Consider the following 55,141-nt stretch of genomic DNA (forward strand, 5'->3'; position numbering starts at 1 on the left):
TTCGGGCATGGCGTTCGTTGGTGATGCGTAGATCTCCGCCAGATGCGCCGTGATCTCGGCAAGCGTCTCTTCTGGATTTATATAGCCCCACGTATCGAAATAGATTTTCGCCAATTGAGGCACGTGTTCGGTGTGTTGTCTTAGGGTGGACACGATCATGGGGAAGCGTTCCAGGGGGTCACTCGGGGCGGCTCGTCATTCCGGCGAAGGCCCATTGCTGTCCGGGGAAAATTCACAGCGCTCCAGACATGCATCTGCCACTCAACCGAAGCCTCTATGTTTGCCAGCCAATTTAACGCTAGCGATTCGTCGCCCCGGCGAACGCCGGGGCCCAGTGTCTTTGACGATCTGCAAGTCGCTGGGTCCCGGCTTTCGCCGGGACGACGACCCTTTTAGCCATGTCGCTAGAACAAGCAAAACTTTCCCCGGACAGCAGTGGGCGAAGGCCGGAATGACGACTCGCTTCGAAATGTAAAGGCGAACACTTCCAAACGGCCACACCAACGTGGCTGTTTTCTTTGCTACGGACTTGCAGCGCAACGATCACCTCTTGACATATTTAGATGATTAGCTAATTATCACATCATGAACAAAGTATTCAGAGCCCTTTCCGATCCCACCCGGCGGCAGGTGCTGCAGCTCCTGCGTAAAGGGCCGCTAAGCGCTGGCGAGCTCAGCGACCCGTTCGACGTCTCCAAGCCGACGATGTCGGCGCACTTCGCGGTGCTGAAGGAGGCCGACCTGGTGCACGCCGAGAAAGACGGCAAGTCCGTCATCTACCACCTGAAACTCTCAGTGCTCGAAGAGGCGCTGCTGGGCTTCATCCATTCATTCGACCTGGGCACGGAGACACCGAAGCCCAACGAGGAGACTGAACGATGAAAAAGGAACTGATCGGGGCACTCGCCTGGGCCTTCGTCATGCTCGTCCTGGCGCTCGGCATGAGCGTGGCGAACAAGCTGGGCTACATCGAACGCGACACGGTCTTGCGAGTGGCCGTCGGCGTTATCGGGCTCTGGCTGGCCTGGTATGGCAACCGGCTGCCCAAAACTTTCGTCCGTAGCGCCCAAGGGCGCCAGGCCCAGCGGGTCTCCGCTTGGTCCATGGTGCTGAGCGGCCTCGTCTACGCCGGACTGTGGGCGTTCGCCCCGATTCCGGTAGCGACATGGGGCGGAGTCAGCGCGGTCTTGTTAGGGATCGTGGTGACGCTCGGCTATTGCCTGTCGCTGCCGCCCAAATTGAAAGCTCACTAATTCCGGTGCTGCCGGCCGCTAACGTGGCTTGGCGGCTCCCACCGCCAAACCGCGCCTGTATCAGTGACCATGCATCATGTCCGCAGGCGTTCCGTCAGACCAATTAGGCGCCGGGACCAGGAACACAAGAATCGGCGGCAACCCTTTCACTTGGGTGGGTTCCTTCGGAGAGAAGAACCAATAGGGGCTGGACATAACCGGCGAGCCCTCCGCGCCAGAACCCCAATCGTTGGCGTCTTTGACCAGAGTGTCGAACATGAGATGAGGCATGTTGTGGCCCCCTTCGTCGGTCAGATACGACGACTTCGACATCATGTAATCCATGGCGCCGCTTTCGAGATCCGGCAATTGCTTGCTTGCGTACGCGGCTTTGAGTGCCGACAGCATCTCCGCCTTGGAGCGACCAGCCATCGCCATCTTCGCGCGTAGATAAAAGATCGGCACGATCGAACGCGCAGCCTGGGGGTTCAGACAGTCGGCAGCCCTTATTTTCGGGTTCCAGAATTCGGGCCAGTCGAACGGTCCCATCCAGCTTCTAGCCACCACGCAGACAAATCCGTTCTTGCCTTCGACCGCTGTCTCGTAGCCCTGGCGCTCCAGCACCAGGACTGTCGCATCACGGGATATGGATGCCGGCGCTGCACTGCGCGCCAGGGCGATCTCCGCTCCCCGATCTGCCATGAGGTATTGGTCGATCGGCGCCATCTTCGGATAGTTCGGCGTGGCATCCTGTGCCATCACCTGGTGCACCGTGCCGAGTCCAACCAGTAGTACGAAGCTTGTGATGACGATCGCGCCCATCGTGTTCTTGCGCATGATCTCTTCCTCACCATCGGTTATGTCACGCAGAAACGTGCCGTGCACCTGATCCTCTGCACAGCTGCTGCTGCACCGCTCAGTCTTCCGCGGGGGCGGGCACAAAGAAAATCTCTCGCACCTCGACCACGCCAGGCAGCGCCTTCGCGCCCTTGCGCACCCAGGCCATCACCTCGTCCAGATTCCCGGTTTCCAGTATCGAAAGACCACCCACGTACTCTTTCGCCTCCAGGTACGGCCCATCGGTAACGACTACCTCGCCATCGGGCTGCGAGCGCACTGTCACGGCCTTCGGACTCAAGCCGCAAGCAAACTTCCTGACACCGGCAGCGACCATTTCCCGGTTGAGCGCGTGGATGGCTTCGACAGTCGCCTCGGTGACGAGGGACGGGTCAAAGTTCTCAGGGAGGTAGGTAGAGATCAGATATTGCGGCATGGTCGTCTCCTGGAAGGGTCTTCAGCCGGGCTGGTTGCCGACCTTCACAGTAGCAACGAACGACGAGGCCGAATTTCGACACGTTGCCCAAAAAAATTTGGGCTCTGTTCGCATGGAGAGTGGATTGACTCACGTGGCGATAGCCAACATGCGCCAGGAAGCGGCTTTCTCTCTCGCTCTTTTGCATCCAGCTTATTGGGACTCGGCGCGAAAATGGGCGTGCGCTTGGTATGCCAGGCACCCATCACGGGAGATGAGTCGATGGTCAGAATCATAGATCGTGTAACACGCCTGTACATTTCCAATGGGCGCGGCACCATCCAGTCCCAGCAGAAGCGTATAAAGAGTGTCGCTCAGCACGAGTTCGATAACGTGACGCAACTTCCGCCGCTGACGTTCCGTCAGCGCCATGTCTGCGATACACCGTGTGACGTGGGAATCTTCGCGATCGAGAAGTTCGAGAATGATCTGCTTCTCCGCCTTCCACAGCGATACAAATTCCGTGGCATCCATAATGGGGATTGAATTCCCTGAACTTGAAGAGGAAAGCGCCGCCATACGTTGCATGCGACGCTTTCCGTATGGGTGCTGGTCGAATCGCCTTATTGGTGACGCAGCGCGTTTACGATCACACCATTCTTGTTGAGCAAGAGAAGGATTTGCTCCGAACCATTCTTGTGTTGAACGTTATAGCTATCCCAGCCGAAGTCCGTGACGCCGGCAAACTTATAGGATTGAACCGGTCCGAGGGTGGCGAGATATTTCTTCATCGAGGCCTGTTGGTCGGCACGAATCTGCGCAAGCTCCGGGCTCATTCCCACGCCGCTGTCTGAATCACTCAACATCAAGCGGATGGCCTTGTCACTACCGGGAAAGGGCTTCTGATCCTTGATCCTGGCTGCCAGTGCTTCACGAATTTGATCCGCGGTGACCTGATTTACACGAGAAGCTGTGATAACCGCCCTCCCATTGAGATGCACGATCAAGGTCATGGCGTGATTTTCCGCGCCGCTGACGAACTCGATCGTGGCGCCGAGACCCGGCACCAGGAACTCCGTATTACTGATGGGGGAAACATCAATGGGTCCCTGTACCGCAGCCTGGCCCATGGGCAAAACGGTCAGCCCGTTCCCTTTGCGCGTCACCGTGATCAAGGAAAGATCACTGACTTGATAGAAGCCTTCGTATTCTTCAAGAAGGCTCGGGCTTATCGTAACGGCGCTTTTCGTGCTTGGCGCATGGACGGCAGGTGGTGTTACTTGAGCCGCAAATGCCGCCATGCCAACAGAAACGCTGATCAGGGCCAACGCCGACGCACGTGCCCATTTTTGAGGCTTCGACAACATGATCTTGATCCTCCGCTCAAGAAACGACCTGGATTCCGACATCGCCGTTACCGCACCGACGTAACCGGACTGGTTTTGCCCTACCTGAATCAATGTTTCGCAATACTCCCCGACATCTCCACCGCCGCGCAGAACGCGGGCGTCGCAATCCACTTCGATGGCGCATCGAAGACGATGGAACTGCCACCAGAGCAAAGGGCTCCATGGCATGGCCACCAGGAGCATCAGCGCGATGGCAACAAGCAACGGATCACGCGCCTTCAAGTGCGACTGCTCATGGGCGATGACGTATTGCTGCTGTCCCTGCGACTCCTGCAGCAACCAGGCAGGCACGACGATGCGCGAACGAATCAATCCAACGACGGCAGGCCCCACGCTGTCGGAAACAAGCACCGGCACACCGCACAAATACCCTCGGTTCCAGTTGCGTTTACGCCTATAAAACAAAGCGGTGCTCAAACCCAGAAAGAGCACGAGGGTGATCGAACTGGCTAGCCAGAGATCGCGCAATATCGCATTGATTTGTGTAGACGACGTGTACGACTTTGCGCCACCCCAATCGATAACCGTCGACGCCAACGGGATTGATGTCGTGTCGCGTAGGGCAAATGGTGCAGTAGATGCCGCTGGCCGGAGGAACCCAGGCAGTTGTATGGAGACCGTTGCAATAACGATTGGCAGAAGTAACGACGCCACGATGGCAGTCATCCAAGCCCAGCGGGTAGGTGTCCGACGATACTTGGCCGCCTGTTCGGCTATCAGGGCTGCCATGCTAAGCGGAATCGCGACGAGAACGGCATAGATCATCCAGGCAAGCATCACGGCTTCTCCTTGTCGGATCGTTCGGACAGCAACTTACGCATGCGGCTGATCTGCTCCGAACTCAGCTTCTGATCAGAAACCAAATGCGAGAACAGCAATTCCGTCGAACCTTTGAACAGCTTGTTCGTCAGGTGCTGTAGTGCATTCTTGCGCGCGGCCTGCTGTTTGACGCTGGCGAAGTAGCGGTGCCCACGCCCTTCCTCATCGTGACTGACGTACCCCTTGGCTTCCAGCGTACGCAGCACGGTAAGCACCGTGGTATAGGCAAGCTTGTCGCTCAAGCGCTCGCGAACATCCGTCACCAAGGAGGGGCCATGTTCCCACAGCACCTGCATGACGTCCGCCTCACGGTCGGTGAGAGAGATATTCATGACATGATTCCCGCATGGCAATCTACTAAAGACGTAGTAGATACTAACCAGCCCAACGGGATTGTCAACTATATCTATAGTACATGTGCGGCGGTTCAGGAATGAGCGGCAAGAAACCTTAGGAGCATCGACTGGCCAGCTGGTCATCAAGCGCCCGCTTCGGGTCGAAAGTGGATGCTTTTAAAGACTTGGCCATGATGAACGTTTTTCCCCTCACCTCACCGGGCGCGCCTAAACCACCCGAGAACGCGTTGCACCCACGCGTTTGCCTCGCCCGGGTTCCACACGAAAGTCGCTACGCTTTCCGGTGGCATCGTGTAGTCAAAACGCGTCTGATCCTGCGCGATGGAGACGGAGCGCGCTTCCACGTTGCTGTTCACCATCACCAGCACGATCGATCCATCGGATGCATTCTGGAATGCCACATTGGCGAGGCCCTTGTCGTCGGTCTTCGTGGATTCGACCCGGACGGCGCCGGGCAAGACGAATCGACTGAAGTGTGCAAACGCGTAGTATTCGTCGTTGCGAGTCACCGCGCCCGTGTGCGAGTCGATCGTGACCACACCCTTGCACGCCGCACAACCGCCGAAATGCGGACCGTGTTGCTCGTCGAGCACCAGGTTCCAATAGATGACACCACGCGCCCACTGCCTGGTTCCGGTCACCAACAGCTCGCGCGTAAACCAGAGCAGCTCACCGTTTGCGGCGGATGCCCAATCGCCCCCGGAACACTCGGTGATGTAGGTGTCTTTTTGCGGGTACGCGCGATGGACGCGACCTTGCGCATACTGGCTGCCTTCATAGCAATGCCAGGCAACGCCATCGACATAGCGCGCGGCATCCGGGTTTGCCAACAAGGCCAGGGGTTGCTCGGGCTGGTTCCAGTTGTGATCCCATTCGAGAATCTGTGTTTTTTGCGTGCGGCTTGCCAGCTTCGGGCCGAGATACTGCGCGATGATGCGCGCCCGCGTGTCCTCCGGTACTTCCATGCCGGGATAGGTAACGGGTACGAAGCCTGGCTCGTTCTGCAAGGTCACGGCGAAGATCGGGATGCCATAACCGAGATACGCGTCGAGATACTTGACGAGATAGTCCGCATACGCACTTTCATACTGCGGCAGCAACTCCCCGCCAATAAGGTTTTCGCTGGTTTTCATCCACGCTGGTGCGCTCCATGGCGATGCGACGATGTGCAGCCCCGGATCGATGGACAGAACCTCGCGCACCATCGGTATCACATCGTGCACCGTGGGCGTGACGTTGAAATGCTGTAGCTGCGGATCGACCTGGCCGAAGGGAACATCATCCAGGGTATACGGCTTCAACGAGAAGTCCGAAGCGCCAATGGTCAGGCGCATCATGTTCAAACCGAGATTGGGCGGCGGCCCGTACAGCTCATGCAGCAAGGCCCTGCGCTGCAAAAAGTTAAGCTTGTTCTTCAGCAGCCACGCCGAAGAATCCGTCATGGCCGCGCCAAAACCGACCATGGTTTGAAATCGCTTCTGCAGGTCGATGACCACGTCGGCCGGCGACGAACCGCGAGCACTCATGGCAATGTCGGGCTGCTGCTGCAACGTCAATCGACGATTTGCCGTGCTCAGCCACAGCTGGACGGTGGGCAAGGTCGACCGTGTCGAAGGGGCCGCTTTAGGTTTGGCCGCGGGATACGTGAAGCGCGGCGCATAAAGAGCGGCCAGCGCGAGCAGGATGAGTAAAGCGATGAAGACGATGGCTGTGCGAGGGGAATCCGACCTGCGCTCATTCATGGGACGCAAGTCACCCGTGGCTCACGTGGCGGTTCACTTGGATCATGCAGCTTCCTGGCTTCCTCGGAAAAAGGGGCGACGTGCTTTTTCTACATGGGAAACACGCTATGGGCCAGCCCTGTTTCCGCGGACGGTTTCACTAATCTCCGCACTCATTCTCTCGAATGTTTCGGGTGAGCGATACCGGCATGTCCGTTGCCGCTAGCACGCCGCCCCATCTGAACGGTGTACGACGGGCGTGGCGTCGCTGGATGCAACGGGGCCCGACGCGCATCGACAGTCAGCAGGGATAGAGCCTGGCTATGCTAAATCAGCGGTGCAACCGAAGCGGGAAAGGTCTGCGGGTCGCGGACTGACGGGTCCACCTGAGGGTGTAAGCATGCGAACAGATCGCTGGGTCGTCGCGTTTGCCATCACAATCCTTTGTGTTTTCCTTCAGGCGTGCTCCACGCTCCCGCCCAGTACGCAGAAAGCACAGACGCACCACCTACCGGCCGCTGCCGATACGGCATCGGCGCGGTACACCCATGCGGAGGTGAACAAGCACCCGCACCAATCCGGCTTTCGATTGCTGACACTGAGCACGAACGCACTACTCAGTCGCGTGGCACTGGCCGATCATGCCGCGCACTCGATCGATGTGCAGTACTACATCTTCGCCAACGACATGACCGGGCATCTGATGATGCAGCATCTCCTTGCCGCTGCCGACCGCGGCGTGCGTGTCCGGATGCTTATCGACGATGACAATTTCGATGACAAGGATCATCTGTTCGAGGCACTGAACTCGCATCCGAACATCGAAATTCGACTGTTCAATCCCTTCCGCACGCGCAACCCCACCCTGCTGTCCCGTGCCGTCCAGTTCATGATGGAGTGGCGACGCCTCAATCGGCGCATGCATAACAAAGCGTTCATCGTCGACAACAACGTGGCCATCATCGGCGGACGCAACATTGGCGATCCTTACTTCGATGCGGGCAGCGACACGCACTTCCGCGACCTCGACGTGGTGGCCATCGGTCCCGTCGTACAACAGGCTTCCGATGCGTTCGATGCCTACTGGAACTGCGATGCCGCTTATCCACTCGACCAGCTCAAAAAAACGGATGAATCCGGCCAACGCCTCGCTGCCGCACGGTTGATCCTCCAGAAAGACGTGCGGAAATTCGCGCAATCCGACTATGCGCAGGCTGCGCTGGACGAGCTGCCCGACGGACCGACCGCCGACAAGCGCGGGGCATGGTTTTGGGGCAATGCCGAATTCGTGGCCGATCAGCCGGAGAAAATCGAGACCGACGGCGACGTGCCGGCATTGCGCATCGGCCCACGGCTCAAGACCATGCTGGACGGCGCCCAGCACGAGATACTTGCGACGACGCCTTACTTCATCCCTGGCGATGCCGGCACCAAGCACCTGGTATCGCGAGCTCAGGGTGGCGTATCCATCAAGATACTGACGAACTCACTTGCGTCGACAGACGAAACAGCGGCCCATGCCGGCTACGTGCACTATCGCAAGGCGCTGGTCGAAGGCGGCGTGCAACTCTACGAACTCAAACCAACGTCGGGCCAGAGCCAGCCAACCACATCCGCTGGCAAATCGTCGGGGATCAGCCTTCACGCCAAGACCATTGTCGTGGACGACCGTGAGGTCTTCATAGGCTCTCTCAACATGGATCAGCGCTCCAAGCTGCTCAATACCGAAATGGGCGTCATCGTGGATTCGCCTAGATTGGCCCAGGCCATCAGCGACTTCTTCCACACCGCGACGCAACCTTCCAATGCGTACCAAGTCATGATCGACCCGACCACCCACCAGCTCGTCTGGCGGGCCGAGGACCATGGCAAGCCGGTCACTTTTCAGAGCGAACCCGGCGCAACCACCAAGCGACGCACGGAAGTGACGCTGCTGCGCCAGCTTCCCATCGATGGTTTGCTTTAGCTACCGCGCGGACAGTGCCCGGTCGACCTGGCGAGCACGCATGAAATAGTTCGTCCGCATGACCAGCAAGCCATCTTTTCCGGAATAGACCGCCGTCTCGATGATGCTACGGCCATCCGGCATGACGGCATAGATTCGCGTCGAAACGAGTACGCCATTTTTCTGCAGCGCCATGATCAGGACGTTGGGAGCAGGCAGCTTGAACGACGCGGTATCCGCTTCGGGACTGTTCTTGACGGCAGATGGCGTTCCATCGAGTGCAGCGGTACCCGCGGAATGAACCTCCTGGCCGGGTGCATAAACAATGTTGCGTCAAAAACATCGAACTGGCTTCTGCAAGCATTTGAGTGGAGGTCGATACGTCGATCCACAGTCACATCAATGCGTTTTCGAAGCGATTCGTCATTCCGGCGAAAGCCCACTGCTGTCCGGGGAAGTTTCGTAGTACCTCACCGTCATTCCGGCGAAGGCCGAGGCGCTTTACAACAGCGAAGCTGGTCAATCCATCTATATCAGTGCGGGGTACCAGTCGATCCAATGAGGATTCTCCTCTTCGATCAGCCGGACTTTCCAGTCTTGTTTCCAGCCCTTGATCATTTTTTCTCGAAGAATGCCGGACTCCATTGTTTCATGAAGTTCAAACCAGACCAGCCGATGCACGCTATATCGGTTTGTAAAGCCGTCTGTGACGTCGTTTTTGTGCTGCCATATGCGTCGGATCAGGTTGCCGGTAACGCCAACGTACAGCGTGCCTCTTCGGCGACTGGCGAGTATGTAGGTGCAAGGTAATCGCCGGTCCACGGCCAGACTCTACATGGATTGACCAGCTTCGCTGTTGTAAAGCGCCTCGGCCTTCGCCGGAATGACGATAAGGCAAGATTGAAGACTATGGTGAGAACAAGGTTCTCGCCGCATTCCTTTGCAAAAACTGCCTATAGAAGGACAGTTTTCTGAGTTCGGCAAAATCTTCCCCGGACAGTAGTGGGCGAAACGCAGAATGGCGAATAAGGGTCACGGGCATTGCTGCCTACATTCCTTGAACAGCCTCAACCCAGCCTGTTATGCGTGACTGAGCACAGCAGCAGCAATCACCAGGGTCGACCCGACGCCAACCAAGAAGGACAGCGTTCGAACAACAGGGATGCCGGCGGCGTAGACGAGGTAGTGGACAAGCCGCGTACCCAAATAGATCTTGGACGCCAGGATGGTCGCCGGAGTGCTCGCGTCGAGCATGGCCAGGATGATCACCAGTGGTGCGAACACAGCAAGGTTTTCCACCGCATTGGCGTGGGCCCGCTGTGCCCGTTCGGCCCAGGCCGGGTCGGGTGGATACATTGGATCGGCAGGATTGGCCAAGGTCTGCCAGGCCCCGCGCGTGAACATTCTCGCCGTTATATAAGGGATCCACATCAAGACCGTCGCAGTGGCGACGAGTGCCAGGAAATAGAGTTCCGGAGTGAGTTTCATGCGTCGGGGCCTCTTGTCGCTGGCGACGATTACGCTTGCGGAATCAATCGGCCCAGTGGGATCAGCGGACCGACCGGCTTCAGGTCGTACGCCATCAGGCCGGCAGTCACCAGCGGCAATGTATTTATCGTCGCCTTGGCCTGGTCGATCGACTCGACGTTCATGAGAAAGATCGGACCCGACTTCTCGACAAACCAGAACTGCTCGACCTTGCCATCGAGATAAAGCTGGAGCGTGTGTGGCACTTCGTCCGACATGTACGGCTTGAGTACGTCGGGAGTAAGGGCAACTTGCGGAACGGCGATAGCCATGACTTTCATGATTGATTCCTCGCTGGATGGGTGTTGCGCTGTGCAACGAGGAACAATCTAGTCGCCGGCCCGCCAACGCGGTATCGTCGTAAATGACAACTTTAGGGTCATTTACGCCATGCGCATTGCACTGCTCGCTCTGGATGGATTGTTCGACACGGGGTTAACCGTGGTGCTCGATGCGTTCGGGATCGCAAACCGGTTTGCGGCCCAGCTCATGGGCCAGACGCCGCCTTTCAACGTGTCGATCGTCGGCGTGCGCAAGAAGGTGCGGTCCGGCCATGGGCTACCCATACCCGTGCAAGCCATAACGCCGAACTTGAGGCCGGATTGGGTGCTCGTTCCGGCGTTGAATGCCTCGACACCCGATCTGCTGATTCCGGCCCTGGCGCGAAAGGACGTCGCCGACGCCAGAGCGCACTTGCTGGCATGGCATGCGCAAGGCGCGCACATTGCGGCATCCTGCATCGGATCGTTTCTGCTGGCGGAAACCGGACTTCTCGATCATCAGGAAGCGACAACCACCTGGTGGCTTGCGCCACTGTTCCGGCAGCGCTATCCAAACGTCTCGCTGGACGAATCGCGCATGCTCGTGCCATCCGGCCGAATGGTGACCGCAGGCGCCGCCATGGGCCATCTCGATCTTGCGCTTTGGTTGATACGCAAAGGCAGCCCTGAGCTCGCATCGATGGTCTCGCGCTACCTGCTTGCCGATATCCGTTCTTCGCAGGCGCCTTACATCATCCCCAATCATCTGGCGCAGGCGGACCCGCTTATTTTGCGTTTCGAACGATGGGCGCGTGAGCACCTCAAGCAAGGTTTTTCGCTGCAGGAAGCCGCCAACGCACTGGCAACCAGCGCACGCACCTTGCAGCGTCGCTGCCAGGCCGTGCTCGGCAAGTCGCCGCTCGATTACTTTCAAGACTTGCGCGTGGAACGCGCGCGATCGCTGGTCCAAGGTAGCGGCCTCGATCTCGAAGCCATTGCCACCGAAGTCGGTTACGCCGACGGTGCAACATTGCGAACACTGCTGCGCCAGCGCCTGGGCCGGGGCGTGCGCGAACTTCGCGCCGATTTGCGCTGACGGTCCGCATGTCTTTGGTAACCGAAACAACTGTCGCGCGAATGTACTTAGTGAACGAGGCTTTCACTGCAGCGACGTAAGCACCATGCGCATAACCGATTTCGTAAGCAAGTTCGGCATTTCACCGCTTCCCGTTCCGCACGCATGGTACGCATTACCTTTGCGTCTCATCGTAGGCTATGGATTCATGGAGCATGGCTACGCGAAGCTTGCACGCGGGCCAGAGGCTTTCATCGGCATCCTGCATGCCATGGGGATGCCGCTTGCTGATCTATTTGGATGGGCAACCATCATCATCGAAGTGCTTGGCGGCTTGATGATCCTGCTGGGAGCGTTGGTGCCCATTGCCTCGCTGCCGATGATCGCCGTTCTATTGGTCGCAACCTTCACCGTCCATCTACCCTATGGATTCAGTTCCATCAAATTGATGTCTTTCGATGCGTCGGGTGCCCACTTCGGGCAACCCGGTTACGAAACCGACATGCTGTATTTGGCAGCGTTGCTGGCGTTGTGCTTTGGCGGAGCCGGTCCACTGTCGCTGGATGGGTGGCTCAGTGCGCGGCGAAGGCAAGCGTAGCGGTGTGTTTGGCTTGAATGGCCTCGAAATGAAAATGCGCTCGGCCACCTTCGTCATTCCGGCGAAAGCCGGACGGAGCGCGACCAGTCAACGAAACTTCCGCGGGACAAACCTTTTTTGCTTTTCACGAACATAGTTTTCAATCCGGACAACGGCTGCAGCGACCTTTTCCCTCAATGGATTGGGCTCTCCGCCGTTGCCGGATTGCCCGTTGGCGGGAAGATCAAAAACCACACGCTCATACTGTGCCTCTGGCTGCGCGTGGCCATACGGGGCGGGTGTCCCGAGCAGGCGCACGTACATGCCCATGGCTGTTTCCAGTTCATGCACGCAACCTAACAAGGCCTCGGTCAGATCGGCAATTTCTTGACCCCATAGCGCTTCCGCCTCACTTCGTATCGACCGCAATTGCACTGCGGATTTACGCACCGGCTCAAACCGTTTCTCAAACATGTGCAGATGAGCATTTCGACTTTCTGCAACGGTCGCCGTACCCGATGCATAACCGGCAGGGAACTCGCTTTCCAAAACTTCCCATCGACGCGCATCGTTGAACCCATCCCTGGTGTTGAAAGTCGCAATCAGGAGGCGGCGTCCCACGTCCAGATCAGTCCTGGCCCACTCAATCGCGCGCCACTTCGAAAACACGCGTGCACCTGCGTAAATGGCAAGCACTATTCCCGCCGCAATAACCAGGTCTCTTACGACAGACATCGTCCCAGGCCAATCGATTGCACACGATATTCCAGGCAAGTTTGTGGCGATCATTGGCAACCTCCCCCGGTGCACCCGAGAACTTAGAGGCAGGAAACGCTGAAGCGGGGTGCTCAGCGGCCGGCATGCTGGCGGCTTGGCAGACACGTGCATCTGCTGCCGTGTGCTGCAAGTCTAGGCTCCGTCGCGTTACCCCACCATTTACATGGATGAGCAACCCCAGCCCACGCTCCTTCGCTGTCGCCACGATAACAATATATAAACAACCAGCTGGACTGCTTAGGTCGCCATGCAGGAAAACGCCATGAATTGGCAGGAAGACGACATACCCATCGCCGGCCTGGGGAACCTCGGACACTAAGCCAAAGATCATTCTCGATCGATTCCAGCGTTATGTGACCACCTCTAGTCACCCAGCTTCGGAGCGCGCTTGTCCGCGCCATTTTGATGCAGGACCAGCGCATCAACACGGCCGTGCTCATCGCGCTCGAAATCGATTTTTGCATCGACTACCCGATAGAAAAATCTATCGCGTGCGCTGGCGTAGACCGGAAAGCTGGGCTGCCCGCCGAGCTTCACCATCAGCTGGCCGTTCTGCACGGTGACAACAAAAATGGCGTTGGGCGCCAATTGGTATCGTCCTGCGTAGTTGCCAAGCGTTGCCGGATCGATGGCCACTTCCTTGTTGCCGCGAAGGGCATCGGCCTCGGCGGTACTGAGTTTCGGCGCGACGTGATCGCCATGCTGATGCAGTACCAGGGTGTCCACCTTGCCTTGCGCGTCGTGTTTGAAGCTGATGCGGATGTCGCTGACGCTGGCAAAGAATTCGTCCTTGCCGCTTGCATACAACGGGAAGGCACCTTGTCCTGTCGCTTGCGCCACCAGCTGATTGTCTGCGCGAAATACGTTAAGCAGCATGGCGGGGGAAAGTCGATACGTGCCTTGATACTCATCAAGTACCTGTGTCGATAACGAGACATTCTTGTGCGCGGGTGCAAGTGGCCAAGCGGCGCGCAGGGTTGCGAAACCCAAGTCATCAACATCCGTTGCCGTATTGGTAAGTATGACGACGCCGTGCCGGCGGTCGGCCGTGAATCCGATGAAGCTTGCGTAGCCTCCCGTCATGCCGTTGTGCCAGATGACGTCGCCATCCGGTCCATGCTGGGTCATCCAGATCAAACCGATCCTGTTTTCCGGGCCGGGACCGGAGGTTCGCGGGGTTTGTGCCAATTGCATCGCGGTGTACAAGGGCGATGGCGTCAATCCCATATTCGCCTTCAAATAGCGCAACATGTCGTTGCCCGTACTGCGAATGCCGCCTGCACCCACGAACAGATTCACATTCCAGTTGCCGACGGGTTTACCCGTTGCGTCGTGTCCTTGCGCAAGGCGGCTTCGCATGGCGGCATCGATCGTGGTGGCGGTACTGTCCATGCCAAGAGGCATGAATATCCATGCTTGCACGAGCTTGTCGTAACTGCTCCCTGCGTGGCGACCCAATGCGTAGCCAAGCAGCGCCGCGCCAAGATTGGAGTATTCGTAGTTCTCTCCTGGGTCGCGCGGTAGCGAATACGTCGCGAGAAAGGCTTTAAGCAGATCGAGGCTGTAGTCGGCATAGGGATCGTCCATGTGGGCCGGATGGAAATTCGTGGGCAGGCGTGGAAGCCCGGAATCCTGCATTCCCAATTCGCCTAGCGTGATCGGCTTTCCGTTGCGCGAAGGTATCTTGAAATCCGGCAACAAACTTGCCACCGGTTGATCCAGACGCAGCTCGTTTTTTGTCACGGCTTCGGCGAGCAGGGTTGCGGTAAATGTCTTCGTGATCGAGCCGATCTCAAAGACCGTATCGGCCGTCGGTGCCTTGCCGTCGGTAAGCTTGCCGTACGTGTAGATTTGGCTGTGGTCGCCATCGACCACGCCAATCACCAGGGCTGGATATTCACCGTCATTGACGCGCTGCTGCGCGGCTGCGTCAACGCGTGGAGGAAGCGCTGGAGATGCTGCGCTGGTGGAACCGGCTACAGCAAGCAAAGCAATCGCGATCAACTTACGGTTCATGATGGTTTCCCTTTGAAGAATGAGCGGCCTCTTGGGCGGCTTCCAAGGTGGCGAGTTCAGAGCACGTTGCGTCGATTTCAGCCACGCGGCGGCGGAAGTTATGCTTGGCCGCGCGCTTGTTCAGGCGTTCGATAAGGACGCAAAGCACCAGCACGACAGCGAGATAGATGACCACGCCACGCGTCAAACCGTGGTTGCCTACGGTCACACCAGCGATGCCCAGCATGCAGGGTGCGATGTACCACCACACCACCTGCTCGAGCATGCGCGCCTGCGCCAACATGGCTTGCTTCTCGCGTTCCAGATATCGCTGCGGAGGCAAGCCAGGATCGTTGCGAGGCAGCAAGCGCCGCGCACGCCACAATCGCCATGGCACATAGAACAGCCACACAAGCAGGAGCGCGGCGGACGCTTCGGTCAACCATATGTGCGCATGCATGGCGTCGTGTAGCCAGCCGAACACCGTCGGCACCAGCGCAAGCGCAACGACGGTTTCCGTACCATCGCGCCACAAGATTCGTCGCCGCAATCGTTGTGCGCGTCGAAGCGTGTCCTGGACTGCGGAGGCGGGTAGCGGCGTCACCGCCGTACGCTGCCACTGATCTTGAAGATCTTTCCAGCTCATGGGTCAGGGCTCCAGGTAGCGCTGGCTGAATTGCTGTTTCAGGCGGGTCATGCGCACGGCGACCGCGCCGCTGCTGAGACCCAGCACGTCGGCGATCTGTTCGCGCGTCATGTCTTCCAGGTCCATCAGCAACAGTGCGCGATCGATGCTGCCCAGCGATGCGAGAAATTCGCGCAGCACATCCAACGAATCATGCGTTGCACCGCTATCCCCGAGGTTGTCGGGCACCTCGCCGCCCGGCGGCATGCGTCGCTTGCGGCGATGGCTGATGGCGGTGTTCAAAGCCACCCGGTATACCCAGGTGGATAACTGGGCACGGCCATCGAAACTGTCCAGGCTCAGCCACAGCTGTACGTGGATGTCTTGCAGCAAGTCCTGCCAGTCGGCCGGATCGGCATATTGGCGGGCCAGCCGTTCAAGACGTCCTTGATTGTCGTCCAGCAGGCGCTGGAAGCGTACGTCGCTCGTGGGCATGGTCCAGAATCCGTGGGCTTGCTATCAGGTGAGTCGCAATCGGACGGTCTTTTTTACAAGCGCTGGGGTTATGGTCCGCCCTTTGGCATATTCCTCCGTGCAAACTCATGTGGGATTCAGGGAGATAACGTGAGTGAGACGGCCAAGGATCTGGCGAATTTGTGCCACGCCTTCTATTTGCGCTCAATTTATGTCTTCTTCGGGTCGAAAGCAGACGCACCAAAGCCCGCAGTCGTTCTTTGCATGGTACCTAACGCTTGCGCTCACGCACGAGTTTGGTGAGGCAAAGCAGCGCCGAATTTGTTGCTGTGGAACCCTCTGTTATTTGCCCAGCTCGCCAGATACATATTCGGCCAGTTCTCTGGTGTTTCTTACAAACTCCGCTTCCAAATCAATGCTGCACTTATTTGCAATAACAATGATCGACCACAAACAGTCCGACAATTCGTGACCAAGCTTAGCTTTGCAGTCATCGATATCTCGGATACCTGCGTTTGCCTGGACCAGTTTTGCCAGATCGCCTACGTCCCCTACGAAACCAAGCGCAAGTTCTGCTGTGGTCCAGATGCGCCCCCACCTCTTGATCTCAAGCTGTTCGTAGAGCTCGTTTAGCTGTAGTGCTGACTTTTCAAGATCACCGAATTTCATGTTGATTGCACCTAACACTGGTTATACGGCGCGGCGACTACGGCTCCGCCCTGAGTTGAAAGCGGACTTTATCGCCAAACCACCTGGACAGCTCAGGATCGCCGGCTTTCATAAATCCTCTAAAGAAGCGACAGATACCGAAGCATCCCAATGGCAAAGTTGGACGTAATCGTCCCACCCATGATTGCTAGAACACACCGCCATAGCCGAAAGAGCTAAGTGCGAACGGAATTTCGGGTCTTCAAATATCGATTCCCACATGACTAGCCACAGTTCACGGGCGTTGTTTGTTCCAAACGTGAAGTTGTAATAGGCCCCATTGTCGTACCCACTATCAAATGAGTGTCCGTCCACGAGATCAGCGCGCATCGCCAACTGACGAAACGCCGCGCTCAGGCCAGCTAAGTCCATGCCGGGCGATCGTTCTGTCAGAACTTGAACGGATAGCGATCTCATTGCTGCACGCTCTCATTGCAGGCAAAGAATTGTCTGGCAAGGTCCACCTTGGGTCGAAAGCGGACCGATTTACGAAACCCAATCTGGAAAGTCAACCAGCACCTTCCATTTACCCTTGACGCGGCGCAGGTACACGTAAGAACCTCCTCCGCATAGGGAACCGCAGTAATGGGCCATGTAGACAATTGCGATTTCGCCATCCGGTGAATATCCCGGAAGGCTCACCGATGTCCAACCGGTAGCCCCAGGAAATGATTTGTAGAATTTCTTCCAAGCATCGTCCAGCGATACTTTGTTTGCTAAATTTGACTGCTGATCGAAGAACCGTTGGATTTCCTGCTCACGAATCAGTCTAGCCCTCTGGCACTCAAGAACTTCTGGAAGCAACGCAGCGGAGCCGTTTCTGCGTTCGAGATCGGAAAAAGCACCGGATTCATCAGCATCCCCCATGTCGTCAGCCGGTCGGGGAGCAGCAGTTGTAGACGACAGTACGACGTAACCATTCTTCGCTTGGCACAGCGAAATTAGGGCGACCTGTAACACCGCTGTGTCTTCTTGATGAGCCGTATGAACAGGTGCGCCAGCCAGTGATGACAGGCATGGCAATATTGTGAAGGTAAAGACCGCGACGTTGCGTTTAAGCATTCCTTCCCTCCAAGAATCTCGCTTAAATTGGATTGCTTGCCGGTGCTTTTGGCATCTCCGCTTTAGGTCGTAAGCGGACATATTCAATTCATCAATAACAAGGCAAGCCCACTCCGTCATCTAATTTTCGGCCAAAGGCACCCTCGCACTCATCGCTTCAAACCAACGGTCACTTGGGTAAGTGAAAAGCAAATAAGCACCGTAGAAAGTAATGAAAAGTGCGACCCAATCGATCACGACAAATAGCGGCGACGTCTGCCACCACGTTTCTGAAATATTGAACATAACGCCTATGCTGAGCGTTTTGATAGTGAGATAAGTAGCGCGCGCCCAGCTTCTACCGCGCGCAATGCGATGCAAGAAAAACCACGATAGAAGGATCGATATCGTTACCTCGATCACAACCCATGTCAGCCCTGTCTGTATGCGAAAGATCAACGTATTTACCAAGGCATCGACTTCGTTGATGCCAACGGCGATCCAAAGCGCAGTGATGCCCTGGCGCACTTCAATTGGCTTTTCGGGCTTGCCACCGTTCATGACCATGCTCCGCGCAAACCGCCGGCGTGACACCTTATCGACGAAACCTCGTCTTTGACAACACCATTACACCTATCCATAGATGCCCCCCATTTAGACATCACGACAATCGACTCATGGTTCAGAGTGCGGTACTGGAAAGCTCACTCTGCTCGGAAGCCGACATTACTAAGGGTTCAACGACAATAGTCCGCTGATCGCAAGCAAGCGGGCCAGAACGTAGTGACCGAAGGCAGCGAATTCATCCTCGGACAGCTCGAGGGCGGAGAGCTCGGATGGTTCATAATCCTTGAAGGTCACAAAGACGTCATGCTGCCATAGCCCAGGATTATCAGGTGCTTGATTCGCAACGTCATCAAGCACAACCCTTAGCTTCCCATTTGGTAGCTTCAAAACGCTGCAAGCGACAGCTCGCGCGCCTCTTTCGTTGTTGCTGCTGTCCATAAAGTCTCCCGTAAACCCGGCCGCCGCCCTCAAGCCCGATATTGACAAAGGTTCATCATGGGTCGAAGGTGGATACTTATTAACTAGTCACCGAAGAACGCATCCATCGCCAAGTCGCTCCAACCATGCTCATGCTTTGACCAATTCTTGGATGGACTGACTGGCAGGAACGCACTCCGGCAATATCCCTGTCGCTTCTCGAAATCGAATAAGGCATGCGGAAAGTCATTTATTAGAAGAACGACCTTGCGGCCGTCTTCTGACCAACCGATCTTTACGGTAGAAGCGAGCGCACCGTCCTTGATTTGGGAAACGTTGTAGACGTGCAAGACGTCCTGAATAGGGTTGCCAGCGGCAGACATGTCCAGTGCATAGAAGTAGCCGGTTTGGCCGTCATCTTCGAAAACAGCTGCAAAACGACCTTTTGGCGAACTTCCTTCAACGATAACGGGAGTACCAACCATCACCTCGTTTGCTGCAACCACTTCTATTGTCATATGACCTCTAAGTCCTTGGCCAAATTGTCCGCCTCGGATCGGAAGCGGACGCTACTCAGGGTGATACAGGAAACGGGAGTACCGTTGTGCGTAGAACTCATCAAGCGAACAACTACCCTCGAAAAGCTCTGACCACACCTCGTATGCGTCTACAAGAGGTTTCCCGTCCTGCTCATAACCGACTTGCTCAGGATATGCGATCCAAGCAGTGCCTCCTGAATAGGCTTTTGCTTCGGTACTCGCTTTCGCATGGGCTTCATCCGAAGAAGTAGCCTCGAAGACAACGATTCTCTCTTCGAAGATCGAAGTTCCATCACTTTTTTCGCCCCATTGGTAGATGGTGCGGATGCCATACCAAGCCATGTGCTTATCTCGAAATGTGTTTTAGCCAATCATCGCACCGCGTACTTAGAAGTGCCTGCTCTGGATCGGAAGCGGTCGGTACCGCACATCCCACTAGGCTACGGCTGCTGTCTAACCCCCAGCTCAATCAGCCTCGCGCGACAGGCGGCTGCAAGACCTTCATGATCGATTAGAAGGTCATATTCGCGCCCATTAACCAGCTTATAGCCAATGACCTGACCATCCATGAAGTAGTCGTCAACAGTCAGCCCGTCGCGAAACAACCATGCATCAATCTCTTGCTTAGTCTTCGGGACGTCCATTTCTTCCTCATGTGAGGGCCGCTTCGGGTTTCGGACCTATGATCCATCTTGAAAACTAATGCTTCTGGTCCGGCGGATGGAGACCAGACCAGATCTGGCTAACGTCTTCACTTCTCTCTGATGGATAGCCCGTGCGTGGCACATTTCCGCGCTGAGTCAGCATAAATAAACCCAAAAGCACGCCACCCACAATCGGGATGGCCCAAATGACCAGAATTTGCAGGATCTTTTGGCGGCCGCTTAAAGCCGAGCTGCTCGCAACAGCTACAGACACGACGAGATTCAGGATTGCCACAATGATCGAGGCATCTTTAATGACATCATGGACACTCATCGAACACCTCAGGGCTGGCTTTAACGAACCGTCCGCCTTAGATCGGAAGCGGACATGACAAACATTCCCATACCACCTAAAAGAGCCTTCCTGTATTTGGATCGGAGGCCAATTTTCTGCCATCTTCACGTTCGACTATCAAATTCCCCTTCCGAACAACGCTCTCAATCTATCAAGCGCTGGAAACCCCAGTTCTTGCGCGAAACCAAAGGCCTGTTCCGCTTCACTCGCACCACCGCCATACTCCCAAACATGCAGGTAAAACATGTGCATCAGCGCGTGGTAGACGCTTGGCCCGTGAACTTCAACATCCCGTGGTAAATCTCGATAGAAACTAACAAATTCGGGGCTATCGGATGCGATGTCCGCTCCATAGATTGCTCCGGAGTGTTCTCACATAGGCAGTATCACCCTGGGCTGCAACTCTTCCCAATGACCCGGATTTAGCGGAGATCCCTGTGTATAGAATGATGTCGGCTCTTTAAAGAGATAGCGCAATGTTTCGGGAGCGTTGAGTGTTTTCACAAAGCATAGGATGCGATTACTTAAATGCAATCACTCAAACTCCTGCTGTCGATCTGCCTCAGCTACGTGCATAACGTCGCTCGCATTCGTGGATACTTTGAGTTCGGATGTCTGTTTCGGATCGGGGGCGGACATTGGGGTCGATGTGCGTCCGCTTTCAGACAGTTCGACCCAGAGCAGACATGTCGACAGGCAGAGAGCGTGCGCAGATCGTCCACAAAAAAAGCATGCTACCGCAAAGCAGCCCGGAGACTCGCTGCCAACTCAATTCGCTCTCCGGTGGTGTAGGGCACTTTCTGCCCCGCGTGCAATCCGTCATTTGAGTAGCGAGGAAATACATGAAGATGGTAGTGCCACACATCTTGATTACCGGCTGGACCGTTGTGTTGGCGAGTGGAGATTCCCTCACACCCAAAGGCATTCCGCATAGCGTGCGCTAGGCGACGTGTGGCGCGAAAGAAGTCGCTGCCAAGGTTGTCCGGGATATCCAGCACGTTCTCATAGTGGCGCCGAGGTATCACCAGGCAATTGCCCTTTATTTCAGCGTAGTGGTGAGTCGGAACCAAGGCGAACACGTTGGCATCTACCAAGACAATGGCTGATTCTGGAGCAGGCGATGGAAGCGTCTCCGCAATACCGCAGAACGGACACTCGTACCCGGGTGGAGCATTCTTCATAGGCCTATCCCCCTTGAAAACCCCGTTACATCATCCTGGCCATGTTCGCTTCGGGTCGGAAGCGGACCTCCGTCTAGGCATTTGTTTCGGCAAAACGAATCAGTAGAGCTTCGCACGAGCCTCTTGCAAGGTCAGCCGCTCTAGCTTCCAGCCTCGCAATCTCGGGTTCAAGGGCTTTGATTGCATGTTCCGCCCAAAGATGCCTCGTAGCCCAGGTGGGTAAGTGGTCAGTTTCAGAATTGATCCCGACAAATGCCCTGAAGTCATCGTCGAAATCGGCAACGCCTCCAACCCGGCTGCGTAGGTAGACGACCTGCGGCGCCGCCTCTAGGTACGAGCAATAGCCACTCAGCACTAATCGCAACAGATAAGCCAACTGTTGCCGAGCTTCTCTCTCCTCCTCGTTCAGTGGTGGCCTGTCCATGAAAATCCCTTTGATTCGTGAGCTTCGAGCTGCATCCGCTTCGAGTCGGAAGCGGGCTTGCCATACGCCCCTACAAACTTAACAGCACCAGCGAGAGTTATCGTGGTGCCGAGATGATGTCGATTACGGGTACCCTCGCGTAGAAGCCCATAGGCCCGTCATAAACTGCAATTTGCCGCACTTGCCGCTTATCCCTAAGATACTCTACAGCCTCAATGAGGAGAGGATCGCTCCGAAGCAGCTCTATTTCGTTGTCGGCAAACGCCTTGCCAAGCTTCACTGCCCGTGGCCTGCCTTCTACAATGATGCGCCAGAGCATTGCTTCGGCAGGCATCGAGTCATCGAGCCGGAAAACAAACGTTCGCGTACCGTCGACAAAGGTAATCGTTTCACCGACCCAACTAACGTCCATTCCTTTGTCATAGAGCGCTTTCAGCTCCAAATCTTCATGACGTTCGCAGTTGATCTTCATCATTGGTAGAACGTAGTTAACGATTTCGAAATAGAGCCTTTTACGGGTTGAAAAACGCACCTCTGGCTTGCAAGCGATTTATCACCTCCAGCCCCGCTTTCGAACCGGCGCTGCATAGCAGTCACCTCTCCGCCTTGGCCTGCAACTCCCTGACATAACCAAGCTCGTCGATCGACCTCTGATCTCCCGGACTGATGCTGAGGCAGGCGTTGTACTTCTGTACCGCCTCGTCGAGCTTATGAAGCTCGACCAGCACATAGCCTTGGCCACGCAGAGCATGGCAGCGGAGTGTGATCTTTTGCTCGGGCGGTGCAAATTCAGCGGCGCCATCTGCACTCTGAAACTTATCCAGCGCGCTTGACCAGTTCTTTTCGTCTTCGTAGACATTCCCAAGCTCGGAGAGAAACTGGGAATTGAAGGGCGAGAGCGCCAGCGCTTGCTTAAGGCTTGCCTCGGCATGAACCAGGTCGCCCATGGAGACATACGCGTAGCCACGAAGGTAATAAGCCATCGCCCAATTGGGCTTGCTCAACACCACCGAATCTTGATGGTTACTGGAAGCGATGCCCGAATAGAGGAAGGCCTCCGTCAGGGTTTCGGCGCAATAGACTTGCTTCTTGCTATGGGCGTAGGCCGTTTCGTAGGCGTGGATGACCTGCGCAAGCGGACCGTTGATGGCATCGGCATTCATGCCCGCCTTGATCTGGGCCATGGCTTGCTGCAGAAGCTGCTCCTGGACGGCATCGTCAACCGGCGAACTGGCCGATGTTTCAGGCGGTGGCGCAGCAGGTGCCGCCTGCGCACAACAAGCCGCGCCCCATCCCAACGCAAGCAAGATAAACCCCATCCGTAAGAACGCAGCCGCCATACTCCCCCCGGTCCCATGGCCTGATTTTCTCAAAAAAGCCTAGTCCGACTTCGGTTTGCGGCGCAAGTCTCGCCAACATCAGGCTAGGCATTAACTACCCCTATAGGTCCCTGAGGTCATCGACAAATCGGAGTGTCTGCTGCGGGTCGAAAGCGGACCTGACATGTTCCATGACATTGAGCGCAGGCCGATTAGCTAACGATGGCACCCAACGCCGATCCATTAATTCATCCCGCGTGATAGAGCATGGAGCTGTTCAAGATTAAGTTGAATAAGTGGAATGAATAGCCATAAAGCCACTAATGTAACGACAACAACGAGCGCTAGGAAAAGCGCTTCGGCCCTGGGATATTGTTCATCTTCCACATCATCCAAGATGTCTCCCAGTTTGACGTCCCCATAGTTTTTCATCGACTCGAAGAGGCCTCGCAGTTTTGGATCATTCAAGTCATTTTTGTTGATGGAAATCCGTATCTTTTCATTTTGACGTCCTTTTACCTGCCGGATGATCGAGAACCTAAAGCTCGGAACACCTCTGCTTTGCGCAATGACATCGATGGCATAGCCGAGAACGTCGTTTGCCGCGATAGTTGTTTTTGACACCGCGAGCGTGACGGTGATCGATCGATCATCGATCACTGTTTTTTGCCAGAACATGCTCAAAAACCAGAAACTGCAAAACACGCAGAAAGCGCAAAAAATGGCGATGTGGATGCCTGTGTGTTGTCCCGGATTTGGATGATGACGTGCCGAATAGACAAGGCTAAGTACATAACCCAGTTGCACTACGTTGATAGTGATGATTATCAAGATAGGGATGATTATCCGCGCAATAACAGAGTTTTTATACGTGTGCGGAAGAGGATAAAACTTTTCGAGATAATCAGCACAGCTATCTGCTGTGTAGAGGCTTTCCCTGGCCTTCATCTCACCTTGGACATTACCTGAGGGAAGGTCACCTCGCTGCGTCGCTTGCTGCGACGCGGATAAATGACATGAATCAGGCGAGGCATAAGAAGCAACCCTTTCGTACGAGGCCGACGAATCATGCGAAGTCTTCGCATACGCCCTTCCGCATGATGGACACTGCCAATCGGGTGCTTGATCAGATGGCCTTCTTTGATAACCACAAGCTTGACATATGGTTTCCATGCCCACCCCTATCTAGGTCGATCGAATGCCGTTATCGAAATCAGTTGTTAGTAAACAGTCCGCTTTGTGTTGCGGGCCTCAGCTTCATTTGAAGGAGCGCCGTCACTATTAGTACGGCGCCTCAAGCTTTTCGAATTGCATGGGTGAAAAGTCATGCAGCAACTTCTCACTGAGCAGACCCTTGACGTCAAGCCACCCGGAGTGCAGGCAACCGTTGGCGGCCCATATCAATCGAGTGCCATCAAGTTCTGCCCATTCCCAATCGATTTTTGAGACCACCTCTTCAGTGCGAGAGTTGAATAGTTCGTGCGTATCGAAATAGACGCCGCGACCGACAGAATGACCGAGGCTAGTGTGAGCTCGCTTACGAAGAATCCAGTGGTTGTTCACACGCTTTTCAAAGACGCTCACTTGGTCGCCGTCCCCATTCGGTGCCGAGTGCTTCAGTAGCCAACCATCGCGTTGCAGACGGATGTAGTACACACCAGGGCATTCCCCACCGTATTGCTCGTGCCAGGGGTATTCAACGACTCTTCGTAAACGTCGATCTTCCTCTTGTAATTCGTGCCCATACCCATCATTCAACCAGTAGTCGGTTGATGTCTGAAAGAGTCCACCACCGTGCCAACAATCGCCCTTTGCAAAGAGTGACACGGCCTTCAGGTACGGGGCCTTGGAAATAGCGGTCCATGAACCCTTGGCGCTGGATTTCCAACGTCCGTTCATCGCAAAGTAGATCAAGTGCTTGCCGTCGGGAGATAAATCGCAGCGACGCTCGTAGATGCGACCGTACAACCATTGCCCAATCTTGAATGTGTCCGTCTTTCTATCCCATCCGATGAGTGCGGTGTGGCGCGTCGGGCCGCGACGAACCACTACCGCGGCAGCAGCATCGCGAGCCAGCAATACATGAATTCGAGGGGGAATCGGTCGTTTCATCTAAAACGCCTGATGCTGGGAGGAGTCGTTGAGTGAATGTTACAGGCTGCTCAATGTCCGCTATAGGTTGCGAAAGCTGCCTCTCCGCTTCGATTTATCCAGATCAGCGGTGACGAGCTCTCTCCGATATCGCCCGTACGCGCTTAAGCATAGCTACTTTGCTGCTTGCCCATGCCCCACACCATGCCCCCATCAATCCGATCGAGCCCATAAGGGTGAAAAGTAAAGTTGGGGCGAACCAATGCCAGCCTTCCCTTTGGAAAAAGGCGAATTCAAATAACCTACTTCGATCTAGCAGCGCTAGCGTTGACACACTAAACGGTAAGCTGACCCCGAAAGTCACCACGAAAAAAAGAGTCTTAGCCTTTGCATCCGTCACCAGCCAGGCCTTGCATTGAGGACATTTGAAGTCCCTCCCGAATCGCGATGGCACGAAGTTCATCACTCTCGTCTCGAAAGCACGGCCGCATGCTGGACACATCCCACGGACATTCATCAATTCGAAAAATCCCTATGGCTTGGACTTATGCAATTTGTTGAGCAACGAACATGTCCGCTTCGGGTCGAAAGCGGACATGCGCCCTACCTCCGATAACACAGGTGAGTCGCCCTGGACTCAGTGTCCTGCGATGGTCTGATCAATCCACACCGCATAAAAACTCACCCGCGCCGCCGCAAAGCGCTGCCCGCATACTCCCATGCGAAATGAACCATCTTGCATCTGCCGCACGATATGCTCCACTTCACTGGCTGTCCCATCCAGGCCATGAGTGACGCCGGCCAGGTAGGTGCGACCAGCCACATCGACGGTGACTGGGCCGCCGCTATCGCCACCTGCTGTGGCGCCGCTGAGGGCCGGGGCGCCGACACTGCAGTCGAACACGTAACGCAGCCAAGGGCCATCGGATTGGGTCAGGCGATTCTCCGCGCGCCGTAATTGAGTGCGATGACTTTCACTGTCAGGAGCGCCAGTGAGTTCGGTGCCGGTGGCGCCTGCACCGTAAACCGTGCTCAGCATGCCGGGTTTGGCGTTGCCGCGATCGATCGGCATCGGCACCACATCGGTTACGGGCTCAGTGAGTTCCAGCAGGGCAATGTCGTGCATAACAGCCATCGCAGCCATGTACTGATGCATAAAGGCGTCGGGTTTGGTTGTTTTGACCTGCTTGAACATCTGCTGCCAGGCGTCTCGCGCAGCGGGGTAATCAGGGTAAACAACAATGCGACTCACCGCGCGTCGCTTTCCGTTGATGGTCACGAAATGCTCTTCAGGCATCATCTGCATCATATTCACTGCATGGGCCGCAGTGATCACCCAGCGTGGGGCGATCAGCGTGCCGTGACCTTCGTCGGGCAGATCGACCAGCGCGGGAATGGTTTGCGGGCTGACGCGGTAGCGTGCATCGGGCTGATCGTGGCGTATCACGATAGCGTTAGCGCTTGTACTGAGCAGTAGCAGTGGAAGAGTGAAACGTAGCATGGTCTTCATGTGGTTCCTTCCGTTGGCGTGGTTGATGAGTTTGGCGCTACTGGCAGTCATCCATTGATAGCTTGGTGAGGTACCGTGGATGACCTTCGAAGATCACATGCCCTACTTGCCCTATCCTCGATAATAGTCGCAAATCGCACTGCCCTAATGCCCGCTTTGGGTCGGAAGCGGACACGCCTTAACGATGCGTTCGCCAATCAGCGAGACGTTGATCTAGCCTCGGCTTCAGCTTTTCAAAATTTTCCCAAGTATCGGCGACGTAATACAGCCGATCAGAACCCCGAGGCAATCCATGCCCGAGAAGAGCCTCGTAATCTGCAAGGTACGATCCATTTGAAAAGTCGAAGTAGCTTGCCGTAAAGGCATTTCCCTCTTCGTTTAAATCTTCATCTGTGAACTTTCCATCGCAAGCCCAAAGGAAAAATTCACCTGGCGTAAGGGACCGACCAGCGAGTTTTTCTAGATTCTCGGGCATTTCGTCAGTGTGCAACTCACCGGCAAGTCCAGACTGCAGCGCCCAAGCTACAAACATTCCGGTATGAATAGCTCCAGCACTTGCTGGCAAATCCTTTGGGAAGTTTCCGCCTGAGTGCCAAGACGCATCGTCGTATTTCATCCGTGATTCCTTTCAGTTTTTGATTGACTAACTACAGTGTCCACTCTGGGTCGAAAGCGAACATTACCCGACTTCACGCTCGCTAGAGCACCTAACCAGGTTGGTCGATTTCAGCCACGGACCGATTTGCAAGCGTAACCCAGGCGGACAAGCAAGCAAGCTTCTGTTCTTTCCGCCAAGGCCTCCCTACGGGCGCACCCAACAGTTTCAGTCTGTTATCCAGTTCCGCCGAAGAAACGCCTAGCACCTTGGTGGCGAGTTCGGGTAGTGATTTCTCTTCCTGATCGACCATGTCGACGCCACATTGGCCAACCGCGAATCGCAGCGCTTCGCGTACGGCCATGGTTTCGGCAATCGGCACGTGTTCCGCCCAGGCGAGGCTGTATTCGAGGAGGTCGGTAATCCAACCGGCGCGGTTGACGAGCAACGCGACTACAGCCGGCCTGCATCCCGCTGCATCAAGTCGATGGATGATGGCTTGCAGGCTATTCGTCGCCAGCTGATTCTGACGCCTGCGCCCCTCCGCCACGATGGCAATGGCTTCAGGCGCAGCGCCTCCTGTAGGCTCGCGTTGCGTTTCAGCGGCCAGCCGATAGGGCTCAAAGGATAATCGGTCGCTCTGGGTAGACGTCTCTAGAACCGTAGAGAGGACGACGCAAGGCTCCCCCTTCGCAACGGTGACACCGACGGCGACGGCGCCACCTTTGAACGCGCGCAATCCGAGTCCGGCAATAAGCGGTGAGCGAATCTTGGGTTGAGGCATCGCTACCTCCTATGGCCCGGTCGAGAGGGAGGCCTGAAAAGCCCACAAAACTTAGGGCCTTCAAGGTCTGCTTCGAATCGAAAACCGTCATAGCCATGCCAAGTGGTTGAACGACATCAGTATTCAATAACTTTCCACTGGGCAATTTTTTGCATGTAGCGAGCCATGGCGTACTGGCCGAAAAAGAAAGCCACTATCGCGAATGGCCAAAGAACAGCGTTCTTATATTCGCGCACCGGGATGCCCAAGGCGAGTAACAGTTCGACATAGCCGACACAACTTACCAAGCAGCCCATCGATGACACGGCAATAAGCTTGATTCGCGATCGCAGGTCTATGGTAAGCCAAGCACCACAGTGCGCACACCGATACTGCTTAAATGTCCCTGGCCGGGGCAGATAATCTTTTGTCCTTGGATAAATCGTTTGACTGCAACATGGGCATGTCACAGCCAGGCCCTCCATGCCTGGCTTTTCCGAACCAGGCGATTGTGCACGAGCGTCGGATAGGCTCTTCTTTCTCGCCAAGCGGTAAGCCAATCTTTGTTGCTGTCGAGTCGATGGCATTGGCCCAGCCTAATCCCCCAAAGGATCGCTAATGTCTATTCAAGCGTCCGCTCCGCGTCGGAAGTGGACGCCTTGTTTGTGGATCAAGCCCTATGGATGGACATCGCGCCAAACTCCTGCGCGTTCAAATAATGCGGTATAGAGATTGACAAGCTTCGTTAGACCCCGTGACGCCGCATTCGAATCCGGTTGCCAGCGTGATAGGGCTTTGCATTCCCCCTTATCCACAACCTCAATGGTCAGAATATCCCCATCTGCGCCCATGACATTGTCCGTTGCTGGAAGCGTCCAAAAACCCGCTCCGTTCAACGCCGCCTTTATGCCGTCAATCTCTGATCTGGATGGTTTGTCAGTGTTCTGAAATCCAATATCCCCAGCGGAATACCCAAAGCGGCCAGTCAATACCACCACACGGCGAACTGTCATTGGACCATTTTCTTCGTAGCGTAGCGTAATCGGATGTCGAAACGTCGGCAGATAAGTGAACCTTACGGCGAAATAACTTGAACTTTTGCCGGCTGCTGTGAGGGTCGGCTCGTTAAAAGCCTGCAGACCAAAAGCAGCGTACGGGTTGGGGCAATCCTCAGTTTTGGGGGGTTGAGACGCGCATGCAACATGAACCCATATCACAAGGATTGCCCCTAGGACGGACCTCAAGCGTTTCATGAATTCAGCTCCCTTAGAAAACTTTCCAATGTCCGCTTCGGGTTGACGGCGGGCATTGGATTTCGTCGCCCGATTAGTGAAGCTGGCTTTTCCCCAATTTCCACGAGATTAGCCCGTCGCGTTAGATATCGCGCGAAGTTGCTCAAGCGAAAGTTGAATAAGCGGTATGAATTGCCAGAGGATGAGTGAAGTCACCAGAACGAGTCCTACAAGGACAACTTTTTCCAACCTTGGGTATTTGCCATTGCTCGCGTCATCCAGGACTTCACTCAGCGGGACATCCCCATAGTTTTTCATCGACATGAAGAGACTTCGCAGCTTTGCATCGTTCCAGTTGTTGGGGCCGAAGGTAATGGGCGTCTTTGTCTCCTGCCGTCCGTTCGCCTTGTGGACAATGGAAACTCGCACGCCTGAAGGCCCCTTGGCCTGTTGGATTGTATCGGCCGCGTACCCCAGAACATCGTTCGCTGGCATGCTTGTTTTCGATAACGACAGAGTGATCTCGATGGAATGGCGAGTGATGACTGTTTTTCTCCACAGGAAGCTCAAAAAATAAAGAGATACACAGATATCGATAACGCACAGCATGACTACGCTTAGGTCAACATGTGCGGCGGGACTTGGATGGTGTCTGTAGGAATAAATGGAATCAAGCACGGGCAACGTTATCGCCACATTCATAGCGGCGACAGCTAGAACAGCGATGAACCGTATAACGGTGGAGTGCTTGTAGGTATGCGGCAAGATATAGAACTTGGCCAGGTACTCGGCGCAACTACCTGCCACGTAGTGACTTTCCATGGGCTCCCCTGAATGCATTGGTTGTATTGCCACGAAATGGGGCGTGCAGGCAAAGGCCATTATTTTCTTGATATGTCTGCAGTCGAAAGCAGACATCCTGCATCGTCAGTGGTTAGGTGCGCTTGCCGAATCTTGTGCAGCAACCCTCTTGTAGTCACTGACCGTTTCAGTCTGATATGGGCCGCCATCGTAGGAGCTCTTGGCTTCTTCATGGATGGCGTTGTGATCGGCACTCATCGATGCATGAATAACCGTGCGCACCTTCTCGCCATTGGCCTCGCTGTCCAGCTCCGTCTCCCAGCTATTGCCAGCGATCGTGGTTGTAAATTCAATGCATCCTTGCGTGTTATCGCACCACACGCTCCTGTACGCCTTTGCGCTCGAATCCCACCAGGCAAAACTCTGGCCGATGATGTCTCCGCTCGAACCGTGCGACCAATAGTCTTGGACAATTGAGAATCCGCCCGGGCCTTTTTTCATGATCATAACGCCATGATCGAGGCCTCCTTTTGGCGAACTTTTCCCAGGCAATGTCCGAGTAATGACATTCCATTTGCCGATTCTCGGATACAGCGCCGCCATCTCCCACGGTGGTGTAGCGGCTGACGCGCCAACAGCGGAAACTTTTTCGTCAGCTGTGGCGGGACCTTTTGCCATCACTGCCGTGAAAGGCATAACGGACAACATGCAAAGAAGCGCCATCGATTTGTTCATATACCGCTCCAACCATTTCTTGCGGAGTGCTCAGGTTGCTAAGGCGAGTCCGTCTCGTTATTTAGCATAAATCGCATGTCCGTTTTAAGTCGGAAGCGGATATTGCCGGTTTTGCGCATCACTTTAGTAGCCAATCATCCGTATCTCTGTGCTTATCCAATCCCAGGGCGGCGAATTCATCCCTATGATTAAGTCGCTGAACGCCAATTTCGGCGAGTGCGCTGTTGATGGCCTCCGCATCTATGGTAATTGGGCCTTCTTTTTCAGCACCATTGAAAATCACGGAAGCTTGCGCGCCGTCGCCGCCAAAAAATTCAGCTTCGACATACGCCACTTGGCCCTTACCGCTTATCGCAGCACACAGGTCAATCAGCTCGACAGGTAAGCTCTCGGCGCCGTCGGTCAATGGGCAGAACGGGAGTCGGAACCTTTTCCGGGCGTCGGACGTGAGCGGCAGCATTCCATATCCTTGAGGCAACTCGACTAGATGCCATACCTCATTGCCGACATCTTGCAGAACGTCGTGGCGCCCGATAATCGCTTGAAGACAGTAAGCCAATTCACTCCCCCTTTCGCCGAGTCGTTCGATGGCCGCTTTGGATTGCGGACACTCAGCGCTTAAGCGGGATGAGGATAGCGATTATTAGGCGCCCTGTCAGGCGACGTTATCGATACAAGAAGCGGGCTCGGGTCGGAGACAAACATTTCGCATTTTATCGATCCGCTAGTCTTCGGAGTGATCGTAAACATCCAGGTCTAGCTCGATGCCACGTTCGCCTAACGCAAGTAACTGCGCAGGTGAGATGGATAACCCATTGTTGCCGGAACTCATGAACAAACCCACGAACAGGTCAATTCGACACGTTTCTCTGATCTTGGCCCATGCGGACATATCGCTGGTCAGCCTTCCAAGAAGTTCATCGATCTGACCGGGCAAGTCTTCCGGTGCTTGCTCTGTAGCCCGAAGGCGCCAGAGACCTGTACGGGCAACACGCACGGTTCCCGTCTTTGGGCCAGCGATGCGTTCACCCTTGCGCTCGGAAGCCGTCGGCGCACATCCCAACAGCCTTGTCACCTCCTCAGGAAGGAGAGAATCGCCGAAGATGCGGAGCGCTGCTTGCGAACTTTCAAACCTCGCCACGCTTTTACCTCCTTATCATTTGAGCCGACGAGCCGATATGGGCATGTATAACGTCCGCTACGGGTCGGAAGCGGATATCCGCAAGCCTGACATATGGTAACCATGCCCACTCCCTGTATGGGTTGATACTTTTGAGTGAATAATCTCGAAAAGGCATCGGGTTGACTTATGAAGAAAACGTAACCCCATACCGCTTCTAGACTGCCCCTTACTCTAAGCTCCGCTACCGCTCGGAAGCAGACCTTAGCCCACGGGTGTCAGATCATCAGGAAACTTGGATGCCCATTCCCACTCGGTATCGTTCAAATCCCGGCCGCTTCGTCGCCACGCTCTGTTCAGATGAGCGAACACGTGTCCTAGGTCTATACGAAGCTCGGGGTCTCCGTAGTCTGGATTCTCTTTGAGGTCCTTGATCAAGTTTTCGAGATGCTCTCGAGCATCCTCGAGTTCATACATAAACGCGGCCCACTCGACTGACTGAAGCTTCTTATTGATCATCAGACACCAAATCCAACTTGTCGCCTCGTGCTTTTATGCCCGCTTCGGGTCGAAAGCGGACCTCAGCAATCACCAAAATTCTCTCGGAGCCAACTCCGCCTAGCCTCGATATTCTGGCTAAGTTGAGGTAAGCGAGCTGCCAAGCGGTCGAGCGCTGCGCTCATTTGCTCCGGCGACCAAAACAATAAACCCTCGTCGAAAGCAAGTGCGATAGCGGCACGTTCCGCGTCGCCATGCTCGATCCACTCTGCCAGTTCTCTTCGAATGGAGGCGCCATTATCGGTACCTTGCCACACGAGTCGGCCCAACTGGTCGGCCAAAGAATCTGGCGTCGCTGTCGGGCTCCTGCTTTGGAAAAGCATTTCCGCAACGTCAGTCATTCTGCTCCCCTGGTTACGCTGCCTCCGCTACGGGTCGGAAGCGGATACCCCAATCAGATATTTATACGTGTCCTAAGGAAAGCCAAGTACTTGGGATCATCTTCCATGAAGATGTCTAGCCCAGCACCCATGTATGCCCTGGTCAGCTCATCTGCTGATTTATCTAGATTCCCAACCTCGTAATAACTCTGGCCTAGGCGGAGATGGATGAATGGATTGCCCAGACCATTGGCACATTGCACCGCATTGGAAAAGCATTTGAAGCACTTTTCATAGTCGGCAGTGCGAAAGTGCGCATCCCCAATGGCGACATAAATCCAAGTTGCCGCTTCCCATTGCCTATGGTCACCGGGCAAGAGCCGCAATGCGGACTTGTATCTATCCTGTGCCAAGCCAAAGCTTCCCGCTGCGGCCAGGTCGTCACCCTCTTTGCACAGAGCTTCTATTTGAGCGTGAACTGATTCATCCAATTCCATTGTTCTCCCTCCTAGGCTGCCGATCATGTCTGCTCTGGGTTGCGGACATTGCCGGTTTTGCGCATCACTTTAGTAGCCAATCATCCGTATCTCTGTGCTTATCCAATCCCAGGGCGGCGAATTCATCCCTGTGATTAAGTCGCTGAACGCCAATTTCGGCGAGTGCGCTGTTGATGGCCTCCGCATCTATGGCGATGGGGCCTGCTTTTTCAGCACCTTGGCGGCGTTCATTGTAGAAGCTCAAGACAGCGGATGGGTTTCGCCTCCATCCCTCGGGCGACGCAACGTCCTCGATGGCGCACTCGTTCCAGAGACCGCCCATGTCACGAAAGGTCTTTAACCCACTCTTTGCGCTAACACCCGCGCCAGTGAAGACCACAACCTTCTCCGTCACACGAATATCCGAGATTCAATTATTAGGGCTAAGCGAGGCAAGGACGGCTAAGTGCCGGAAGCAGGCCTCGTTACTCGTATATTTTCCCATCCAAAGGAACAACGTTAGGTCTTTCCAGCTCGGACTTTCGGCAGCTGACTCGGGCCAGCTGGGGTGATCAACACCCGCCGCAGCCGCTTCTAGAAATGATGAGCACCCTTAGTCAACTTTTGATCGGCACAATGCAACTTTTTCTCTTGTCGAAAAAGTCGCATTCATGCATTTCTTTTTATTGAGTTGAGTGCCCGTGCCCTTCATGCAATAGATCCAATTTTTTAATGCCATCGACAGTTAGCAATACCGCGTCCGGAATGCGCGTTTTGGCCGTGAGTAAAAAAACCGGGGTTACCCTTGCATGCGCCTTACGCATTGTGATATCTAAATCGAGCAGTCAAGGGGACTGTATAAGGAGAAGCAAGCGTGAAGCTTAGTTATGCTCTTATCGCAGGATTAGTCGGTATCGCCACTCTCAGCGCGAGCGCAATAGCATTAGCTGCCCCAGCGGACCAGACGACTATAACGTATTATTCAACTGCTGCTAAAACTACAGCTGTAGGCAGTTACACGCGTTATTGCAACAACACCGTCTCTCAGTCGGGTACGCAAACTACATACTTCACTGAAACTAGCATTCCTTGCGCTGGTGGCGGTGGCGGTGGTGGTGGTGGTGGCAGCGGTGGTGGCGGCGGCGGCGGCTCGTGTATTTACAACCCCTATCCGGTATGCAGCTGATTTGCTTGCAAAATCCCCCCGAGTATTCGGGGGGATTTTAATAACGGGCTTAATCAGGAATTGAAAAGATACGATCCAGTAAAGCTGGCGAGTGGCGTGGTCCCGCTCGACGATGCCGCTTCGAATGAGTGAGCGTTCGATGTTGATACACATGGAAGCGATAACCCGCCGCTACGAAGTGGGAGAGCAGCCAGTTGCAGCGCTGGACAAGATCAGTATTACGGTTCCCCGGGGCCAGTTCGTAGCCATCGTCGGACCGTCAGGTTCGGGGAAGTCCACCTTGCTCAACATGCTTGGCTGTCTAGATCGCCCCGATAGTGGGAGCTATCTGCTCGATGGCGTGGACGTCTCGAATTTTGACGATGAACGTGCGAGTGATTTTCGGAATCGACGCATTGGATTCGTATTCCAGTCGTTTCATTTGTTGCCGAGGCTGAGTGTGCTGGAAAACACCTTGCTTCCGCGGCGTTTCCTGCGTGGCAGCGATGAGGGTTTGGAACAGCGTGCGCACGAACTGCTCGAGCGGATGGGTTTGCAGCGGCATCTGGCGCATCGCCCAAGCCAGCTTTCTGGCGGGCAGATGCAGCGCGTTGCTATCGCTCGTGCGCTGCTGATGAAACCGGCGTTGCTGCTAGCCGATGAGCCTACCGGCAATCTTGACTCACGAAGCGCCGCGGAAGTGATGGCCTTGATTACAGAAGTGCATGCAGAAGGTCAGACTGTTCTGCTGGTAACCCACGATGCTGACGTCGCCGCACGGGCGCAGAGGCAGATCAGTCTGTGCGATGGAAGGATTGAGCGTGATTCGGCGGCCTGAGTCGTTGCTGCTTTTGCTGACACTCGCAATATTGCCCGCACACGCCACTGTCTTTAGCGGCGAGGTGAAGGTGGCCGCTGCGCAAGAGATCTTGACACCACCTTCGCTGAGCTCGCCCGTCGTGCTGCGTTATTACGCGGCCGATGGAACGCATGTGAAAAAGGGCGATGTGCTGTTGCGTATCGACGCCAGTTCTGCCGAAAGCCAATTGCGCGACTTGCAGGCCAAAATAGACCAGACCGCCGCAAAGAATGAAAAAGAAATCGGCGATCTCTTACTCAAGCAAATCGATGCCGAGCTGTCGCTGGCCGACGCGCAGGCCGCGCGCGATACGGCTGCGCTCGATGCGGCCATTCCGAAAACACTTGTCAGCGGCCTCAACTACGACCGCTATCAGGGCACATTGGCGAGCACCGAGAAAACGCTGGCGTTGAAGCGACAGGAAGTTGCGCAAGCTATTGCGGCTGTCGCACGCCGGCGACAGGATGGTGCGCTGGACTTGCGCAAGCAACAGCTTTCGCTGGACTTTGATCAGGATGAGGTGGCCGGCGCCACCGTGCGTGCGGAGCATTCCGGTACCGTGGTCCACGGTTTCGACAATGTGCTCGGTACCGGCAAACGCTACGAAGAAGGCTCAAGCAGTTGGCCTGGTGTCAGCGTCGGCCAGGTGGAGAGCGCAGGCAGCGGTTTTATGGTGCGTGGTTGGGTGCTTGCGCCTGATCGTGGCGACATGCGCGTTGGCGAGCCAGTGCGCTTGCATTTTGACGCACTCCCGACGCAATCGGTGGTGGGGGCGATCGCGGCAATCTCCAATATACCCTCCGCTCACAGCGCCTGGGGCGATGGCCGTTACTACACGGTCGACATCACTTTGCCGACACCTTTGAACATGCCTCTGCTACCAGGCATGAGTGTTCGTGCAGATACGGATCTGGGAGATCCCGGAGACCGCTCCATCACGCCGTCAGTTGCGCTTGATCAGCCCTTGCAAATCGACGGCGAGGTATACGCGCGAAGCAGCCTGGCGATCTCGCCGCCTGCCGTGGACGGCCTGTGGCAGATGACCGTGACTCAGATGGCAAGCGATGGTGCGCAGGTAAAGACAGGTGACACGATCGTGGTATTCGACGCTGGTACGGTGACCAAGAACCTCGCCACCAACCAAGGTCAGCTCACCGAAAAGCTGCGTACGCAGGAGCAACTGCGATTAGATTTGGCAGACCGTTCGCGTGAGGCCGAGCTTGCTACAGCGAAGGCACGCGAAGATGCGGACAAAGCGCAGCGCAAAGCTGCCGTACCGAAGGAATACACGGCGCGTATTGACTACCAGAAGCTGGTGATCGCGCGGGCCAATGCGGAGCATGTCCTGGCGCTGACGGAGCAGCGTCAGCGCGTGGCTGCAGACGAACGCGCAGCCGAGCAGCGCATGGCAGACGCCGATGTCCATGAACTCCAGAACGAAGTAAACGCTCTGAAGGCCGCGTTGGAGTCACTTACGCTAACGGCGCCGCGCGATGGCGTCATGCTGCATCAAGACAGCTGGAGTGGAGGCAAGATCGATATCGGGTCGCAGATCTGGCTTGGTCAGATTGTGGCGGAGATGCCCGATCTGTCCACGTTGGCTGTGCGTGCTGTGCTGCCAGAGCGTGACCTTGGTAGAGTATATGTCGGCCAGCGTGTGTCTGTGGTGATCGCCGGTGGTGGCGGTCGTCGCATAGGCGCCCATATCACCGAAGTTGGTGGCGTTGTGCACAGCAAGTCACGTGTCGAGATCGAGCCGGTGATCGATCTGGTGGTGCGCCTGGATTCTGGCGAGTTCGAGCTGAAGCCTGGCCAGTCCGTGCAGGTAACCATCCCAGTCTTGCAAGAGGCTTCCCGATGAGTCGGTGTTGGCCGTGGTTGTTGCTGCCCTTGCTTGCAGGCTGCGGGCGTGGAACGGCCGACTATAGTGTGCTCGAACGCGTGCAAGCCAAGCCACTGCAGTTCAGTGTGTGGAGCGAGGGCGATTTGCACTCAAACAAACCGACGCCGTTGTTGGTGCCTGGCGCACAATTCACCTCGCGGCAGCTCAGTTGGATGGTGCCTGATGGCAGCGTGGTCGAGAAAGGCGAGCTTGTCGCCCGTTTTTCGGCGGAACAGAGCAGGCAGGATCTGGCTCAGGCCCAGATCGATCTGGAACGCAACACGCTGGCGCTCGCTTCCAAGCTGGCGGAGCTCTCCGACAAGCGCGGGCAGTTGGGGGTTGACCTTGTGCAAGTCGCCGCCCAGTACCCAATTGCCGAACGCTATGCGAATGCACCGCCGGAATCGATGGCGCGCAATGACATTCTCGATGCGGTGCAGGACGTGCGTTACCTGGATGAACGTCAACGCATCCTGCAGGCTCGCCAAGCACAACTGCCCGCCAACGATCATGCCGAACTGGCGGTGCTCGATGCCAAGCGCGACAGTCTGGACACCGTGATCACGCAGAAGCAAGCCGACTTGGCGGCGCTGGAACTATATGCGCCCCATGCAGGTGTCGTCATGGTGCAAGAAGATTGGGCCGGACAAATGCCACACGTTGGCAGCAACCTGTTTGCGGGCAACCCGTTTGCCACACTGCCCGATCTGGGCGCGCTAGAAGTGGAGTTGAGCGTGCCACAGATAGAGGCTCAGGGTATTCGAGTGGGCGACAAAGTCGAATTGCATCGCTGGGGACTTCCGGCGCAAGCATTCACCGGTAGGGTTAAGTGGGTGGCTGGAGCTGCGCAACCGCGCAGTCAAGACAATCCAGTCAAATATCTCACGCTAAAAGTGGACGTACCCGCCAACGTGGCACGACGTTATGACTGGATCCCCGGGCAGCGATTCGTTGGCAAAATCATTCTGCTGCAGGTGAGCCAAGGCTATAGCGTGCCCAATCTAGCTCTTGGTGGCGGTGCTGACGGGGCTAGTACAGTGCAGGTGTTGGTCAATGACAAAATACAGACGCGAATATTGAAGCTGGGCGTACGCGGTGCGACTCGCACTCAGGTGCTCGACGGGTTGCGCGACGGTGATGACGTGCTACTGGCAAATCGCAAAACTGCGGAGATGAAATGATCTCCGCGGGCTGGGGCGAAGCGATTGAGGAATTGTCGCGCCGAAAACTCCGTACCCTGCTGACTCTGCTAGGTATGATCTTCGGCGTAGGCGCCATGGTCGCCATGCAAGGAGTTGGTGAGGGTAGCCGGCGTGAGGCGCTGAAACTGGTCGACAGCCTGGGACTGCACAATTTGATCGTGGAGGCAAAGAGCCAGAGCGGCGATGCGTTGAAGGAAGCGCGTGCGCGCAGCATCGGTCTTACCGTGGCTGACGCGCAAGCCGCACTGGATGTCGTACCATCGGCCGAACGCTTTGCCGCTGAAAAGCAAATCAAAGTGCTCAGTGTGTTCAGTGACGGCGGTCATGCCGATGCACAGATCGAAGGCGTGAGCCCGGACTATTTCCAACTCGCTTCACAGCACCTCGAGCTTGGGCGCGCGTTGAATGCAAATGACGACGCCAGCCTGGCCGCAGTAGCGGTGCTGGGCCACCAAGCCGCATACGAGTTGTTTCCCGATGGCAAGCCGCTAGGACGTTTGTTCAAGGCCAACCAAACGTGGCTGCGTGTCGTTGGCGTACTCGCTGATCGTGATCTGGATCAGAACAAGTTCGAGGGTGTGGCGCTGGGAGGGGATAGCAACACGGTCTTCGTGCCCTTGTCGAGTGCGCGTGCGCGTTTCCGTTTTCAACCGATGGAGGATGAAATCAGTCGCTTCCTTTTGCGCATCAACGATCCCAGCAGTCTCGCCAGCGACGCGAACGTACTCACACAGTTGCTCGATCAGCGCCATGCCGGCGTTAGCGACTATCGGCTCATCGTCCCGCAGCAGTTATACCAGCAAAACCAGAAAACCCAGCGCATCTTCAGCGTAGTGATGGGGACAATCGCCGGCGTCAGCCTTTTGGTCGGTGGCATTGGCATTATGAATATCATGCTCGCCAATGTTCTGGAGCGGCGTCGCGAGATCGGCCTGCTACGCGCGATCGGCGCGCGTCGACAGGACATCGTACAACGCTTTCTGCGTGAGGCGGTGGTGATCTGTGCATCCGGTGCGTTGATTGGTTTGTTGTTCGGTGCGGCTTTAGCGTACGCGATTGCTGCCTTCGCTGGCTGGCATGTCGCGTGGGCACCCGTTGGCATAATCATCTCTGTCGTAGCATGCACGTTAATCGGCCTGGGATTCAGCATCTATCCCTCGCGCCAGGCAGCGGCACTGGATCCAATCGCGGCCATTCGCGACGAATAGGCTCGACCTTCCCGTAGAAGCGGCGAAAAATTTTCCCGCTATATGGTCGCAACTGAACATGACCTGCTCAAATGGATAGTCGACATAAATATCCCGCTGAGCAAATTGCTCTCCCTTGCTGACGCCCATACGACCTCCGTTTCGCAGTATCCGCTTTGGGGAAAGCGGACATTACGCTTGCGGCCGATCAACTGGCCATATAGATCGAGATGCACCCGAATGTTTCGTTTCTCATGGCTATTGGGAACACTTCTTAAGCGCTGTTACGTCATAGCTGCGGAGAGTGATGCAGCGAACGGCGGCCTCGCTGCAGCGAGCGGTCGGCGTTCAACTGTCGCGCGCATGCACAATCTATGTTGGGCCAAGTGTGAAGGTGTGGGCGGCTGCGATGCGGAGACTCACACCAACTGAGCGCGAGCTCACCCCGCAGACGAAAATCAATGACCCGCACATCGGAGGAAATCGTGAGATTCGAATTCAATCGAAAGCGATATGCATGGGGTGTCTTCACCGCCGTGGCCATGGCTACTTTTGTCGGCAGCGGCGCGACGACGGCTCTAGCGCAAGGTATAAAAGACATTCCGCTCACGGCCAGTCAAAACCCCTCAGGTACCGATCTCCCATTTTCGCAGGCGGTGTGGGCTGGAGACACTCTGTATGTCAGTGGATGGCTCGACCCGGATCTGAAGACCCACACCGACACCGCGTCCCAGACCGCGGGCATTCTCAAGGACATCCAAACGTTCCTCAAGACGCAGCACCTGACGATGGGCGACGTAGCGATGGTGCGTGTGTATCTCGCAGCCGACCCGGCAAAAGGCGGCCAGATGGACCTCAGCGGATTCAGGGCCGGGTACCACCCATTCTTCGGGACCAAAGACCAACCCAACAAGCCAGCGTGCACCACCGTGGAGGTGGTTCTGCCCGCAGGTCGCCGTGGCGCTCTGGTGGAAATCGACGTCGTTGCCATGCGGTCGAAGTAGCTGCCGATTTTCCTTTAACGTCTAACATCTTTTTTTATGTCTACGGCAGCTGCAATGGGCTGAAGGCACCCTATTTCTAGCCCAATAGCACGGCCAAATTGCCCTGCCATGTCCGCTATGGGTTGAAAGCGCACATTCAACTCCTGCGCCAAACGGAACCAATGGCGCCTACATTGAACGCATAGTTAGCTATTACTGACGATCCGCCTTGGGATCAATGTCGGCACGTGTCGGCTGCGACGGATCGTAGAAGGTGTAAGTGAAGAACTGTTTCGGATCAGAGGGGTAGGTGCGCTTCGAAAGAAATGCGCGCGCTGCAACGACATAACTTTGGGGAACTGTCACGTCGACTGCGTTGGTAGTGCCGGAACTTGGATCAATGACCTTGGATACTTCGAGCGTGTCTATCTTGCCAGCCGAATTGACGGTTGCCTGAAAGACAACTGCGTAGAGTTTGGTGGCAGCGAGACCTGAAGCTTGCGCCCAAGCCGTGCTTGCAAGGAGAAAGAACATTGTCGCAACTAGGGGGCGCATCCTGACCTCACTGAGTGACTAGCGAAAATATACGGAACCAGAGGCGTTTCATAGTTTGTCCTACACTGCCGCAAGCTGTCCACGCCGGGTCGGAAGCGAACAAAACTCGCACTCATTGCGCCGACTTGCGATCAAGACTGCAGTGCGCACATGTTTTGCGTGGCACGCGTTCACCTCCGTAGAAGCTAAAGCCACATCTTGGACACTTAATGGTGCCCAGCCACACCCTGAGTAATAAGGCAACGCCTCCCCAAAGGCCAATAAAGATATATCCATCGATGTCGCGGGTCGCTGCGCTACGAACGCCAATCAGCTGTGGCGTGGCAAGCAGCATTACAGCTAGTAATAATACCGGCCAACCAATGAGCCAACTAAAAAGGCACCGCTCTAGGCGCCTCAAAGCCTTCCACTGCCCCCTATATGAAGTCATATTACCTCTATGAAGTGGCCGCTCTGGGTCGAAAACGGACATTCAACGCCTAAGTAAGTGGCGCCGAAGGCGTCCGCCTTGAATGAATTGCCAGGCCACACCGCTATTGCGCTGATCATCAATGGTCGCGTTGAACATCCAGCCAGACCAAGCTATCAGGGGCCGCCCAGTAAAGAGTAGCCCTTGGTCGGAAGTTTGCCGGGACCTTTTATGCCGCCAGTGATGAAGATAATTGCCAAAGTAGCCATTGCAAATGTGACGGAAAAGACCTGCCAGCTCCAACCATGACTAAACAACGTATATGCGCCGATGGCAGCGAAACCAAGAGCAACAATCCCGAAAATAACCGCCATAACGCGCACTACAGGGTGGGCCATTTTGGATGGTGTGTTCATAGGACCTAACTACCTGATGGACGAACGTGCAGGCACAGTTATACATCCGCATCGCGCCTGCTTGGCAAGACCCTGGGACCAAACCGCGCGCAAGCATCGTCAGATGGTTGCAACATGAGCACGCAAACAAAAAGGCCCACCGATGGGCGGGCCTTTGAGTGCTACGTGCAGCATCGAGCGACTTAGGGGTGGCAAGCACCCGTGCAATAGCAGAAATTCTTGTGGGTCACGTGCTCGCACTCGCCGACTTCCGTGACGATCAGGTAGCCCGGCGTCGGCTGATAGCCCGTGGGTGTGACCAGGAAGCTGGCGGTATGCGCGCTGGCTGGCATGGTGGCGGGCTGGGCGATGCTGGGCGTTGCTACGGCGGCGCCGAGCATCAGGGTGAGGGCAAAGGTGCTGGTACGGATGATGTCCTTCTTCATCTACTTGCTCCAATTGGATGTCGCGTCATTGCGACCGGCCCATTGAACACGACGGACGAAATTTTGAAAAGTGTCTCTCCTAAAGGGCATAACCTAAAGAAGCACGCGGCCAGATAGCCTCCATAATCTCCCCACCCACCACTGACGCATCATTCCTTTCCTTCACCAGGGGTCGTTATCTATGTTGGCGTTCGAGATGTTGCTCGCCATTCTTCTGGGCGCCGCCGTGCTTGCCATGTTGGCAAAGCGCATAGGCGTTCCCTACCCCGTGCTGCTGGCATTGATGGGTATGGCCATATCGCTCATCCCTGGCTTGCCCAAGCTGGATCTACCGCCCGACCTGATCCTCGCCTTGCTCGTAGCGCCCGTACTGCTGGATGCCGCGCACGATATGTCGTTGCGTGATCTTAGGCGCAACTGGCGCCCCATCTTCTCGCTGGTGGTGGTCGCCGTCGGTCTCACGACGGTGGCCGTCGCATTCACGGTGCGGTGGTTTCTGCCGGATATGCCTTGGGCGGCGGCGATTGCGCTGGGTGCACTGCTGGCACCGCCTGACGCGGTCGCGGCCATTGCGATCATGCGGCAGGTGGAGCCGCCGCATCGCATCCGGATGGTGCTGGAGGGAGAGAGCCTTCTCAACGACGCCTCGTCGCTATTGATCTACCGGTTTGCCGTCGCCTCGGTGGCGACCGGAAGCTTCCATGCCAGGGACGCCGTGCCAGCATTGATCCTGGTCGCCGTCGGCAGTGTCGCGGCGGGATGGGTTCTGGCGATCTTGATTGGTCACCTGATACGCCGTGTTGACGATGCAGCCATCTCCATCGTGCTGCAGTTCGTGATGACCTTCGGCGTGTGGCTGTTGGCCGAACAGCTGCATCTTTCCGCCGTCATCACCGTGGTGGCTTTCGGATTGACCGCCGCCCGCGCACCGACGTCCGCCATGCCGACACCCGTCAGGGTCAACGCGTTCGCAACGTGGGAGACCGTCACTTTTGTGTTGAACGTGCTCGCCTTCGTGTTGATCGGCTTGCAGCTCCGCCCCATCCTGCCGACCATCGCCGGCGGTCAACACATGAACTGGCTGAGTATGGCAGCGGCCTGCCTTGCCGTGGTGATCGTCATTCGGTTCGTCTGGGTTTTCTCGTATCGCTTTTTCTTCCCGGATGACCCGGGCCGCCCGGACGCTGTGACCAAGCAAGAAAGCTTCAAGGGCGGGCTCGTCATAGGCTGGTCGGGCATGCGCGGCATCGTCACGCTGGCGGCGGCGCTCGCACTGCCCGATGCGTTTCCCTATCGCGATTTCATCCTGGTAACGGCCTTTGTGGTCGTGCTGGGGACGCTGCTTATTCAGGGGCTCACGCTTCGCCCATTGTTGAAGTGGCTCAAGATGCCGCACGATAACGTGGTGGAAAAGGAGATTCTGCTAGCGCGGACCAAGGCGCTCAAGGCTGCCTTAGGCGGGTTGGCGAATCAGGAAGGGCAAGCTGCGCAGCGATTGCGGCAAGAATATGAGGCGGCGTTGGCGGGAGCAAAGGCTGCTAGTGACTCCTCTGCGATAACGGACAACGTGCTTCGGCGGCAGATCGTGAAGCACGCTCGAGGGGCGATCGATGTGCTGCGTGATAGCGGGCAGATTGGTGATGACGCTTATCGGCGAGTGGAGCAGGAGCTTGATTGGCTCGAATTGAGTACACATCGATAATTACGTCCTGCGATCTCGCTGGAATCCGAACTGTTGCTGCTGACGTTGCTTTCGATGCCCGAGGTATACCATTCTTGATGATCAAGCCGCCGTGAGTATTAAGTCTGGGGGCTCAATGGCTGAAATCGCCCTTCACCGCATCGAGAACTCCTACGCGAATTACTTGCCATCCTCATGGCTGTATGAAATACCGATCAACCGCCGCGTCTACGTCTACAATCCACCGAGTCCGCTACCGGATATCGAGACTTGTATCCGTCGGCCTGAAGACGAGACTGCCGATTTGCTGAAAGGATTATTGGCATGAGCAAGGACTTTACCCCCGGCTCGGAAGGGGAACTGCTGATCTATCCAGCCGGAGATGGCATCCGTGTGCTTATGACCGGCGAAACGGTCTGGCTCACCCAGCGCCAAATCGCCGAGCTCTATCAAGTCTCGGTACCTACTGTAAATGAGCATCTGGCCAACGCTTACGCAGAGAGCGATATTGAACCTGAACGAACGATTCGGAAATTCCGAATCGTTCGAACCGAGGGAGCCCGCGAGGTTCGTCGGCAGCTAGATCATTACAACCTGGAAGCCACCCTTGCCGTCGGCTACCGCGTCCGTTCCGCCCGTGGCACCGAGTTTCGCCAATGGGCTACAGCACGCCTCAGTGAATACCTGGTCAAGGGCTTCGTGCTGGATGACGAGCGGCTCAAGGGCAATCGCAGCCAGGTGGACTATTTCGACGAATTGCTGGCGCGCATCCGCGAGATCCGCGCCAGCGAAGCCCGGGTCTATCAGCGCATTCGCGAAATTTTCGCCATGGCCGTGGATTACCAAGAAGGCGAACAGGCTACTAAGCGCTTCTTCGCCATCATGCAGAACAAGATGCATCACGCCGCCACCGGCCTGACCGCGGCGGAAATCATTCGTCGACGTGCTGATGCTGCCACTCCCAACATGGGTTTGAACACCTGGAAGGGTAGCCGTGTGCTCAAACAAGACGTAGGCACCGCCAAGAACTACCTGGATGCGCAGGAGATCGACACGCTCAACCGCATCACCGTAATGTTTCTGGACCAGGCCGAGTTCCGCGCGATGCGCCGCCAGGATATCCGTCTGGCCGACTGGAATGGTTTCCTCGACAAGTTCCTGCGTGACACCGAACTACCCGTACTGGATAACGCTGGCAGCGTCAGTCGTGAGCAAGCGCTGGACTGGGCTGAGCAGCAGTACGACACTTTTGCCGAACGGCGACGGCTAGAAGCCGAGCAGGCGGCGGAGGCAAAGTATGTGGAGGATTTGCGGAGTGCTGCCGCATCTTTGGAAATGGACGATACTCCGAAACGCAGCAAGCGGAAGAAAGGGACAGAATGAGCTTTCTTAAATAAGAAAAGCATTCTGACCATCTTTTTAGACTCTCTTTTTAGGGATTAGAAATGGCAATATCGCCATATAAAAGGCAGCGCATACAGAGAACAGGGAATAGGACATGACAATGCACCGCATTATAAAAGCGCATTTAGAGAGTTTTGTACGAAGCTTTGGTCTTGATGCCGATGACGAGGCAACCAAGTTCGAAAAATTTTCCACGCATTGCGTCGTCTCAAATCGCTACAGCAGCACCTTCGATTTAGATGATGTCGTAACCGAGAAGGGAGACGATGGCATTGATGGGCTAGTCCTCGTCGTCGACGAAGCCGTCGTAACATCTGTGGAGGACGTGCAGGCAATATTTGCGGCACCTCGGCGCAATCATGATGTCGATGTCATTTTTATCCAAGCGAAGCGAACAGACGGCTTCGATCTTGGGGACTTTTTAAAATTCAAAGAAGGTATTTTTCGCTTCGTCAACCAGACCCCCTACGCTGCAGGAGATGATGTCCTCAAAGAATCGCGCGCGATGTTCGACGTTATCGTCAATGAGGTCCCGAAGCTCCGTAATGGCCGGCCATCTCTGACAGCACGGTTTGTGTCGACTGGATTGTATCAGCGACCTGAAGCCCTCGAGACTGCTCTTCGTGACTTCCTTGTCCAGCTGAACGAACTTGGATTGTTCCACGAAATCGATGTGAAGTTCATCGACAGAGAAGATCTGACTCGCCTTTGGGTAAGCACGTACTCGGGCGTTTTTGCTAGCCTTCCCGTTTTCAGCCATGCGGCACTCCCCAATATCGCCGGCATCGATGAAGCGTACTTAGCGGTTGTCCGCGCAAGTGATTTTGTTAACAACCTTCTTCTAACCACTGACGGTAACTTACGAGGTCAAGTTTTCGAAGAAAATGTTCGATCGTTTCTTGGTGAGGACAATGCAGTAAATGCATCTATTGCTGCCACCCTTGCTTCGGATGGCGCCACTCGATTTCCGGTACTGAATAATGGCATCACGCTGGTTTGCCCCGATGTAAAACTTCAAGGAACGACGTTGCACCTTTCTAACTATCAAATAGTTAATGGCTGCCAGACGTCAAATGTTTTGTTCCAGCACCGTGATGCCCTGGGTGACATTATGGTGAACATAAAGGTCGTTAAAACGCAGCTAGAAGATGTATTCGCTGACCTCGTGCGTGCGACCAACAGCCAGACAAAGGTTGAGGGAACTCAATTCCTTTCTCTTCGCCCCATCATTAAGCGCGTAGAGCAATATTTTAATACCTATGAAGGGGCTGATAGTCGTCTTTATCTTGAGCGTAGAGATCGTCAGTACGTTGGTCTTGAGATTCCTGCCACCAGAATCTTTTCGCTCAACAATGCTGCTAAATGCGTAGCCGCCATGTGGTGCAATAAGCCTGAGCTAGCGGCCAGGTATCCAAAGCAAATGTACGAAGAGTTGACCGATACTATCTTCGCGGACACAACTAAAGAATCCATCTTTTATGCTTCGTGCTTGACCATGTACCGATTCAGTCTTTTGGTCTCAAATAGCACGATTCCACCAAACATGAAGCGTTTTAAGTGGCACATGTTGCCATTAATTCGTGCCATCGTAGCCGGACAAACCTTGTTGCAGCTAAATTCGCGTAAAGCAGAACAGGATGCTCAAAAGATCATCGAGGTGGTAGCACAGCATGGCACGGCTGCCACAGAAGTATTTATCCGCGCTGTTGATATCTGCCAGAACCTTGGTGAAGTAACCAACGATCGACTAAAGAGGCAGGTCATTCTTCAGGAAATGCTTGCAAAAGTTTAAAAATGGCCCTAAAGCGGCTACAAGTCCACTTATTCGTTTTTCACAACGCATGCTCAGCGTCCCCTGTATTGGCTGAGTCATTCACTTTTTATTGCCATTTCATAGTTTGAGTGCCAATCCAATTCTCGTCGCTAACCATGATCTCTAGTTACTTGGCTGTGGCCAGCGGTTCACCTGAGGGCCAACTCGGGCGATCCGCGCTACTTCACATCATGTCGGGCGTGTCGCTGTCATCACAACGGATGGGCACGCCCGACTGCCGCACCTTCGCATAAAGCGCGTGTTGCAATCTGTCGGTCGCGAGTGCTTTGAGGTGTTGGCAAATGCCTACGTGATGTACGTGTGTACCAGCTCTCTTTCGCTCAAGGCGTGGTGCACTTCATGGCCATCTGATAGGCATTCTGCGATTGCGCATACGCATCGCTGGCAGCGCGATCTTCGCTTTGCTTTACCAACTCGGGGTCAGGGCCAACGGGTGTATGGGCGTTGTCCATCTGCATTTGGAAATAGGTGAGGTCGGCATCCATAGACGCCACTTCCGCCCGCTGTGCGGCCTTGGCGCAATCGTCTTGCAGTGACATGTCGGCAAGTTTCTCGCGCACTTGTCGCAAATAGGGCAGCCGTTTTTCGATTTCCTGCTCGGGCAGCCGGAAACCCTGATTCCCTTCTGCCGAGGTCCACTCAATCCACTGCATGGCGAGGTTGCCCGCATCGGTGCTGGTAGGCAGGCCGTGCACGATGGGTCGACGTGGCTTTTGAATGAGTGTGTCGTCGGTGCTTGCGCTCGAAGCGGATTCGGCAGGCGCTGAATCCTGCGCAATAAGGTCTGCTGCGGCTTTGGCGCGGTAATGCCGCAGCCCAGCCATGCACAGGAATATCGCGAGGAATATCCCCACGCCGATCAAAAACCGGTTTTGCATATGGATCCCCCCGTCCGCCGGCCGGCGGCGCGGCTAGTGTTGCATAAAGGCGGGGGCGAGGCGTTGCTGGCGCAAATTGGGTGGAAAAATGTCTATGTGGGGTGCGAGCGACGTGGGCTTTTTTAATTGAGTGCTTCGCACAGTGTATTTGAACTGGATTCCGGCTTTCGCCCACTGCTGTCCGGGGAATTTTGTGGAAAAAGTAGCGAGCACTTAAGGGGCAACACATTTGCATGATTCGCGCAGCAAGCGACTTAAACAAGTTTGTTCAACGCGATATCCACGAGTGAACCAGAAATGCCCCCTCCCCTGTTTGCAGGGGAGGGCTGGGGTGGGGTGAGGCGAGCGAAGCTCGCTTCCCGCTACGCGGGAATGGATAAGAAACATGATGGAATCTCTGGCAAGGTTGCTTCACCCCACCCCAACCCTCCCCTACTACACGTAGGGGAGGGGGCCGATCCGGCAAGCTAAAAACTTCCCCGGACAGCAGTGGACTTTCGCCAGAATGACGAGCAGAGGCGTCAGGCATCTATCTCTTTGATCTTCTGGTGTCGTTGCGCAAGAAACCTGGGAAAGCTCTGACTCTGCTTCCGAAGCGATCAGTCAGGGGTTCGTTGGTTGGGCTTCCGGCTACGTAGCACATAGGGCGCCTGAAAAGGCGCCCTTCTTCAACACCATCACTTGAGGCGTGTCAAATCCGCCTTGAATGCGGTGGCCCATGTGCGGCCGCCATCCTGCGAGTAGGCAATCTCGTAGCGGTGCGAGTTGGGTGTGATGTCTGACCAAACACCGCGTACTAGAACCGTGCGGCCCTTATAGACGCTGGTGCCGTAAAACTCGCCGCGACCATCCTTGAAGCTGCCGATGGTCGGCGCTTCCATTTCTCCGGAGTCGCCGTCGACATAGGTTTGATTCCATTGCCCGGCTTTTTTGTTGTAGACGAAAAGCGTTGCACCCTCCCAATGTCCATTGGGGCCATCGGCTTCGATTTCTTCGAGCCACGCGTGGCCATTCCAAACCGGCCGCGCCGTCTTGGTGCCGTCCATGACCACCGTGTGGGTACCACCGTCGAAGGGGTCGAGCACTTGCGTGGCATGGGTGTGCCAAACGCCGCGAGAGAAGTCGAAATCATGGGAGCCATCCCGAGGCGCCTGGGCGTTTGCGGTTAACGACGCGCAGGCAAGAACGCCGGCAAGCATGATTCCACGTAACAGCTGTTTCCACGTCATTGCAGTCTCCGTATCACCAATCTGGGTTGGGACTTTAGGGAAAAGCCGTGGATCTAGTTGGGCCAATTGGAGGAATTTGGGGTGGGCCATTTACGTCTTGCCCGCCGCTGGAAGTTGTTTGACGGTGTGCTAAAGCACGCGGCGCAAGGTCTTGAGTCCCTGCTCGATATCGTTGAGGTCGACAGCGCCGTAGCCGAAAACCAGGCCTTCCGATGTCGGCGTGCCGAAAAAATAGCGCTCGAAGGTATGCACGTGCACGTTCGATTCCAACAATCGCGAGGTAACGCGTTTCAGGCGCTTGGGTTGTGTCGCGAACGCTGCCATGTGCATGCCGTAGTGCGAGGGCATCGGCGACAGCTCTTGGGCGAAGTCGGTTTGAAGTATGTCCTCGATGAGATCTCGTCGTCTCTTATAAACATCACGGAGCTTGCGCACGTGACGCGCCAGATGCCCATCGGCGATGAAACGGGCGACCGCCATTTGCGTCAGCGTGGGGCAATGCCAATCGAGACAGTTCTTCGCCGTCGTCAATGCCGGCATGGCCCATTGGGGTGCCACGACGAATCCCAGGCGCAGCGCGGGAAGCATGCATTTGGAGAAGGTGCCGACGTAGAACACGTCATCGGCGGTGGCGGTTGAACGCAGCGCTTGCAGGGGCGTGCCGTCGTAGCGGAATTCTCCGTCGTAGTCGTCTTCAACGATGACGGCACCCTGCTTGCGAGCGAAGTTGAGCAGCGCCGTCCGCCGTGGCGCGGACATGGATACTCCCAACGGAAATTGATGCGAAGGGCATACGCAGACGATCTGCACAGGAACCGGCAGGGCGTCGACCACCAAACCTTCCGCGTCCACGGGTATCGGCACGATCTTGGCGCCTGCAGCGAGAAACGCAGCGCGCATCGGCGGGTAGCCCGGGTCTTCCATGGCAACCGTCGTCACGCCAGGCGTTACCAACACGCGAGCGAGCATGTCGAACGCTTGCTGTGCGCCGGCGGTAACCAGGACATCATCAGGCTCGCATACGACCGCGCGCGAGATGCCGACATGCGTTGCGATCGCCGCGCGCAACGGGAAATGGCCTTGATTGCCCTGTGGACTCTTGAAGGCCGGCGGCTTCAATTCCATTCGCCGGAGTTGCTTGGCGCTGAGCCGACGGAATATTTCGAAGGGGAATAACCGTGGATCGACGAGTGCGGGGCGAAAGTCCAGGCATGCCGTCGCGCTTGGCACGCTTGTGCGCTGGCGGTCGTGCCAGAAGTTGAGTGACTCGACCAATTCGGGCCGCCGCCACAGCGAATTCAGGCGTGGATCGGGCGCTTGCTGGGTCGAAAAACGTTCGCGCTGTGGACGACTTTGCTTCGGCGCCACATACGTTCCCGACCCTTGCCGGGACCGTACGAGACCCTCGATCGCCAGCTTCGTATACGCCCGCGCCACGGTGTTTCTTGATACACCGAAAAACACGGCCGACTGACGCTCCACCGGGAGTTTGGAGCCCGGAACCAACCTGCCATCGAGGATGGCGGCGCGCAACTGCGTGTAGACGGAATCCGCAGACCGGCGGCTTCCGCTTGGCGGAGGGTCAAAGGCAATTTCGAACAGGTTGCTTGTACCTTCCGCATCATTTGCCACGACTTTTTTCTCCGAATTCGTGTGCTTCGCACGATGCCTTCAAACGGGACTGACCAGCTTCGCCGTTATGAAGTGCCTTGCTTGATACTTTTGAGCATGAAATTGCACTATGGAAGCATTAAAAAGATCGCGCTTGGGTCCTAAAGTGACTTCACCTCCACACAACCCAGGGTGCTCCCATGTCACGCACGACTACTCCAGCCGCGGAAACGGAAAGTTCTGAGCTGATCGATATGCCGGTTGGCCGTTTTATCGACAAGGTTATTGTCACGCTTTCGAAGACATCTCTGTTCAAGGGAGATGTTGGCCATCACCTGGTTCGCGCAGCGATGGTGTTTACGTTCGCGATCTTTGGTTATCAAAAGTGGTACAGCTTTGAAGCGCATCAGATCACGCCGCTTATCCAGCATAGTCCGCTGGTGTTCTGGCTGATTCCGGCTTTTGGTATCAATGGCGCGGGTTACTTTCTCGGTACGACGGAGTGGTTGTTCGGTTCGCTGATTTTGCTTGGATTCTGGCATCGCAAGTTGGGCCTATTGGGCGCGATCGGTTCGACCATCACGTTTGCCGGTACGGTGACGATCATTCCCTTCTTGCCAAATGCCTGGGCGGTTGAGGCCGGTGGGTTTCCGTTGATGTACCTGCCGGTGGCTTTTTTGATGAAGGATGTGCTGTTCCTTGCTGTGTCGCTTTATTTGCTGCAGAGGGATGTAGTGCGTGCGGCGCGGGAAATAGTGAGGGGTTGAGTTGTCCACACCCACGCAATCGAGGGCCTCACGTCGGTGTTCTTTCGAAGCGGATCGTCATTCCGGCGAAGGCCGGAATCCATGCTCCGCACTTGCCATTGATTCCGGCCTTCGCCGGAATGACGTGAGGCAAGAGTTGTTTTTCCCGCAGCGGATAACTGCATAGTCGGAATCGTTCTGACCGATTGACGCACCGCTCAGCCGGCCGCTGGAGCTATGCAAGGCAAAGCGAATATAGTCGCTGCGATAAGACTCCGTGCCGCTCATTCAAAGACCTTGCCCATGCTCACTGCTTTCATGCGTACACGCTGTGTCGTTTCCGCGATCGCTATCGCACTCGCTGCCACCGCCGTATCGGCTTCCGACTCGCCGCCTACCGCAACCACCGCCGCGGGCAAGCTGTCGGGCATTCACGACAGCAAGACGGGTTTGAACGAGTTCATGGGCATTCCGTATGCCGCGCCGCCCATCGGGCCGTTGCGTTGGAAGCCACCCCAACCCGTGGCCGCATGGACGGGCGTGCGGCAAGCCGATCATTTCGGGCCACGCTGCATGCAGCGACCGATCTACAGCGACATGATGTTTCGCTCCAACGGGGTCAGTGAAGACTGCTTGTATCTCAACGTATGGACACCCGCACATGGCTCGAACGAAAAGTTGCCGGTGCTGGTGTATTTCTATGGCGGCGGCTTCCAGGCCGGCGATGGTTCGGAGTTTCGTTACGACGGCGCCAGCCTTGCGCAACGTGGCATCGTGACCGTCACCATTAGTTATCGCCTGAACGTATTCGGTTTCCTGGTGTTGCCGGAGCTGGCTGCCGAGTCGCCCGAGCACGCCACCGGCAACTACGGCCTGCTCGACCAGCATGCAGCCTTGCGCTGGGTGCAGGCCAATATCGCTGCATTTGGCGGCGATCCGAACCAGGTCACCATCGGTGGCGAGTCGGCCGGTTCCATGTCGGTGTCGGCGCAGATGGCATCGCCCTTGTCGAAAGGTTTGATGCAGCGTGCGATTGGCGAGAGTGGCGCCGTGCTTGGCAATCTCAAGCCGCGGCCATTGGCGCTTGCCGAGCAGCAGGGCCAGGACTTTGAGAAGCGGGTTCGCGCGCATTCGCTGGCGCAGTTGCGCGCGATGGATGCCAACACGCTGCTCGATGCCACCGGTGATAAGGACGTGCAGGAGTTCATGCCGACCATCGACGGCTATTTCTTTCCCCGCTCGCCGGAGGCGATCTATCAAGCTGGCGAGCAGGCGCATATTCCGCTGCTGGTGGGCTCGAATTCGCAAGAGGGCGACTACCCCAATTTTCTCGACAACAAAACGCCCACGCCCGCGAACTATCGCGCCGCCATGGAAAAGCGCTATGGCAAGCATGCGGACGAAGCATTGAAGCTTTATCCCGGGCATACCGAAGCGGAGGTCAAAACGTCCGGCACGGCCTTCGCGGGCGATGATTTCATTGCCTTTGCCACCTGGCGCTGGATGGCCATGCAGCACAAGACCGGGCAAGCGCCGGTGTATTACTACTATTTCACGCAAGCACGGCCGGCGAAGCGCGATGGCAGTGCCGGCCCGGATGCGGGGGCGGTGCACAGCGGCGAGATCGAATTTGCGCTGGGCAATCTGGACAGCAATCACGTCTTTGCGTGGACCGCTGCCGACCATCATGTGTCGGCGATCACGCAAGGCTACTGGGCAAACTTCATCAAGACCGGCAATCCCAATGGCGCGGGTTTGCCGGATTGGCCGGCGGTTGCAGGCAAGGATGGTGGTTTGCTGCGGCAGGTGATTGGTGCGGATACGCGCACGACGGTCGATCACAATGCGGCGCGTTATCAGTTTATGCAGCGCGCGGAGCCGGATGCGCATCTTTGAAATGTCGATCGGGCAATCATGCGACAAGGCTTGGATTCGCCTTGTCGTCATTCCGGCGAAGGCCGGAATCCATGGCGAGTACGAAGCATGGATTCCGGCCTTCGTGTTTCGTACCAGGACATAGTTAACAGGTGTGCCAGGACATGGTTTACACCTCGAGCCTCGCTACAGGCGGCTCGAGGTCTCTATCCATGCCCTGGAAGGAAGCATCTGTGATGACTCTTCGCACCGAGTTCGTTGCCCTCGCGCATCGCCCCGAAAACACCATCGCCGAACTGTGCCGTCGTTTCGGCATCAGCCGTACGACGGCCTATAAATGGCTGGCTCGGGCCCAGGCCAATGAGCCCTTAAGCAATCGATCGAAACGACCCCACGTCAGTCCTCAGAAGACGTCCCCGGCGATGGAAGAGAGGGTGGTTTGCTTGCGTGACACCTTCCCCGATTGGGGCGGTCGCAAGCTGTCCAAGGTACTGAGGCGTGACGACCACGTGGACGTGGCGCCCAGCACGGTCACCCACATCCTGCGTCGTCATGGCCGACTTGGGTCGCCGATGCGTGCACCCTCCAAGCCCTACATGCGATTTGAGCACGACGCGCCCAACGAGTTATGGCAAATGGACTTCAAGGGGCCGGTGCACGTGGGACGCGTTCGCTGTGATCCGCTGACCGTCCTGGATGACCATTCGCGCTTCAACCTCGTCCTTGGCACCAACACGGACATGTGCGGCAACACCGTTCGGCAATGGCTTACGGAGGCGTTCCGACGCTACGGTCTGCCACGACGCATGAACATGGACAATGGATCGCCGTGGGGCGTGGGCAATGGCGACTCCCGGCATCTATCATCGTTCACGATATGGTTGGTTCAACTGGGCATCCATGTGAGCTTCAGTCGTCCGTTCCATCCGCAGACCAACGGCAAAGACGAACGCTTCCATCGCACCCTGGATGTCGAGGTCTTACGCCGTCGCACCTTCTATTCGATGGAGCAATTACGCCAGGCATTCGACCATTGGCGGGAGATCTACAACCACGTCAGACCTCACGAAGCACTCGGCATGGAGACACCGGCTGACCGCTATACCGTCAGTCCCCGGCCGTTCCCCGAGCAGCTACCGACCATCCAATACAGTCCCGACGACCTCCTCATTCGCGTCCATCAGCGCGGGCGCATACGCCTTCTGGGCCACCCGCTGACCGTCTCGGTGGCGCTCTATGGACACACCATTGCCGCACGACCACGGCCCACCGAAGACGGTGTCTACGATCTGTTCTTCAATCACCATCGCTTGCAGACCATCGACATGCGATCCGTGCGATAAAGTGTCCACCATCTCTT

The 55,141-nt window shown here is 56.0% G+C and carries 65 protein-coding genes (1 of these 65 cut by a window edge); 18 read left to right on the forward strand and 47 right to left on the reverse strand.

All coding sequences use genetic code 11. From position 1 onward, the window contains the following. Positions 1-159: the start of a GNAT family N-acetyltransferase gene (locus IEX75_RS08885; RefSeq protein ID WP_188793853.1), read on the reverse strand. Its footprint begins 312 nt before the window's first position; the window shows 159 of its 471 coding nt (coding positions 1-159); the start codon lies at positions 157-159; its stop codon lies beyond the left edge, outside the window. A gap of 426 nt (positions 160-585) precedes the next feature. On the opposite strand from IEX75_RS08885, the gene IEX75_RS08890 reads away from it, so the two are divergent. Next, positions 586-882, forward strand: a complete 297-nt coding sequence (locus IEX75_RS08890; RefSeq protein WP_188793854.1) for an autorepressor SdpR family transcription factor — start codon at positions 586-588, stop codon at positions 880-882. Beyond that, complete coding sequence (locus IEX75_RS08895; RefSeq protein WP_188793855.1) at positions 879-1,253, forward strand: ammonium transporter; 375 nt, start codon at positions 879-881, stop codon at positions 1,251-1,253. The genes IEX75_RS08890 and IEX75_RS08895 overlap by 4 nt, the downstream gene beginning before the upstream one ends. 60 nt (positions 1,254-1,313) lie before the next feature. Here the strand turns inward: IEX75_RS08895 and IEX75_RS08900 are convergent, their stop codons facing one another. From IEX75_RS08900 to IEX75_RS08925, 6 genes are all read right to left on the reverse strand, one after another. Beyond that, positions 1,314-2,069, reverse strand: a complete 756-nt coding sequence (locus IEX75_RS08900; RefSeq protein WP_229720705.1) for a hypothetical protein — start codon at positions 2,067-2,069, stop codon at positions 1,314-1,316. 79 nt (positions 2,070-2,148) lie between these two features. Continuing rightward, positions 2,149-2,505, reverse strand: a complete 357-nt coding sequence (locus IEX75_RS08905) for a YciI family protein (protein WP_188793856.1) — start codon at positions 2,503-2,505, stop codon at positions 2,149-2,151. A 192-nt stretch (positions 2,506-2,697) separates the two neighbouring features. Then, a complete protein-coding gene (locus tag IEX75_RS08910; protein WP_188793857.1) occupies positions 2,698-3,072 on the reverse strand; it encodes a hypothetical protein in 375 nt (124 codons plus the stop codon). Positions 3,073-3,107: 35 nt separating this feature from the next. Continuing rightward, on the reverse strand, positions 3,108-4,670 hold the full coding sequence (locus IEX75_RS08915) for a M56 family metallopeptidase (RefSeq protein WP_188794393.1): 1,563 nt from the start codon (positions 4,668-4,670) through the stop codon (positions 3,108-3,110). Further along, positions 4,670-5,044, reverse strand: coding sequence for a BlaI/MecI/CopY family transcriptional regulator (locus IEX75_RS08920; protein WP_188793858.1), 375 nt, complete (start codon positions 5,042-5,044; stop codon positions 4,670-4,672). The genes IEX75_RS08915 and IEX75_RS08920 overlap by 1 nt, the downstream gene beginning before the upstream one ends. Positions 5,045-5,262: 218 nt before the next feature. After that, complete coding sequence (locus IEX75_RS08925) at positions 5,263-6,810, reverse strand: glycoside hydrolase family 30 protein (RefSeq protein ID WP_188793859.1); 1,548 nt, start codon at positions 6,808-6,810, stop codon at positions 5,263-5,265. A 535-nt stretch (positions 6,811-7,345) separates the two neighbouring features. Between IEX75_RS08925 and IEX75_RS08930 the strand changes: the two genes are divergently transcribed. Further along, complete coding sequence (locus tag IEX75_RS08930) at positions 7,346-8,755, forward strand: phospholipase D family protein (protein WP_229720706.1); 1,410 nt, start codon at positions 7,346-7,348, stop codon at positions 8,753-8,755. Here IEX75_RS08930 and IEX75_RS08935 read toward each other — a convergent pair whose 3' ends face one another. The 4 genes from IEX75_RS08935 to IEX75_RS08950 form a co-directional block, all read right to left on the reverse strand. Next, positions 8,756-8,929, reverse strand: coding sequence for a hypothetical protein (locus tag IEX75_RS08935; protein WP_188793861.1), 174 nt, complete (start codon positions 8,927-8,929; stop codon positions 8,756-8,758). Positions 8,930-9,262: 333 nt separating this feature from the next. Then, positions 9,263-9,556 carry a GIY-YIG nuclease family protein gene (locus tag IEX75_RS08940; RefSeq protein ID WP_188793862.1) on the reverse strand — a complete coding sequence of 98 codons (294 nt, stop codon included), beginning with the start codon at positions 9,554-9,556 and terminating at the stop codon, positions 9,263-9,265. 258 nt (positions 9,557-9,814) lie between these two features. Continuing rightward, the gene (locus IEX75_RS08945; RefSeq protein ID WP_188793863.1) at positions 9,815-10,222 is read right to left on the reverse strand and encodes an MAPEG family protein; all 408 of its coding nucleotides are present in this window, start codon (positions 10,220-10,222) and stop codon (positions 9,815-9,817) included. A 29-nt stretch (positions 10,223-10,251) separates the two neighbouring features. After that, on the reverse strand, positions 10,252-10,542 hold the full coding sequence (locus IEX75_RS08950) for a hypothetical protein (RefSeq protein ID WP_188793864.1): 291 nt from the start codon (positions 10,540-10,542) through the stop codon (positions 10,252-10,254). A gap of 109 nt (positions 10,543-10,651) precedes the next feature. Between IEX75_RS08950 and IEX75_RS08955 the strand changes: the two genes are divergently transcribed. Both IEX75_RS08955 and IEX75_RS08960 read left to right on the forward strand, forming a co-directional pair. Continuing rightward, on the forward strand, positions 10,652-11,617 hold the full coding sequence (locus IEX75_RS08955; protein WP_188793865.1) for a GlxA family transcriptional regulator: 966 nt from the start codon (positions 10,652-10,654) through the stop codon (positions 11,615-11,617). A gap of 85 nt (positions 11,618-11,702) precedes the next feature. After that, positions 11,703-12,194, forward strand: coding sequence for a DoxX family protein (locus IEX75_RS08960; RefSeq protein ID WP_188793866.1), 492 nt, complete (start codon positions 11,703-11,705; stop codon positions 12,192-12,194). An 87-nt stretch (positions 12,195-12,281) separates the two neighbouring features. Here IEX75_RS08960 and IEX75_RS08965 read toward each other — a convergent pair whose 3' ends face one another. The 29 genes from IEX75_RS08965 to IEX75_RS09110 form a co-directional block, all read right to left on the reverse strand. Continuing rightward, positions 12,282-12,962, reverse strand: coding sequence for a hypothetical protein (locus IEX75_RS08965; RefSeq protein WP_188793867.1), 681 nt, complete (start codon positions 12,960-12,962; stop codon positions 12,282-12,284). A 351-nt stretch (positions 12,963-13,313) separates the two neighbouring features. Further along, on the reverse strand, positions 13,314-14,966 hold the full coding sequence (locus IEX75_RS08970; protein ID WP_188793868.1) for a serine hydrolase: 1,653 nt from the start codon (positions 14,964-14,966) through the stop codon (positions 13,314-13,316). Continuing rightward, entirely contained in the window at positions 14,956-15,591 is a 636-nt protein-coding gene (locus IEX75_RS08975; protein WP_188793869.1) for a hypothetical protein, read from the reverse strand. Before IEX75_RS08975 ends, IEX75_RS08970 begins: the two co-directional genes overlap by 11 nt. Positions 15,592-15,594: 3 nt before the next feature. Then, on the reverse strand, positions 15,595-16,065 hold the full coding sequence (locus IEX75_RS08980; protein ID WP_188793870.1) for an RNA polymerase sigma factor: 471 nt from the start codon (positions 16,063-16,065) through the stop codon (positions 15,595-15,597). 321 nt (positions 16,066-16,386) lie between these two features. Further along, positions 16,387-16,713, reverse strand: a complete 327-nt coding sequence (locus IEX75_RS08985; protein ID WP_188793871.1) for a nucleoside triphosphate pyrophosphohydrolase family protein — start codon at positions 16,711-16,713, stop codon at positions 16,387-16,389. Between the two features lie 108 nt (positions 16,714-16,821). Then, a complete protein-coding gene (locus IEX75_RS08990; protein WP_188793872.1) occupies positions 16,822-17,124 on the reverse strand; it encodes a hypothetical protein in 303 nt (100 codons plus the stop codon). A gap of 114 nt (positions 17,125-17,238) precedes the next feature. Beyond that, on the reverse strand, positions 17,239-17,814 hold the full coding sequence (locus tag IEX75_RS08995; protein WP_188793873.1) for a hypothetical protein: 576 nt from the start codon (positions 17,812-17,814) through the stop codon (positions 17,239-17,241). 120 nt (positions 17,815-17,934) lie between these two features. Beyond that, complete coding sequence (locus IEX75_RS09000; protein WP_188793874.1) at positions 17,935-18,354, reverse strand: hypothetical protein; 420 nt, start codon at positions 18,352-18,354, stop codon at positions 17,935-17,937. A 168-nt stretch (positions 18,355-18,522) separates the two neighbouring features. Then, positions 18,523-18,798, reverse strand: coding sequence for a hypothetical protein (locus IEX75_RS09005; protein ID WP_188793875.1), 276 nt, complete (start codon positions 18,796-18,798; stop codon positions 18,523-18,525). A gap of 83 nt (positions 18,799-18,881) precedes the next feature. Beyond that, the gene (locus IEX75_RS09010; RefSeq protein WP_188793876.1) at positions 18,882-19,295 is read right to left on the reverse strand and encodes a DUF2251 domain-containing protein; all 414 of its coding nucleotides are present in this window, start codon (positions 19,293-19,295) and stop codon (positions 18,882-18,884) included. A 51-nt stretch (positions 19,296-19,346) separates the two neighbouring features. Then, entirely contained in the window at positions 19,347-19,658 is a 312-nt protein-coding gene (locus IEX75_RS09015) for a DUF4288 domain-containing protein (RefSeq protein ID WP_188793877.1), read from the reverse strand. A 98-nt stretch (positions 19,659-19,756) separates the two neighbouring features. Beyond that, positions 19,757-19,960 carry a hypothetical protein gene (locus IEX75_RS09020; protein WP_188793878.1) on the reverse strand — a complete coding sequence of 68 codons (204 nt, stop codon included), beginning with the start codon at positions 19,958-19,960 and terminating at the stop codon, positions 19,757-19,759. A 55-nt stretch (positions 19,961-20,015) separates the two neighbouring features. Continuing rightward, positions 20,016-20,294, reverse strand: a complete 279-nt coding sequence (locus IEX75_RS09025) for a hypothetical protein (protein ID WP_188793879.1) — start codon at positions 20,292-20,294, stop codon at positions 20,016-20,018. A gap of 755 nt (positions 20,295-21,049) precedes the next feature. Continuing rightward, a complete protein-coding gene (locus tag IEX75_RS09030; RefSeq protein ID WP_188793880.1) occupies positions 21,050-21,496 on the reverse strand; it encodes an HIT family protein in 447 nt (148 codons plus the stop codon). 521 nt (positions 21,497-22,017) lie between these two features. Further along, complete coding sequence (locus IEX75_RS09040) at positions 22,018-22,395, reverse strand: hypothetical protein (RefSeq protein WP_188793882.1); 378 nt, start codon at positions 22,393-22,395, stop codon at positions 22,018-22,020. Positions 22,396-22,513: 118 nt separating this feature from the next. Further along, on the reverse strand, positions 22,514-23,260 hold the full coding sequence (locus tag IEX75_RS09045; RefSeq protein ID WP_188793883.1) for a tetratricopeptide repeat protein: 747 nt from the start codon (positions 23,258-23,260) through the stop codon (positions 22,514-22,516). Between the two features lie 222 nt (positions 23,261-23,482). Beyond that, positions 23,483-24,412, reverse strand: coding sequence for a hypothetical protein (locus IEX75_RS09050; RefSeq protein ID WP_188793884.1), 930 nt, complete (start codon positions 24,410-24,412; stop codon positions 23,483-23,485). A 108-nt stretch (positions 24,413-24,520) separates the two neighbouring features. After that, a complete protein-coding gene (locus tag IEX75_RS09055; RefSeq protein ID WP_188793885.1) occupies positions 24,521-25,351 on the reverse strand; it encodes a hypothetical protein in 831 nt (276 codons plus the stop codon). A gap of 616 nt (positions 25,352-25,967) precedes the next feature. Further along, entirely contained in the window at positions 25,968-26,840 is an 873-nt protein-coding gene (locus IEX75_RS09060; protein WP_188793886.1) for a S1 family peptidase, read from the reverse strand. 178 nt (positions 26,841-27,018) lie between these two features. After that, a complete protein-coding gene (locus IEX75_RS09065) occupies positions 27,019-27,456 on the reverse strand; it encodes a DUF7832 domain-containing protein (RefSeq protein WP_188793887.1) in 438 nt (145 codons plus the stop codon). 91 nt (positions 27,457-27,547) lie between these two features. After that, positions 27,548-28,219 (reverse strand): hypothetical protein, encoded by a 672-nt coding sequence (locus IEX75_RS09070; protein WP_188793888.1) that lies wholly within the window; start codon positions 28,217-28,219, stop codon positions 27,548-27,550. Between the two features lie 656 nt (positions 28,220-28,875). Further along, entirely contained in the window at positions 28,876-29,451 is a 576-nt protein-coding gene (locus IEX75_RS09075; protein WP_188793889.1) for a hypothetical protein, read from the reverse strand. Between the two features lie 108 nt (positions 29,452-29,559). After that, positions 29,560-30,252: a hypothetical protein gene (locus tag IEX75_RS09080; RefSeq protein WP_188793890.1), complete on the reverse strand. Its 693-nt coding sequence runs from the start codon at positions 30,250-30,252 to the stop codon at positions 29,560-29,562. Between the two features lie 105 nt (positions 30,253-30,357). Beyond that, positions 30,358-30,966 carry a hypothetical protein gene (locus tag IEX75_RS09085; RefSeq protein ID WP_188793891.1) on the reverse strand — a complete coding sequence of 203 codons (609 nt, stop codon included), beginning with the start codon at positions 30,964-30,966 and terminating at the stop codon, positions 30,358-30,360. Positions 30,967-31,084: 118 nt separating this feature from the next. After that, positions 31,085-31,426 carry a hypothetical protein gene (locus tag IEX75_RS09090; RefSeq protein WP_188793892.1) on the reverse strand — a complete coding sequence of 114 codons (342 nt, stop codon included), beginning with the start codon at positions 31,424-31,426 and terminating at the stop codon, positions 31,085-31,087. 264 nt (positions 31,427-31,690) lie between these two features. Next, positions 31,691-32,107 (reverse strand): DUF4279 domain-containing protein, encoded by a 417-nt coding sequence (locus IEX75_RS09095; protein WP_188793893.1) that lies wholly within the window; start codon positions 32,105-32,107, stop codon positions 31,691-31,693. Positions 32,108-32,667: 560 nt separating this feature from the next. Continuing rightward, complete coding sequence (locus IEX75_RS09100; protein ID WP_188793894.1) at positions 32,668-32,985, reverse strand: hypothetical protein; 318 nt, start codon at positions 32,983-32,985, stop codon at positions 32,668-32,670. 53 nt (positions 32,986-33,038) lie between these two features. Next, positions 33,039-33,461, reverse strand: coding sequence for a tetratricopeptide repeat protein (locus IEX75_RS09105; RefSeq protein WP_188793895.1), 423 nt, complete (start codon positions 33,459-33,461; stop codon positions 33,039-33,041). Between the two features lie 64 nt (positions 33,462-33,525). After that, positions 33,526-33,855 (reverse strand): Sir2 family NAD-dependent protein deacetylase, encoded by a 330-nt coding sequence (locus IEX75_RS09110; protein WP_188793896.1) that lies wholly within the window; start codon positions 33,853-33,855, stop codon positions 33,526-33,528. Positions 33,856-34,314: 459 nt separating this feature from the next. On the opposite strand from IEX75_RS09110, the gene IEX75_RS24440 reads away from it, so the two are divergent. From IEX75_RS24440 to IEX75_RS09130, 5 genes are all read left to right on the forward strand, one after another. Next, the gene (locus tag IEX75_RS24440) at positions 34,315-34,626 is read left to right on the forward strand and encodes a DUF6289 family protein (RefSeq protein ID WP_423373099.1); all 312 of its coding nucleotides are present in this window, start codon (positions 34,315-34,317) and stop codon (positions 34,624-34,626) included. A 151-nt stretch (positions 34,627-34,777) separates the two neighbouring features. Continuing rightward, positions 34,778-35,443 (forward strand): ABC transporter ATP-binding protein, encoded by a 666-nt coding sequence (locus IEX75_RS09115; protein WP_229720707.1) that lies wholly within the window; start codon positions 34,778-34,780, stop codon positions 35,441-35,443. Further along, a complete protein-coding gene (locus IEX75_RS09120) occupies positions 35,427-37,325 on the forward strand; it encodes an HlyD family secretion protein (RefSeq protein ID WP_188793897.1) in 1,899 nt (632 codons plus the stop codon). Before IEX75_RS09115 ends, IEX75_RS09120 begins: the two co-directional genes overlap by 17 nt. Beyond that, positions 37,322-38,527, forward strand: a complete 1,206-nt coding sequence (locus IEX75_RS09125) for an efflux RND transporter periplasmic adaptor subunit (protein ID WP_188793898.1) — start codon at positions 37,322-37,324, stop codon at positions 38,525-38,527. The genes IEX75_RS09120 and IEX75_RS09125 overlap by 4 nt, the downstream gene beginning before the upstream one ends. Continuing rightward, a complete protein-coding gene (locus IEX75_RS09130; RefSeq protein WP_188793899.1) occupies positions 38,524-39,756 on the forward strand; it encodes an ABC transporter permease in 1,233 nt (410 codons plus the stop codon). Before IEX75_RS09125 ends, IEX75_RS09130 begins: the two co-directional genes overlap by 4 nt. Here IEX75_RS09130 and IEX75_RS24445 read toward each other — a convergent pair. Continuing rightward, entirely contained in the window at positions 39,676-39,885 is a 210-nt protein-coding gene (locus tag IEX75_RS24445) for a hypothetical protein (protein ID WP_423373098.1), read from the reverse strand. The two genes, IEX75_RS09130 and IEX75_RS24445, sit on opposite strands and share 81 nt — an antisense overlap. 311 nt (positions 39,886-40,196) lie before the next feature. Here IEX75_RS24445 and IEX75_RS09135 point away from each other — a divergent pair, with 311 nt between their 5' ends. Further along, a complete protein-coding gene (locus IEX75_RS09135; RefSeq protein WP_229720708.1) occupies positions 40,197-40,739 on the forward strand; it encodes a Rid family hydrolase in 543 nt (180 codons plus the stop codon). A 192-nt stretch (positions 40,740-40,931) separates the two neighbouring features. Here the strand turns inward: IEX75_RS09135 and IEX75_RS09140 are convergent, their stop codons facing one another. From IEX75_RS09140 to IEX75_RS09150, 3 genes are all read right to left on the reverse strand, one after another. Beyond that, positions 40,932-41,273 carry a hypothetical protein gene (locus IEX75_RS09140; protein ID WP_188793900.1) on the reverse strand — a complete coding sequence of 114 codons (342 nt, stop codon included), beginning with the start codon at positions 41,271-41,273 and terminating at the stop codon, positions 40,932-40,934. Between the two features lie 585 nt (positions 41,274-41,858). Then, a complete protein-coding gene (locus IEX75_RS09145; RefSeq protein ID WP_188793901.1) occupies positions 41,859-42,098 on the reverse strand; it encodes a hypothetical protein in 240 nt (79 codons plus the stop codon). Between the two features lie 182 nt (positions 42,099-42,280). Further along, positions 42,281-42,523, reverse strand: a complete 243-nt coding sequence (locus tag IEX75_RS09150) for a hypothetical protein (RefSeq protein ID WP_188793902.1) — start codon at positions 42,521-42,523, stop codon at positions 42,281-42,283. Between the two features lie 196 nt (positions 42,524-42,719). On the opposite strand from IEX75_RS09150, the gene IEX75_RS09155 reads away from it, so the two are divergent. The 4 genes from IEX75_RS09155 to IEX75_RS09170 all read left to right on the forward strand — a co-directional run bounded on the left by IEX75_RS09155 (position 42,720) and on the right by IEX75_RS09170 (position 47,400). Further along, a complete protein-coding gene (locus IEX75_RS09155) occupies positions 42,720-44,225 on the forward strand; it encodes a Na+/H+ antiporter (RefSeq protein WP_268236475.1) in 1,506 nt (501 codons plus the stop codon). 115 nt (positions 44,226-44,340) lie between these two features. Then, positions 44,341-44,532: a hypothetical protein gene (locus IEX75_RS09160; protein ID WP_188793904.1), complete on the forward strand. Its 192-nt coding sequence runs from the start codon at positions 44,341-44,343 to the stop codon at positions 44,530-44,532. Then, positions 44,529-45,587, forward strand: a complete 1,059-nt coding sequence (locus IEX75_RS09165) for a virulence RhuM family protein (protein WP_188793905.1) — start codon at positions 44,529-44,531, stop codon at positions 45,585-45,587. Before IEX75_RS09160 ends, IEX75_RS09165 begins: the two co-directional genes overlap by 4 nt. Positions 45,588-45,702: 115 nt before the next feature. Beyond that, entirely contained in the window at positions 45,703-47,400 is a 1,698-nt protein-coding gene (locus IEX75_RS09170) for an AIPR family protein (protein ID WP_229720709.1), read from the forward strand. 362 nt (positions 47,401-47,762) lie between these two features. On the opposite strand, the gene IEX75_RS09175 is transcribed toward IEX75_RS09170, so the two are convergent. The 3 genes from IEX75_RS09175 to pdxR form a co-directional block, all read right to left on the reverse strand. Beyond that, positions 47,763-48,320: a hypothetical protein gene (locus IEX75_RS09175; RefSeq protein WP_188793906.1), complete on the reverse strand. Its 558-nt coding sequence runs from the start codon at positions 48,318-48,320 to the stop codon at positions 47,763-47,765. A gap of 677 nt (positions 48,321-48,997) precedes the next feature. Beyond that, positions 48,998-49,639: a hypothetical protein gene (locus IEX75_RS09180; protein WP_188793907.1), complete on the reverse strand. Its 642-nt coding sequence runs from the start codon at positions 49,637-49,639 to the stop codon at positions 48,998-49,000. A 39-nt stretch (positions 49,640-49,678) separates the two neighbouring features. Then, positions 49,679-51,181: a MocR-like pyridoxine biosynthesis transcription factor PdxR gene (pdxR, locus tag IEX75_RS09185; RefSeq protein ID WP_423373096.1), complete on the reverse strand. Its 1,503-nt coding sequence runs from the start codon at positions 51,179-51,181 to the stop codon at positions 49,679-49,681. A gap of 179 nt (positions 51,182-51,360) precedes the next feature. Here pdxR and IEX75_RS09190 point away from each other — a divergent pair, with 179 nt between their 5' ends. From IEX75_RS09190 to IEX75_RS09200, 3 genes are all read left to right on the forward strand, one after another. After that, positions 51,361-51,927 (forward strand): YkgB family protein, encoded by a 567-nt coding sequence (locus IEX75_RS09190; protein WP_229720710.1) that lies wholly within the window; start codon positions 51,361-51,363, stop codon positions 51,925-51,927. Positions 51,928-52,209: 282 nt separating this feature from the next. Beyond that, positions 52,210-53,802, forward strand: coding sequence for a carboxylesterase/lipase family protein (locus IEX75_RS09195; RefSeq protein WP_188793908.1), 1,593 nt, complete (start codon positions 52,210-52,212; stop codon positions 53,800-53,802). Between the two features lie 191 nt (positions 53,803-53,993). Further along, positions 53,994-55,124 (forward strand): IS481 family transposase, encoded by a 1,131-nt coding sequence (locus IEX75_RS09200; RefSeq protein ID WP_188793909.1) that lies wholly within the window; start codon positions 53,994-53,996, stop codon positions 55,122-55,124. Positions 55,125-55,141: the final 17 nt, after the last annotated feature.

Source organism: Dyella nitratireducens (assembly GCF_014642835.1).
Lineage (GTDB): Bacteria > Pseudomonadota > Gammaproteobacteria > Xanthomonadales > Rhodanobacteraceae > Dyella_B > Dyella_B nitratireducens.

Excerpts from the sequence above, each read along its gene's own strand:
- IEX75_RS09045 (WP_188793883.1), bottom strand. The coding sequence starts at position 23,260 with ATGGCGGCTGCGTTCTTACGGATGGGGTTTATCTTGCTTGCGTTGGGA.
- IEX75_RS09100 (WP_188793894.1), bottom strand. The coding sequence starts at position 32,985 with ATGACTGACGTTGCGGAAATGCTTTTCCAAAGCAGGAGCCCGACAGCG.
- IEX75_RS08975 (WP_188793869.1), bottom strand. The coding sequence starts at position 15,591 with ATGAGCTGGAAAGATCTTCAAGATCAGTGGCAGCGTACGGCGGTGACG.
- IEX75_RS09150 (WP_188793902.1), bottom strand. The coding sequence starts at position 42,523 with ATGAAGAAGGACATCATCCGTACCAGCACCTTTGCCCTCACCCTGATG.
- IEX75_RS09020 (WP_188793878.1), bottom strand. The coding sequence starts at position 19,960 with ATGGACGTCCCGAAGACTAAGCAAGAGATTGATGCATGGTTGTTTCGC.
- IEX75_RS09010 (WP_188793876.1), bottom strand. The coding sequence starts at position 19,295 with ATGACAATAGAAGTGGTTGCAGCAAACGAGGTGATGGTTGGTACTCCC.
- IEX75_RS09085 (WP_188793891.1), bottom strand. The coding sequence starts at position 30,966 with ATGAACAAATCGATGGCGCTTCTTTGCATGTTGTCCGTTATGCCTTTC.
- IEX75_RS08955 (WP_188793865.1), top strand. The coding sequence starts at position 10,652 with ATGCGCATTGCACTGCTCGCTCTGGATGGATTGTTCGACACGGGGTTA.
- IEX75_RS08910 (WP_188793857.1), bottom strand. The coding sequence starts at position 3,072 with ATGCAACGTATGGCGGCGCTTTCCTCTTCAAGTTCAGGGAATTCAATC.
- IEX75_RS09040 (WP_188793882.1), bottom strand. The coding sequence starts at position 22,395 with ATGATGAAGATCAACTGCGAACGTCATGAAGATTTGGAGCTGAAAGCG.
- IEX75_RS09145 (WP_188793901.1), bottom strand. The coding sequence starts at position 42,098 with ATGAACACACCATCCAAAATGGCCCACCCTGTAGTGCGCGTTATGGCG.
- IEX75_RS09030 (WP_188793880.1), bottom strand. The coding sequence starts at position 21,496 with ATGAAGAATGCTCCACCCGGGTACGAGTGTCCGTTCTGCGGTATTGCG.
- IEX75_RS09065 (WP_188793887.1), bottom strand. The coding sequence starts at position 27,456 with ATGAAATACGACGATGCGTCTTGGCACTCAGGCGGAAACTTCCCAAAG.
- IEX75_RS08920 (WP_188793858.1), bottom strand. The coding sequence starts at position 5,044 with ATGAATATCTCTCTCACCGACCGTGAGGCGGACGTCATGCAGGTGCTG.
- IEX75_RS08965 (WP_188793867.1), bottom strand. The coding sequence starts at position 12,962 with ATGATCGCCACAAACTTGCCTGGAATATCGTGTGCAATCGATTGGCCT.
- IEX75_RS08895 (WP_188793855.1), top strand. The coding sequence starts at position 879 with ATGAAAAAGGAACTGATCGGGGCACTCGCCTGGGCCTTCGTCATGCTC.
- IEX75_RS08990 (WP_188793872.1), bottom strand. The coding sequence starts at position 17,124 with ATGGACTTAGCTGGCCTGAGCGCGGCGTTTCGTCAGTTGGCGATGCGC.
- IEX75_RS09050 (WP_188793884.1), bottom strand. The coding sequence starts at position 24,412 with ATGGAAACCATATGTCAAGCTTGTGGTTATCAAAGAAGGCCATCTGAT.
- IEX75_RS08890 (WP_188793854.1), top strand. The coding sequence starts at position 586 with ATGAACAAAGTATTCAGAGCCCTTTCCGATCCCACCCGGCGGCAGGTG.
- IEX75_RS09130 (WP_188793899.1), top strand. The coding sequence starts at position 38,524 with ATGATCTCCGCGGGCTGGGGCGAAGCGATTGAGGAATTGTCGCGCCGA.
- IEX75_RS09000 (WP_188793874.1), bottom strand. The coding sequence starts at position 18,354 with ATGAACGGTGGCAAGCCCGAAAAGCCAATTGAAGTGCGCCAGGGCATC.
- IEX75_RS08950 (WP_188793864.1), bottom strand. The coding sequence starts at position 10,542 with ATGAAAGTCATGGCTATCGCCGTTCCGCAAGTTGCCCTTACTCCCGAC.
- IEX75_RS09200 (WP_188793909.1), top strand. The coding sequence starts at position 53,994 with ATGCCCTGGAAGGAAGCATCTGTGATGACTCTTCGCACCGAGTTCGTT.
- IEX75_RS08925 (WP_188793859.1), bottom strand. The coding sequence starts at position 6,810 with ATGAATGAGCGCAGGTCGGATTCCCCTCGCACAGCCATCGTCTTCATC.
- IEX75_RS09155 (WP_268236475.1), top strand. The coding sequence starts at position 42,720 with ATGTTGCTCGCCATTCTTCTGGGCGCCGCCGTGCTTGCCATGTTGGCA.
- IEX75_RS09180 (WP_188793907.1), bottom strand. The coding sequence starts at position 49,639 with ATGGCCCACCCCAAATTCCTCCAATTGGCCCAACTAGATCCACGGCTT.
- IEX75_RS08960 (WP_188793866.1), top strand. The coding sequence starts at position 11,703 with ATGCGCATAACCGATTTCGTAAGCAAGTTCGGCATTTCACCGCTTCCC.
- IEX75_RS09025 (WP_188793879.1), bottom strand. The coding sequence starts at position 20,294 with ATGAGTGTCCATGATGTCATTAAAGATGCCTCGATCATTGTGGCAATC.
- IEX75_RS09070 (WP_188793888.1), bottom strand. The coding sequence starts at position 28,219 with ATGCCTCAACCCAAGATTCGCTCACCGCTTATTGCCGGACTCGGATTG.
- IEX75_RS08915 (WP_188794393.1), bottom strand. The coding sequence starts at position 4,670 with ATGCTTGCCTGGATGATCTATGCCGTTCTCGTCGCGATTCCGCTTAGC.
- IEX75_RS08995 (WP_188793873.1), bottom strand. The coding sequence starts at position 17,814 with ATGCTTAAACGCAACGTCGCGGTCTTTACCTTCACAATATTGCCATGC.
- IEX75_RS09160 (WP_188793904.1), top strand. The coding sequence starts at position 44,341 with ATGGCTGAAATCGCCCTTCACCGCATCGAGAACTCCTACGCGAATTAC.
- IEX75_RS09090 (WP_188793892.1), bottom strand. The coding sequence starts at position 31,426 with ATGCTGCCGCTCACGTCCGACGCCCGGAAAAGGTTCCGACTCCCGTTC.
- IEX75_RS09105 (WP_188793895.1), bottom strand. The coding sequence starts at position 33,461 with ATGGAATTGGATGAATCAGTTCACGCTCAAATAGAAGCTCTGTGCAAA.
- IEX75_RS09175 (WP_188793906.1), bottom strand. The coding sequence starts at position 48,320 with ATGCAAAACCGGTTTTTGATCGGCGTGGGGATATTCCTCGCGATATTC.
- IEX75_RS09115 (WP_229720707.1), top strand. The coding sequence starts at position 34,778 with ATGGAAGCGATAACCCGCCGCTACGAAGTGGGAGAGCAGCCAGTTGCA.
- IEX75_RS09075 (WP_188793889.1), bottom strand. The coding sequence starts at position 29,451 with ATGAAACGCTTGAGGTCCGTCCTAGGGGCAATCCTTGTGATATGGGTT.
- IEX75_RS09005 (WP_188793875.1), bottom strand. The coding sequence starts at position 18,798 with ATGGACAGCAGCAACAACGAAAGAGGCGCGCGAGCTGTCGCTTGCAGC.
- IEX75_RS09080 (WP_188793890.1), bottom strand. The coding sequence starts at position 30,252 with ATGGAAAGTCACTACGTGGCAGGTAGTTGCGCCGAGTACCTGGCCAAG.
- IEX75_RS24445 (WP_423373098.1), bottom strand. The coding sequence starts at position 39,885 with ATGGGCGTCAGCAAGGGAGAGCAATTTGCTCAGCGGGATATTTATGTC.
- IEX75_RS09170 (WP_229720709.1), top strand. The coding sequence starts at position 45,703 with ATGACAATGCACCGCATTATAAAAGCGCATTTAGAGAGTTTTGTACGA.
- IEX75_RS09055 (WP_188793885.1), bottom strand. The coding sequence starts at position 25,351 with ATGAAACGACCGATTCCCCCTCGAATTCATGTATTGCTGGCTCGCGAT.
- IEX75_RS08935 (WP_188793861.1), bottom strand. The coding sequence starts at position 8,929 with ATGGCGCTGCAGAAAAATGGCGTACTCGTTTCGACGCGAATCTATGCC.
- IEX75_RS09125 (WP_188793898.1), top strand. The coding sequence starts at position 37,322 with ATGAGTCGGTGTTGGCCGTGGTTGTTGCTGCCCTTGCTTGCAGGCTGC.
- IEX75_RS08985 (WP_188793871.1), bottom strand. The coding sequence starts at position 16,713 with ATGAAATTCGGTGATCTTGAAAAGTCAGCACTACAGCTAAACGAGCTC.
- IEX75_RS08970 (WP_188793868.1), bottom strand. The coding sequence starts at position 14,966 with ATGAACCGTAAGTTGATCGCGATTGCTTTGCTTGCTGTAGCCGGTTCC.
- IEX75_RS09015 (WP_188793877.1), bottom strand. The coding sequence starts at position 19,658 with ATGGCTTGGTATGGCATCCGCACCATCTACCAATGGGGCGAAAAAAGT.
- IEX75_RS08980 (WP_188793870.1), bottom strand. The coding sequence starts at position 16,065 with ATGCCCACGAGCGACGTACGCTTCCAGCGCCTGCTGGACGACAATCAA.
- IEX75_RS09190 (WP_229720710.1), top strand. The coding sequence starts at position 51,361 with ATGTCACGCACGACTACTCCAGCCGCGGAAACGGAAAGTTCTGAGCTG.
- IEX75_RS09195 (WP_188793908.1), top strand. The coding sequence starts at position 52,210 with ATGCTCACTGCTTTCATGCGTACACGCTGTGTCGTTTCCGCGATCGCT.
- IEX75_RS09165 (WP_188793905.1), top strand. The coding sequence starts at position 44,529 with ATGAGCAAGGACTTTACCCCCGGCTCGGAAGGGGAACTGCTGATCTAT.
- IEX75_RS09140 (WP_188793900.1), bottom strand. The coding sequence starts at position 41,273 with ATGCGCCCCCTAGTTGCGACAATGTTCTTTCTCCTTGCAAGCACGGCT.
- IEX75_RS09135 (WP_229720708.1), top strand. The coding sequence starts at position 40,197 with ATGACCCGCACATCGGAGGAAATCGTGAGATTCGAATTCAATCGAAAG.
- IEX75_RS09060 (WP_188793886.1), bottom strand. The coding sequence starts at position 26,840 with ATGAAGACCATGCTACGTTTCACTCTTCCACTGCTACTGCTCAGTACA.
- IEX75_RS08900 (WP_229720705.1), bottom strand. The coding sequence starts at position 2,069 with ATGCGCAAGAACACGATGGGCGCGATCGTCATCACAAGCTTCGTACTA.
- IEX75_RS08945 (WP_188793863.1), bottom strand. The coding sequence starts at position 10,222 with ATGAAACTCACTCCGGAACTCTATTTCCTGGCACTCGTCGCCACTGCG.
- IEX75_RS08905 (WP_188793856.1), bottom strand. The coding sequence starts at position 2,505 with ATGCCGCAATATCTGATCTCTACCTACCTCCCTGAGAACTTTGACCCG.